This window comes from Kribbella sp. NPDC049227 (genome assembly GCF_043197265.1).
Classification (GTDB): domain Bacteria; phylum Actinomycetota; class Actinomycetes; order Propionibacteriales; family Kribbellaceae; genus Kribbella.
In genome coordinates this window covers 112,058-168,421 of the sequence record NZ_JBICST010000005.1, presented here as the reverse complement: position 1 = coordinate 168,421, position 56,364 = coordinate 112,058, and the positions used below count along the sequence as shown (strand labels likewise).

55 protein-coding genes and 1 pseudogene (2 of these 56 only partly in view) are annotated in these 56,364 nt (G+C 68.2%); 9 read left to right on the top strand and 47 right to left on the bottom strand.

Going from position 1 to position 56,364, the window contains the following annotated elements; genetic code table 11:
* The 11 genes from ACGFH6_RS22960 to ACGFH6_RS22910 all read right to left on the bottom strand — a co-directional run.
* Nucleotides 1–500, bottom strand: partial view of a hypothetical protein gene (locus ACGFH6_RS22960; RefSeq protein WP_393387169.1) — the 5' end (the start) only. The gene continues 652 nt to the left of window position 1, outside the view; 500 of the gene's 1,152 nt are visible here — the first part of the coding sequence; it begins with the start codon at nt 498–500; its stop codon lies off the left edge, out of view.
* 834 nt (nt 501–1,334) lie between these two features.
* The gene (locus ACGFH6_RS22955; protein ID WP_393387167.1) at nt 1,335–1,538 is read right to left on the bottom strand and encodes a hypothetical protein; all 204 of its coding nucleotides are present in this window, start codon (nt 1,536–1,538) and stop codon (nt 1,335–1,337) included.
* A gap of 47 nt (nt 1,539–1,585) precedes the next feature.
* Entirely contained in the window at nt 1,586–3,088 is a 1,503-nt protein-coding gene (locus tag ACGFH6_RS22950) for a CoA-acylating methylmalonate-semialdehyde dehydrogenase (protein WP_393387164.1), read from the bottom strand.
* Nucleotides 3,089–3,177: 89 nt separating this feature from the next.
* Nucleotides 3,178–4,185 (bottom strand): Gfo/Idh/MocA family protein, encoded by a 1,008-nt coding sequence (locus tag ACGFH6_RS22945; RefSeq protein ID WP_393387161.1) that lies wholly within the window; start codon nt 4,183–4,185, stop codon nt 3,178–3,180.
* Complete coding sequence (locus tag ACGFH6_RS22940) at nt 4,182–5,075, bottom strand: ATP-binding cassette domain-containing protein (RefSeq protein ID WP_393387159.1); 894 nt, start codon at nt 5,073–5,075, stop codon at nt 4,182–4,184. Before ACGFH6_RS22940 ends, ACGFH6_RS22945 begins: the two co-directional genes overlap by 4 nt.
* Nucleotides 5,072–6,118 (bottom strand): ABC transporter permease, encoded by a 1,047-nt coding sequence (locus ACGFH6_RS22935; RefSeq protein ID WP_393387156.1) that lies wholly within the window; start codon nt 6,116–6,118, stop codon nt 5,072–5,074. Before ACGFH6_RS22935 ends, ACGFH6_RS22940 begins: the two co-directional genes overlap by 4 nt.
* A 9-nt stretch (nt 6,119–6,127) precedes the next feature.
* Complete coding sequence (locus ACGFH6_RS22930; protein ID WP_393387153.1) at nt 6,128–7,123, bottom strand: substrate-binding domain-containing protein; 996 nt, start codon at nt 7,121–7,123, stop codon at nt 6,128–6,130.
* A gap of 81 nt (nt 7,124–7,204) precedes the next feature.
* Nucleotides 7,205–8,098, bottom strand: a complete 894-nt coding sequence (locus tag ACGFH6_RS22925) for a TIM barrel protein (protein WP_393387150.1) — start codon at nt 8,096–8,098, stop codon at nt 7,205–7,207.
* A 1-nt stretch (nt 8,099) separates the two neighbouring features.
* Nucleotides 8,100–10,013, bottom strand: a complete 1,914-nt coding sequence (gene iolD / locus ACGFH6_RS22920; protein ID WP_393387147.1) for a 3D-(3,5/4)-trihydroxycyclohexane-1,2-dione acylhydrolase (decyclizing) — start codon at nt 10,011–10,013, stop codon at nt 8,100–8,102.
* On the bottom strand, nt 10,010–10,939 hold the full coding sequence (iolB, locus tag ACGFH6_RS22915) for a 5-deoxy-glucuronate isomerase (protein ID WP_393387144.1): 930 nt from the start codon (nt 10,937–10,939) through the stop codon (nt 10,010–10,012). The genes iolD and iolB overlap by 4 nt, the downstream gene beginning before the upstream one ends.
* Nucleotides 10,936–11,811: a deoxyribose-phosphate aldolase gene (locus ACGFH6_RS22910; protein ID WP_393387141.1), complete on the bottom strand. Its 876-nt coding sequence runs from the start codon at nt 11,809–11,811 to the stop codon at nt 10,936–10,938. Before ACGFH6_RS22910 ends, iolB begins: the two co-directional genes overlap by 4 nt.
* Before the next feature lie 94 nt (nt 11,812–11,905).
* Between ACGFH6_RS22910 and ACGFH6_RS22905 the strand changes: the two are divergent.
* A pseudogene (locus ACGFH6_RS22905) lies at nt 11,906–12,064 on the top strand (hypothetical protein); the annotation flags it as partial.
* A 1,075-nt stretch (nt 12,065–13,139) separates the two neighbouring features.
* On the opposite strand, the gene iolC reads toward ACGFH6_RS22905, so the two are convergent.
* Genes iolC through ACGFH6_RS22890 form a run of 3 tightly spaced genes read right to left on the bottom strand, consistent with a single transcriptional unit; the run spans nt 13,140 to nt 16,096 of the window.
* The gene (gene iolC / locus ACGFH6_RS22900) at nt 13,140–14,081 is read right to left on the bottom strand and encodes a 5-dehydro-2-deoxygluconokinase (protein WP_360445371.1); all 942 of its coding nucleotides are present in this window, start codon (nt 14,079–14,081) and stop codon (nt 13,140–13,142) included.
* A 37-nt stretch (nt 14,082–14,118) separates the two neighbouring features.
* Nucleotides 14,119–15,000: a sugar phosphate isomerase/epimerase family protein gene (locus ACGFH6_RS22895; protein WP_393387138.1), complete on the bottom strand. Its 882-nt coding sequence runs from the start codon at nt 14,998–15,000 to the stop codon at nt 14,119–14,121.
* Nucleotides 15,001–15,037: 37 nt separating this feature from the next.
* Nucleotides 15,038–16,096 (bottom strand): Gfo/Idh/MocA family oxidoreductase, encoded by a 1,059-nt coding sequence (locus ACGFH6_RS22890; protein WP_393387135.1) that lies wholly within the window; start codon nt 16,094–16,096, stop codon nt 15,038–15,040.
* Between the two features lie 113 nt (nt 16,097–16,209).
* Between ACGFH6_RS22890 and ACGFH6_RS22885 the strand changes: the two genes are divergently transcribed.
* On the top strand, nt 16,210–16,947 hold the full coding sequence (locus tag ACGFH6_RS22885) for a GntR family transcriptional regulator (protein WP_393387132.1): 738 nt from the start codon (nt 16,210–16,212) through the stop codon (nt 16,945–16,947).
* On the opposite strand, the gene ACGFH6_RS22880 is transcribed toward ACGFH6_RS22885, so the two are convergent.
* Entirely contained in the window at nt 16,948–17,619 is a 672-nt protein-coding gene (locus ACGFH6_RS22880; protein ID WP_393387129.1) for an IMP cyclohydrolase, read from the bottom strand.
* Between the two features lie 81 nt (nt 17,620–17,700).
* On the opposite strand from ACGFH6_RS22880, the gene ACGFH6_RS22875 reads away from it, so the two are divergent.
* Nucleotides 17,701–18,435: a class I SAM-dependent methyltransferase gene (locus ACGFH6_RS22875; protein WP_393387126.1), complete on the top strand. Its 735-nt coding sequence runs from the start codon at nt 17,701–17,703 to the stop codon at nt 18,433–18,435.
* Between the two features lie 68 nt (nt 18,436–18,503).
* Here the strand turns inward: ACGFH6_RS22875 and ACGFH6_RS22870 are convergent, their stop codons facing one another.
* The 7 genes from ACGFH6_RS22870 to ACGFH6_RS22840 form a co-directional block, all read right to left on the bottom strand.
* The gene (locus tag ACGFH6_RS22870; RefSeq protein ID WP_393387123.1) at nt 18,504–23,366 is read right to left on the bottom strand and encodes an NAD-glutamate dehydrogenase; all 4,863 of its coding nucleotides are present in this window, start codon (nt 23,364–23,366) and stop codon (nt 18,504–18,506) included.
* A 163-nt stretch (nt 23,367–23,529) separates the two neighbouring features.
* Nucleotides 23,530–23,727, bottom strand: coding sequence for a ferredoxin (locus ACGFH6_RS22865; protein ID WP_393387120.1), 198 nt, complete (start codon nt 23,725–23,727; stop codon nt 23,530–23,532).
* Nucleotides 23,724–24,941, bottom strand: coding sequence for an NADH-ubiquinone oxidoreductase-F iron-sulfur binding region domain-containing protein (locus ACGFH6_RS22860; protein ID WP_393387117.1), 1,218 nt, complete (start codon nt 24,939–24,941; stop codon nt 23,724–23,726). Before ACGFH6_RS22860 ends, ACGFH6_RS22865 begins: the two co-directional genes overlap by 4 nt.
* Nucleotides 24,938–25,510, bottom strand: coding sequence for a hypothetical protein (locus ACGFH6_RS22855; RefSeq protein WP_393387114.1), 573 nt, complete (start codon nt 25,508–25,510; stop codon nt 24,938–24,940). Before ACGFH6_RS22855 ends, ACGFH6_RS22860 begins: the two co-directional genes overlap by 4 nt.
* Nucleotides 25,510–26,418 (bottom strand): FAD:protein FMN transferase, encoded by a 909-nt coding sequence (locus ACGFH6_RS22850; RefSeq protein ID WP_393387111.1) that lies wholly within the window; start codon nt 26,416–26,418, stop codon nt 25,510–25,512. The genes ACGFH6_RS22855 and ACGFH6_RS22850 overlap by 1 nt, the downstream gene beginning before the upstream one ends.
* Nucleotides 26,415–26,729, bottom strand: a complete 315-nt coding sequence (locus ACGFH6_RS22845) for a hypothetical protein (RefSeq protein WP_393387108.1) — start codon at nt 26,727–26,729, stop codon at nt 26,415–26,417. The genes ACGFH6_RS22850 and ACGFH6_RS22845 overlap by 4 nt, the downstream gene beginning before the upstream one ends.
* A gap of 96 nt (nt 26,730–26,825) precedes the next feature.
* Complete coding sequence (locus tag ACGFH6_RS22840; RefSeq protein ID WP_360445395.1) at nt 26,826–27,317, bottom strand: MarR family winged helix-turn-helix transcriptional regulator; 492 nt, start codon at nt 27,315–27,317, stop codon at nt 26,826–26,828.
* Nucleotides 27,318–27,410: 93 nt separating this feature from the next.
* On the opposite strand from ACGFH6_RS22840, the gene ACGFH6_RS22835 reads away from it, so the two are divergent.
* Complete coding sequence (locus ACGFH6_RS22835) at nt 27,411–28,391, top strand: NmrA/HSCARG family protein (RefSeq protein WP_393387104.1); 981 nt, start codon at nt 27,411–27,413, stop codon at nt 28,389–28,391.
* A 162-nt stretch (nt 28,392–28,553) separates the two neighbouring features.
* Here the strand turns inward: ACGFH6_RS22835 and ACGFH6_RS22830 are convergent, their stop codons facing one another.
* The 11 genes from ACGFH6_RS22830 to ACGFH6_RS22780 all read right to left on the bottom strand — a co-directional run bounded on the left by ACGFH6_RS22830 (nt 28,554) and on the right by ACGFH6_RS22780 (nt 37,205).
* Nucleotides 28,554–29,165, bottom strand: coding sequence for a hypothetical protein (locus ACGFH6_RS22830; RefSeq protein WP_393387101.1), 612 nt, complete (start codon nt 29,163–29,165; stop codon nt 28,554–28,556).
* Nucleotides 29,166–29,203: 38 nt separating this feature from the next.
* The gene (locus ACGFH6_RS22825; protein ID WP_393387098.1) at nt 29,204–30,004 is read right to left on the bottom strand and encodes a hypothetical protein; all 801 of its coding nucleotides are present in this window, start codon (nt 30,002–30,004) and stop codon (nt 29,204–29,206) included.
* Between the two features lie 53 nt (nt 30,005–30,057).
* A complete protein-coding gene (locus ACGFH6_RS22820) occupies nt 30,058–30,927 on the bottom strand; it encodes an ATP-binding cassette domain-containing protein (RefSeq protein ID WP_393387095.1) in 870 nt (289 codons plus the stop codon).
* A complete protein-coding gene (locus ACGFH6_RS22815) occupies nt 30,924–31,757 on the bottom strand; it encodes a hypothetical protein (protein WP_393387092.1) in 834 nt (277 codons plus the stop codon). The genes ACGFH6_RS22820 and ACGFH6_RS22815 overlap by 4 nt, the downstream gene beginning before the upstream one ends.
* Nucleotides 31,754–32,293, bottom strand: a complete 540-nt coding sequence (locus ACGFH6_RS22810; RefSeq protein WP_393387090.1) for an RNA polymerase sigma factor — start codon at nt 32,291–32,293, stop codon at nt 31,754–31,756. Before ACGFH6_RS22810 ends, ACGFH6_RS22815 begins: the two co-directional genes overlap by 4 nt.
* A 199-nt stretch (nt 32,294–32,492) precedes the next feature.
* Nucleotides 32,493–33,245 carry a polyphosphate--glucose phosphotransferase gene (gene ppgK, locus ACGFH6_RS22805; RefSeq protein WP_393387087.1) on the bottom strand — a complete coding sequence of 251 codons (753 nt, stop codon included), beginning with the start codon at nt 33,243–33,245 and terminating at the stop codon, nt 32,493–32,495.
* A 230-nt stretch (nt 33,246–33,475) separates the two neighbouring features.
* On the bottom strand, nt 33,476–34,144 hold the full coding sequence (locus ACGFH6_RS22800) for an NADPH-dependent F420 reductase (protein WP_393387084.1): 669 nt from the start codon (nt 34,142–34,144) through the stop codon (nt 33,476–33,478).
* Nucleotides 34,145–34,158: 14 nt separating this feature from the next.
* Entirely contained in the window at nt 34,159–35,094 is a 936-nt protein-coding gene (locus ACGFH6_RS22795; protein ID WP_393387082.1) for an SDR family oxidoreductase, read from the bottom strand.
* Nucleotides 35,095–35,184: 90 nt separating this feature from the next.
* Nucleotides 35,185–35,721 carry an NADPH-dependent F420 reductase gene (locus tag ACGFH6_RS22790; RefSeq protein ID WP_393387080.1) on the bottom strand — a complete coding sequence of 179 codons (537 nt, stop codon included), beginning with the start codon at nt 35,719–35,721 and terminating at the stop codon, nt 35,185–35,187.
* Complete coding sequence (locus tag ACGFH6_RS22785) at nt 35,718–36,353, bottom strand: NADPH-dependent F420 reductase (RefSeq protein WP_393387077.1); 636 nt, start codon at nt 36,351–36,353, stop codon at nt 35,718–35,720. The genes ACGFH6_RS22790 and ACGFH6_RS22785 overlap by 4 nt, the downstream gene beginning before the upstream one ends.
* Before the next feature lie 117 nt (nt 36,354–36,470).
* On the bottom strand, nt 36,471–37,205 hold the full coding sequence (locus ACGFH6_RS22780; protein ID WP_393387074.1) for an SDR family NAD(P)-dependent oxidoreductase: 735 nt from the start codon (nt 37,203–37,205) through the stop codon (nt 36,471–36,473).
* Between the two features lie 296 nt (nt 37,206–37,501).
* Here ACGFH6_RS22780 and ACGFH6_RS22775 point away from each other — a divergent pair, with 296 nt between their 5' ends.
* Entirely contained in the window at nt 37,502–38,395 is an 894-nt protein-coding gene (locus ACGFH6_RS22775; RefSeq protein WP_393387071.1) for a LysR family transcriptional regulator, read from the top strand.
* Between the two features lie 67 nt (nt 38,396–38,462).
* Here the strand turns inward: ACGFH6_RS22775 and ACGFH6_RS22770 are convergent, their stop codons facing one another.
* Entirely contained in the window at nt 38,463–39,236 is a 774-nt protein-coding gene (locus ACGFH6_RS22770; protein WP_393387068.1) for an HD domain-containing protein, read from the bottom strand.
* Between the two features lie 137 nt (nt 39,237–39,373).
* Between ACGFH6_RS22770 and ACGFH6_RS22765 the strand changes: the two genes are divergently transcribed.
* Together ACGFH6_RS22765 and ACGFH6_RS22760 are read left to right on the top strand one after the other, a co-directional pair.
* A complete protein-coding gene (locus ACGFH6_RS22765) occupies nt 39,374–40,564 on the top strand; it encodes a flavin-containing monooxygenase (protein WP_393387065.1) in 1,191 nt (396 codons plus the stop codon).
* The gene (locus ACGFH6_RS22760) at nt 40,548–42,302 is read left to right on the top strand and encodes a multicopper oxidase domain-containing protein (protein WP_393387062.1); all 1,755 of its coding nucleotides are present in this window, start codon (nt 40,548–40,550) and stop codon (nt 42,300–42,302) included. Before ACGFH6_RS22765 ends, ACGFH6_RS22760 begins: the two co-directional genes overlap by 17 nt.
* A 48-nt stretch (nt 42,303–42,350) precedes the next feature.
* On the opposite strand, the gene ACGFH6_RS22755 is transcribed toward ACGFH6_RS22760, so the two are convergent.
* A complete protein-coding gene (locus tag ACGFH6_RS22755) occupies nt 42,351–42,716 on the bottom strand; it encodes a VOC family protein (protein ID WP_393387060.1) in 366 nt (121 codons plus the stop codon).
* Nucleotides 42,717–42,862: 146 nt separating this feature from the next.
* Between ACGFH6_RS22755 and ACGFH6_RS22750 the strand changes: the two genes are divergently transcribed.
* On the top strand, nt 42,863–44,203 hold the full coding sequence (locus tag ACGFH6_RS22750; protein WP_393387057.1) for a PLP-dependent aminotransferase family protein: 1,341 nt from the start codon (nt 42,863–42,865) through the stop codon (nt 44,201–44,203).
* A 62-nt stretch (nt 44,204–44,265) separates the two neighbouring features.
* Here the strand turns inward: ACGFH6_RS22750 and ACGFH6_RS22745 are convergent, their stop codons facing one another.
* From ACGFH6_RS22745 to ACGFH6_RS22730, 4 genes are all read right to left on the bottom strand, one after another.
* Nucleotides 44,266–44,886 carry a dihydrofolate reductase family protein gene (locus ACGFH6_RS22745; protein ID WP_393387055.1) on the bottom strand — a complete coding sequence of 207 codons (621 nt, stop codon included), beginning with the start codon at nt 44,884–44,886 and terminating at the stop codon, nt 44,266–44,268.
* A 79-nt stretch (nt 44,887–44,965) separates the two neighbouring features.
* Entirely contained in the window at nt 44,966–45,457 is a 492-nt protein-coding gene (locus ACGFH6_RS22740) for an SRPBCC domain-containing protein (protein WP_393387052.1), read from the bottom strand.
* A 1-nt stretch (nt 45,458) separates the two neighbouring features.
* Nucleotides 45,459–45,818, bottom strand: coding sequence for an ArsR/SmtB family transcription factor (locus tag ACGFH6_RS22735; RefSeq protein ID WP_393387049.1), 360 nt, complete (start codon nt 45,816–45,818; stop codon nt 45,459–45,461).
* 75 nt (nt 45,819–45,893) lie between these two features.
* The gene (locus ACGFH6_RS22730; protein WP_393387046.1) at nt 45,894–48,200 is read right to left on the bottom strand and encodes a BTAD domain-containing putative transcriptional regulator; all 2,307 of its coding nucleotides are present in this window, start codon (nt 48,198–48,200) and stop codon (nt 45,894–45,896) included.
* Nucleotides 48,201–48,423: 223 nt separating this feature from the next.
* Between ACGFH6_RS22730 and ACGFH6_RS22725 the strand changes: the two genes are divergently transcribed.
* Nucleotides 48,424–49,236 carry a hypothetical protein gene (locus ACGFH6_RS22725; protein WP_393387043.1) on the top strand — a complete coding sequence of 271 codons (813 nt, stop codon included), beginning with the start codon at nt 48,424–48,426 and terminating at the stop codon, nt 49,234–49,236.
* A 161-nt stretch (nt 49,237–49,397) separates the two neighbouring features.
* Here the strand turns inward: ACGFH6_RS22725 and ACGFH6_RS22720 are convergent, their stop codons facing one another.
* From ACGFH6_RS22720 to ACGFH6_RS22685, 8 genes are all read right to left on the bottom strand, one after another.
* Entirely contained in the window at nt 49,398–50,486 is a 1,089-nt protein-coding gene (locus ACGFH6_RS22720; protein WP_393387040.1) for a mandelate racemase/muconate lactonizing enzyme family protein, read from the bottom strand.
* A complete protein-coding gene (locus ACGFH6_RS22715) occupies nt 50,483–51,592 on the bottom strand; it encodes an amidohydrolase family protein (RefSeq protein WP_393387037.1) in 1,110 nt (369 codons plus the stop codon). Before ACGFH6_RS22715 ends, ACGFH6_RS22720 begins: the two co-directional genes overlap by 4 nt.
* 8 nt (nt 51,593–51,600) lie before the next feature.
* On the bottom strand, nt 51,601–52,695 hold the full coding sequence (locus ACGFH6_RS22710; protein ID WP_393387034.1) for an amidohydrolase family protein: 1,095 nt from the start codon (nt 52,693–52,695) through the stop codon (nt 51,601–51,603).
* Nucleotides 52,696–52,723: 28 nt separating this feature from the next.
* On the bottom strand, nt 52,724–53,617 hold the full coding sequence (locus ACGFH6_RS22705; RefSeq protein ID WP_393387031.1) for a PDR/VanB family oxidoreductase: 894 nt from the start codon (nt 53,615–53,617) through the stop codon (nt 52,724–52,726).
* A gap of 79 nt (nt 53,618–53,696) precedes the next feature.
* Nucleotides 53,697–54,143, bottom strand: coding sequence for a Rieske (2Fe-2S) protein (locus tag ACGFH6_RS22700; RefSeq protein WP_393387028.1), 447 nt, complete (start codon nt 54,141–54,143; stop codon nt 53,697–53,699).
* A 23-nt stretch (nt 54,144–54,166) separates the two neighbouring features.
* Nucleotides 54,167–55,087 carry a carbohydrate ABC transporter permease gene (locus ACGFH6_RS22695; RefSeq protein WP_393387025.1) on the bottom strand — a complete coding sequence of 307 codons (921 nt, stop codon included), beginning with the start codon at nt 55,085–55,087 and terminating at the stop codon, nt 54,167–54,169.
* Nucleotides 55,084–56,016 carry a carbohydrate ABC transporter permease gene (locus ACGFH6_RS22690; protein WP_393387022.1) on the bottom strand — a complete coding sequence of 311 codons (933 nt, stop codon included), beginning with the start codon at nt 56,014–56,016 and terminating at the stop codon, nt 55,084–55,086. The genes ACGFH6_RS22695 and ACGFH6_RS22690 overlap by 4 nt, the downstream gene beginning before the upstream one ends.
* Nucleotides 56,013–56,364 carry the final stretch of an extracellular solute-binding protein gene (locus ACGFH6_RS22685; RefSeq protein WP_393387019.1) on the bottom strand. 1,052 nt of this gene lie beyond the right edge of the window, so the window shows 352 of its 1,404 coding nt (coding positions 1,053–1,404); the start codon falls outside the window, past its right edge; its stop codon occupies nt 56,013–56,015. Before ACGFH6_RS22685 ends, ACGFH6_RS22690 begins: the two co-directional genes overlap by 4 nt.

Here is a 56,364-nt window from a genome sequence, read left to right as displayed (position 1 = left end):
ACCTCGATCCACTCGTGCACGCGCCAACCCTCGTCGCGGACACTCTCGATCAGTCGTCCCTGCGGACTCCGTACGGCGACTGGTGCGGCCACGCCGGCCTTGACCGCGGCATCACGGAGCCGGGCACCGATCTCGGCTTGTTCGGGGGTGATGAACGGATACACCGTGACGGCCAGCCAGCGACCGCGGTCGGTGGTCAACGCCCAGGACCGGCCCATCGGCGTGAACGAAACGGGCGTGGCGGGTTCGGTCGTACGACCGAGCCCGAAGGCGGCGGCGAGCTCGTCGGCCAGACCGTCGGGTGCAACGGGGGCGTCCGCGTTCCGCCGGTCGACTTCGGCTTTCAGCGTGGGCCAGTCGTGCAGCCCGTACTCGCCCGCGAGCGTCCGCTGCGCATCGGCGAGCGACGATCCGGGGGTGGTTTCACGCAACGCGACCAGGAGGTCTTTGGCCTGCTTCCGCAGGAACTCCATGCTCGGCTTGTCAGGTAGCAGTCTCACAACGCGTCCTCTCGTCCCCGGACTCGCACGGGCTACAAGAGAGCGTCACCAACTGCGCTCAATCCATTGAAAGGTGAGGTGGCTTCCAGCCTTCCGGCGAGTCTCGACGCGTCCCCACAACGCCCCCAAGACGCTACCCAACCCCACCCCCCAGGTCAACGCCCCACAATCCCGAGCACACCACTCTCCCGCCCCAACCACCCACCCCAGACCGCCACCGGCCACCACCGACCGGCCACCTAACCCCGACCACCACCCCGCTCCAGCAACCCACCCCAGACCGCCACCGGCCACCTCAACCCCGACCGCGCAACCCCGACCCGGACAGGCCACCACCGCGCTCCAGCTACCACCCAGACCGCCACCGCCCACCGGCCACCGGCCACCTCAACCCCGAACCACCACCGCGCCCCAGCAACCCCGATGCGACAAGCCACCACCGCGCTCCAGGTGCCCGCCCCGGACCGCCACCGCCCACCGGTCATCTCAATCGCGGACCGCGACCGCGCGCTCCAGCCACCGCGCTCGGACTGGCCACCACGCTGCCGCACCAGCCACCCACCCCGGACGGCGACCGCGCTCCGACCACCGCGCCCGGACTGGCCACCGCGCTGCCGCACCAGCCACCCACCCCGGACGGCGACCGCGCTCCGGCCACCGCGCCCCGACTGGCACCGCGCTGCCGCAGCGGCCCTCCCCACCCACCTCACTGCACCGGCGTCGCGCTCAAGCGCCCCCCAGGCTTCATCAGCGACCGCACCAGAGCCCTCGGGCCCCGGGTGTGGCCGGGGCCGAGGGATTGTGAGCCGTATCGGGACGCGGTGCGAGACCGTGCTACCGGGTTCGGTGGTTGCTTCCTGCCTGCTTGGTGGGCGGGATGATCGCGCCGTCGCTCGGGTTGGGTTTCGGCTGCTTGGGCTGTTTGGGTTTGCGGACTTCACGTCCGCCTTTGTTCTTCGACATGACGCACTCCGGGGCTTGGTGTTCGCTGACTTCGGACGGGCCGACCGGCCCTTCGTACGCCGCGGTACTCCTCATGCCCCGGGGGTTGCCTTCGACGCTACACCCAGGCGACAGCCCTGACTTCAGTCGTGAGTAGGGAAGCCCAGATTGATCCCGCCGTGGCTCGGGTCGAGCCAGCGCGACGTGACGACCTTCGTCCGGGTGAAGAAGTGGACACCGTCCATCCCGTGCGCGTGGGTGTCGCCGAACAGCGAGTTCTTCCAGCCGCCGAACGAGTAGTACGCCATCGGCACCGGGATCGGCACGTTGACGCCGACCATCCCGACCTCGACCTCGTTCTGGAACCGCCGAGCCGCACCACCGTCGTTGGTGAAGATCGCCGTCCCGTTGCCGTACGGGTTGGAGTTCACCAGGTCGAGCGCAGCGTCGTACGACGGAACACGGACCACCGACAGCACCGGGCCGAAGATCTCGTCGGTGTAGATCGACATCTCCGGGGTGACCTTGTCGAACAGCGTCGGGGCCAGCCAGAAGCCCTCGGCCGCGCCGTCGACATCACCGTTGCGCCCGTCGACGGTGAGCTCAGCGCCCTCCTCGACACCGGCGGCGACATACCCGACGACCTTGTCGCGGTGCGGACCGGTGACGAGCGGGCCCATGTCGCAGCCGCGCGTTCCGTCGCCGGTCTTCAGCTTGGCCATCCGGTCCTTGATCTTGCCGATCAGTTCGTCGGCGATCGGCTCGACCGCGACCAGCGCGGAGATCGCCATACAACGCTCACCGGCCGAGCCGAAGCCGGCGTTCACCGCGGCGTCGGCGGCCAGGTCGAGGTCGGCGTCCGGCAGCACGATCATGTGGTTCTTCGCACCGCCGAGCGCCTGCACCCGCTTGCCGTTCCTGGTGCCGTTCTCGTACACGTACTTCGCGATCGGGGTCGAACCGACGAACGACACCGACTTGATGTCGGGGTGCTCGAGCAGCCGGTCGACGGCCTCCTTGTCGCCGTGCAGAACGTTCACCACGCCGTCGGGCAGGCCGGCCTCCTTCCACAGCTCGGCCATCGCGTTCGCCGCGGACGGGTCCTTCTCGGACGGCTTGATCACCACACTGTTGCCGCAGGCAACCGCAATCGGGACGAACCACATCGGCACCATGGCCGGGAAGTTGAACGGCGAGATGACCGCGCTGACGCCGAGCGGCTGACGGATCGAGTACACGTCGACCTTGGTCGACACGCCCTCGCTGAAGCCGCCCTTCAGCAGGTGCGGGATCCCGCAGGCGAACTCGATCACCTCCAGGCCGCGGGTCACCTCGCCGACCGCGTCGGACAGCACCTTGCCGTGCTCGGCGGTGATCAGCGCGGCGATCTGGTCCTTACGCTCGTTCACCAGCTCGCGGTACGCGAACAGCACCTGGGTCCGCTTGGTCAGCGACGTCTCGCCCCAGGCACGGGACGCCTCGTGGGCGACCTTCACCACCTCGTCGACGGTGGCGGCCGAGGCCAGATCCAGCTCACCGGTGACCTGGCCGGTCGCCGGGTTGTAGACCTTGCTGGTCCGCTCGGCGACGCCGGTCCAGGAGTTGCCGCCGACCAGGTGGGTGATGCGCTTGATCTCAGTACTCACGATGCTTCCTTACTGCATGGGGTGACAGGTTGACGACAGGCTCTTCATCCGAGGCCTTGCGGCGGGTCCTCCGAGGCCCGTTCGGCGGTTCATCCGAGGACCTTCCGGCGATCGGCCAGGTCGACATCGACGGGGCGGCCGGAGGTGAGGGACTCGATGCCGGCTTCGCAGACCGCGACCGCCGCATAGCCGTCCCAGGCGCTCGGTCCGTCGATCGCACCGCGGGCAGCGGCCTCGACCCAGCGTTGCACTTCGATGTCGTACGCCCGCTCGAAGCGAACCCGGAAGTCGGAGGGCATCGCACCGCCCCACCGACCACCGGCGCGGGTGAACACGCCGGACCCGAGCCCGATGGTCGCGCTACCGCGCTCAGCCACGGCCTCACACCGCACCTCGTACCCGACCTGGAAGTTCACGAACACCTCGACGTCGGCCATCGCTCCGTTCGCCAGCTCGAACAGCGCCAGCTGCGGATCGAGTACGCCGTCGCCGACGAGGCCGCTGGGCTTCGGGGCGTTCACGGTGATGCGGGTGATCTCGTCACCCAGCAACCAGCGCGCGATGTCCACCTCGTGCACCATCGAGTCCCGCACGATCATCTCGCTGCGGAACGTCACCGGGGCCGACTTGTTCCGGTGCACGTTGTGGAGCACCAACGTCCGCCCCAGCTCCCCGGAGTCGAGCAGCTCCTTCAATGCGGCGTACTCGGGATCGAAGCGGCGCATGAAGCCGACCTGGATGAGCGACCGGCCGACCTTGTGCTCCGCCTCGACCACCTGGAGCGACGATGCCGCGTCCATCGTCAGCGGCTTCTCGCACAGCACCGGCTTGCGGTGCTCCAGGCACACGAGCAGTTGCTCCGCGTGGGCGAAGCCGGGCGACGCCAGGATCACCGCGTCCACGTCATCCGCCGCGATCAGATCGAGCGGGTCCTCGACCACCCGGACATCGAGACTCTTCGCGAGTGCCTCGGCGCGGGCGATGTCGGGATCGGCGACAGCGACCAAGCGCGCGCCGGCGGTACGGCGTGCGACCCGCTCGGCGTGGTCGGCGCCCATCACTCCGACGCCGACGATGCCGACCCGGAGATCGGTCATGGCCCCTCCCTCTCCTCCTCATTGTCCGCAGGCGTGTCAACCGCCCGGGCATCCGCCCGGTCGACGACCGCCTCGGGATTGGCGTCGCGCAGTTCATGACTGAGCGCCTCGAGCTCGGAGCCACCCGCCATCTCGGTGGTCAGCTGCTCCAGCGTGATGTCGGCCCGGTGCGTGTCGAGCGCGACCCGGCCGAGCTTCAGGACGACGAAGTGGTTGCCGACCAGGTACGCGTGGTGCGGGTTGTGAGTGATGAAGATGACCCCGATGCCCGCGTCGCGTGCCCTGACGATGTACTTCAGCACCACGCCGGACTGGTTCACGCCGAGCGCCGCGGTCGGCTCGTCCAGGATCAGCACCTTCGCGCCGAAGTGGATCGCGCGCGCGATCGCGACGCACTGGCGCTGACCACCGGACAGCTTGCCCACCGGCTGCTCCAGGTTGGGGATCGAGATCCCCATCTTGGTCAGCTCCTCGCTCGCGATCCGCTTCATCCGCGCCGCCTCCAGCTGGCGGAACGGACCCCTGGTCATCTCGTTGCCGAGGAAGAAGTTCCGCCAGACCGACATCAGCGGCGCCAGCGCCAGGTCCTGGTAGACGGTGGCGATGCCGCTGTCCAGCGACTCCCGCGGCGACGAGAAATGCCGCTCCTCGCCGTTCACCACCATCGTCCCGGCGGTGTAGTCGTGCAGGCCGGCGACGATCTTGATCAGCGTCGACTTGCCCGCGCCGTTGTCGCCCAGCACGCAGGTGATCTCGCCCTGCCGGACCGACAGCGACACTCCCCGCAACGCGTCGATGTTGCCGTAGCTCTTGCCGATGTCGTGCAGCTCGACGATCGGCGTGGTCGGGTGGGTGACCGCGTCGGAATCGAAGCTCCTCGCAGTGGTCATCGTGCCTCCGCCTGCTTCTTGACGACGAGGTTGACAATGGTGGCCAGCAGCAACATCGCGCCGAGGAACGCCTTGAACCAGTCAGGATTCCATCCGGCGTACACAACCCCCAGCTGCACCATGCTGAAGATCAGCGCACCGATCGCGCCGCCGATGACGGAGCCGTAGCCGCCGGTGAGCAGGCAGCCGCCGACGACCGCCGCGATGATGTAGAGGAACTCCTTGCCGACACCTTCGCCGGACTGCACCACGCCGTTCTGCACGAACAGCAACTGCATGCCGGTGAACCAGGCGAAGAATCCCACCGCCATGAACAGGCCGATCTTCACCTTCTTGACCGGTACGCCGACCGCGCGGGCGGCCGCGGCGTCGCCACCGACGGCGAAGATCCAGTTGCCGATCTGCGTGCGTTGCAGCATCCAGGCGGCGATGGCGACGAACGCGATCCACCAGACGACGATGATCTTGATCGTGACGCCGCCCACCTGGAACTCCGACGCGAAGATCGCCTTCGCGGTGCTGAACCCGTCCATGTCGCTGATCGAGTTGGACGCGACCGCGCCCGACGTCAGCCGGGTGACCGCGATGTTCAGGCCCTGCAGGATGAAGAACGTGCCCAGTGTCACCAGGAAGCTGGGCAGCCCGGTCCGCATCAGCAGCCAGCCGTTGAACGCGCCGATCGCCAGCGACAAGGCCAGCGCGATCACGATGCCGACCCAGACGTTGAGGCTGAGCTGGTAGGCGATGATGCCTGCGGTCAGCCCGGCCGTCGTCACCGCGACACCGGCCGAGAGGTCGAACTCGCCGCCAATCATCAGCAGCGAGACCGGCACCGCCATCACACCGATCAGTGCGGCCTGGTACAGGATCGTGCCCGTGTTGTTGATGTCGCGGAACGGCGGCGCGGCGATCAGGAAGAACACCAGGATGACGGCCGCGCCGACGAGCGATCCGATCTCCGGCCGGCTGAGCAGCCGGGCCGCGAGCGACCGGGCGGAGACGCGGTCGTCCGCCGACACGGGTGAGGTGATGGTCGATGCCATGGCGCTACCTCAGCGCGTCCCGGCCGTGGCGAACTTCTCCACCGTCGCGATGTTGGACTGGTCAATGAAGGCCGGTCCGGTCAGCGTCGCCTCGCCACCGCCGATCGTGTTCCCGTTGGTCTTGTAGAGCCAGATCGAGTCGATCGCGAGATAGCCCTGCAGGTACGGCTGCTGGTCGACGGCGAACTGCACCCTGCCGTCCTTGACCGCCGCCGCCATCTCCTTGCTCATGTCGAAGCTGCCGATCTTGGCCGCCGAACCGGCGTCCTTGGCCGCGGTCACCGCAGTCAGTGCGATCCCGGCGTTCAGCGCGACCACGTAGTCGGCAGTCTTGTCCTGCTGCAGCTTCGAGGTCAGCGTCGCCTGCGTGCCGGGCTGGTCGGTGCCGTTGACGTTCACGTTCTCGACATTTCCGAACTTGTCCTTGATGCCCTGGCAGCGGGCCTCCAGACTGACGTTGCCCTGCTCGTGGATGACACAGAGGACCTTCTTCGCGCCGAGCTGCTTCAGCTTGTCACCGGTCGCCTGGCCGGCGATCCGCTCGTCCTGGCCGAAGTACCCGACCGCGCCGGTCGTCTTCCAGGAGTCCAGGCCGCCGTTGAGAACCGAGACCGGGATGCCGGCCGCGACCGCCTTCTTGACGTTCGGGATGACCGCGTCCGGCTTGTTCAGCGTGACCGCGATACCGTCGACCTTCGAGTCGATCGCGGTCTGCACCAGGTTGGCCTGGGCTGCCCCGTCCGGGTCGGCGGAGTACTGCAGCTCGATGTTGTCCTTCTTCGCGGCCGCCTCGGCGCCGCGCCGGACGATGTCCCAGAAGGTGTCGCCGGGACCCGAGTGGGTGATCAGCGCGACCTTCATCCGCGGGGTGTCCGCGACGTTCCCGCCGCTGCCGCCGGAGTTCTGCTCCTCCTGCTTGCCCCCGGAGGAACTGCAGGCCGCCAGCGCTGTCGCCAGTGCGATCACCGCGCTCGCGGCCACCGCTTTCTTCTGCCACCGAATCATGAGTCCAACCAGCCTTTCAGACGAGCCGCGGCCACTCCGCGGAGTTGCGTGGGACCAGAGAGTTTCACACTCTGCTGGCCGTCACCTCGATTCGCCACCCCCGTGGGATCTCAGATAGGCCAACGTGCGCTCCGCGATCGGAAGCGGCACGTCGGGTGGGCAGGGGAACATGTCCTGCTCGACGATCGCGAACAGGTCACTGTCGAGCGCAGCCAACGCATCCAGCACCGGCGGCAGCTCGGGTACGCCGTTCGGCGGCTCGCACATCACGCCGCGCCGGACGGCTTCGTCGACACTGAGGCCCTCGGCCTCGACCTCGGCCAGGACCTTCGGATCCACCTGCTTCAGGTGGACGTACCCGATCCGGTCGGGGTACTTGCGGATCAGCTCGAGGTTGTCACCGCCGCAGTAGCTGATGTGGCCGGTGTCGAGGCACAGGTTCACGTAGTCGCCGTCGGTCTCCCGGAGAAAGCGCTCGACGGTGTCCTGCGTGTCCACATGCCCGTCCGCATGTGGGTGGTACTGCGTCTGCAGCCCGAACTCCTCGGCCAGCCGGCGACCCAGCTCGGTCACCTGCCGGCCGTGCCGTGCCTGACCTTCGTGGTCGAGCCGGTCCTCGACGATCTCGCCGTTGTCGCCACGCCACATCGACGGCATCACGACCAGATGCTTGGCGCCCATCGCGGCCGTCAGCTCGGCGGTCTTCGCGACGTCGCGCCAGGTGGCCTCCCACCCGTCCGGCCGGTGGAGTTGCTCGAAGGTTGTGCCAGCGGTGATCGTCAGGTCGCGCTGGTCCAGCTCGTCCTTGAGGCGGACTGGATCGGTCGGCAGGTAGCCGTACGGTCCGAGCTCGATCCGGGCGTAGCCGGCTGCTACCACCTCGTCGAGGAACCGCGTCCACGGTGTCTGCCGCGGGTCATCCGCGTACCAGACTCCCCACGAGTCCGGCGCCGTACCGATGCTCAGCGTTCCCATGTCAGCTGTCTCCCTCGACCGGAGCGACGTACAACCGCTGGGACTTCTTGCTCTCCTCGTACTGCGCGGATGCGGCCTGGGTGGACTGCAGCGCGGACACCTCGCTGACCGGGACGTCCCACCACGACTCGCTGTCCGGGCCGCCGATCAACGGATCGGTCGTGACGTGGATCGCGATCGGGCCGCTGGCGGCCTTCGCCGTACCGATCGCCTTCTCCAGCTCGGAGCGGTCGTGCACCTCGATCACGTCGACGCCCAGGCTGCGAACGTTGGCCGCGAGGTCCACCGGCAGGTAGTCCCCGTCCAGGCGCCCGTCGCCGCTGCGCCTGCGGTACGCCGTCCCGAAGCGTTGCGAACCGAGTGACTCCGACAATGCGCCGATCGACGCGAAGCCGTGGTTCTGAACCAGGACGACGATGATCTTCACGTTCTCCTGGACCGCGGTGACGAGCTCACTCGACATCATCAGGTACGACCCGTCGCCGACGAGGACGAAGACGTCGCGATCGGGTGCACCGAGACGGACCCCGATGCCGCCGGCGATCTCGTATCCCATGCAGGAGTAGCCATATTCGACGTGGTATCCCTTCGGGTCGCGCGTCCGCCACAGTTTGTGCAGCTCGCCGGGCATCGACCCGGCTGCGCAAACCACCACATCAGATGCCGCCGACAATTCGTTGACGGCACCGAGCACCTCGCCCTGGGTCAGGACGCCGACGGCGAGTTTCGAGGTCACCTCCGCGGGTGGGTTGTAGGTGTTATCCACAATCTCGTCCCACCGGGTTGCGAGAGTGGCCGCCGACGATCTGTACTGGTCGCTCACAGACCAGTCACCGAGCGCAGACGTCAAGGAAACAAGGGCTTCCCGGGCGTCCGCGACGAGAGGAAGGCCGGCATGCTTGCCACCGTCGAAGCGCGCGACATTGATGTTGACGAACCGCACCTCCGGGTTCTGGAAGGCGGTCCGCGAGGCCGTCGTGAAGTCGCTGTAGCGCGTGCCGATACCGATCACCAGGTCAGCCTCACGAGCCAGGGCGTTGGCTGCCGTGGTCCCGGTCGAGCCGACCGCGCCGACCGACTGCGGGTGGTCGTAGCGCAGAGATCCCTTGCCTGCTTGGGTTTCCGAGACGGGTACGCCGGTTGCCTCGGCGAACCGGAGCAGTGCGTCCTCGGCGCCGGAGTAGTGCACGCCACCACCGGCGACGATCAGCGGCGCCTTCGCGGCCCGTAGGAGATCTACCGCCTTGTCGACAATTGATGCCTCGGGCAATGGTCGGGCGACGTACCAGGTGCGCTCGGTGAAGAGCTCGTCCGGCCAGTCGTAGGCCTCGGCCTGGACGTCCTGTGGCAGGGCCAGTGTCACCGCGCCGGTCTCGACCGGGTCGGTCAGCACCCGCATGGCGTTCAGCAGTGCCGACGGCAGTTGCTCGGGGCGCCAGATGCGGTCGAAGTACTTCGACACCGGGCGGAACGCGTCGTTGACGGAGACGTCGCCGGCGCCGAAGCTCTCCAGCTCCTGCAGCACGGGGGTCGCCACCCGGGTTGCGAACACGTCGGAAGGGAGGATGAGTACCGGCAACCGGTTCACTGTGGCGAGGGCCGCGCCGGTCACCATGTTGGTCGAGCCCGGGCCGATGCTTGCCGTGCAGGCATAGGTCTGGAGCCGGTCACGGGTGCGGGCGAAGGCGGACGCGGTGTGCACCATGGCCTGCTCGTTGCGGGCCAGGATGTACGGCAGCGCGGTCGGGTCCTCGAGCTCGGCCTGCAACAACGCCTGGCCGACGCCGGCCACGTTGCCGTGCCCGAAGATGCCCAGACACCCGGCGAACAGGCGCTGCCGCTCGCCGTCACGCTCCGAGTACTGGACGCTCAGGAATCGCACCAACGCCTGCGCGACCGTGAGACGCACCGTCATGACTTCTCTCCTCCGAAAGGCTCTGCTGCACCGAAAGGCTCTGTCACGCCGAAAGGCAGGCGCGGGTCGATCTGCTGGGTGGCCCACAGGTCGCGGACCCAACCGTGGTTGGGGTCGTCGGTGATCAGCCACTGACGTTCGGTTCCGGGGCCGGCCATCACGTTCAGGTAGTACATGTCGTAACCAGGAGGCGCCATCGCCGGACCATGCCAACCGTGAGGCACCAGCACCACATCCCCGTCGCGGACCTCCGCGAGGACGTCGATGGGGCGGTCCTCGGTGCCGTAGACCCGCTGGTAACCGATCGGGTCGTTGCCCTTGACACCTTCCGGGGCGGCGTCGGAGAGCTGGAGCTCGAAGTAGTAGATCTCCTCGAGCACACTCTCCTTGCCAGGCTTGTGCTCGTCGTGCTTGTGCGGCGGGTACGACGACCAGTTCCCTGCCGGGGTGAGAACCTCGCAGGCGATGATCGAGTCCGCCTCGAGGACGGCCGGAGTACCGAAGTTGCGGACCTGGCGGGAGGCGACGCCCGCTCCGCGCAGCTCGGTCTCCACCTGCTCGACGCCGATCCGGCGGTACGGGTAGTCGTTCGCGGCCTTCGCGTGTGGGAAGGCGATGCGGGCGCCGCCCGCGCTGGTGACGGCGAGGGTGGAGCCGCGCGGGACGTACGCGAGGTCGGTCGGTCCGGCGAACACGTCGGCACGGCCGCCGAGTGGGAGCGTCTCGCCGTCGACGATCACCTCGGCTGATCCGCTGAGCGGGAGGACGAGGTACTCGCAATCGCCGGTGTCGATCTCGATGGACTGCCCGGGGCGCAGGGTCGCGACGTACAGGCCGCTGTGCTCCCAGTCCTTCTCCCCTGGGGTGACGGCCACGTCGAATCCCTTGCGGGACGCGGATCCGGCCGGGCGGAACCACTCGGTCATGCGGCACCTCCGTGTACCAGGGCTGCGGCGTGGTCGACGGCGTACGCGACGTTGCCGTCGGGCGGGAAGAGGAGCGCGCGTCCGACGACGAGACCGCGAACCGAGGGGAGGCTCATGGCCTTGCCCCAGGACGCGTACGTCTCTTCGGGAGCGACGGTCGGGTCGCCGCCGAGGAGCAGAGTCGGGAGGGTGGTCGAGTCCATGACTCGGTCGAGTTCGTCGACGACTGGGAGCTTGAGCCAGGTGTACGCGCTCGTGGCACCCAGGCCGGCGGCGATGTTCACCGATTTGATGACCGAGTCGGCGTCGAGGACGTTGGTGACACGGCCGTCGCGGCGGGTGGACCAGAACGGCTCGACCATGGCCATCAGCTTGTGCTCGGCGAGTTCGGTGACTGCCTTCGCGCTGGCTTCGAGCGTGGCCACGGTGCCGGGGTCGCCGAGGTCGATCCGGGTCAGCATCTTGCCGCCGTCGAGGCGACGGGAGGCGATGTCGGCCGCTGTCGCGTACGCGGTGAAGCGGTCGTCGAGTTCGAAGGCCGAACCTTGCAGGCCGCCCCGGTTCATCGAGCCGATGACTACCTTGCCCTCGAGCGCGCCGAGCAGGAGAAGGTCCTCGAGAACGTCCGGGGTTGCGAGGACGCCGTCGACGCCGGGGCGCTCGAGTGCCGTGATCAGGCGGTCGATCAGGCCGGGACGGCTGGCCATTGCGAGGCGGTCGTCACGTACGCCGAGGGCACCGCGGGCGGGGTGGTCGGCGGCCACAATGAGCAGGCGGCCGTCCTCCCCGACGAGTTCACGGGTCCGCCGCCGCTGCCACGCGTCCGCAACCCGCTCAGGGTGGCGGACCCGAATCTCAGTCAACTCAGCCAACCGAGCCCCATACCCCTGCCCACCCCCAGCCACATACGCCGACGCCTGAGCCGCCACCTGCACCACTGGTTGCGGCGGCGCCTGCTCCGCCCCTTGCCACGACCGCTGCTCCAGCGGCTGCGACGGCCCCTGCTCCGACCCCTGCCACGACCGCTGCTCTGGCGGCTGCGACGGCCCTTGCTCCGCCCCTTGCCACGACTGCTGCTCCAGCAGTTGCGACGGCGCTGGCTCCGATCCTTGCGACGGAGGTTGACCTGATGATGGTGACGGCGGCTGCGCTGGTCCTTGCAATGACGTTGGCCCCGCTGGTTGCACCGGTGGTTGAGACGGTGGTTGTGCTGCTGCTTGCGGGGACGGTTGCGCGGTTGAGACGTCCAGGTTGGCTATCGCGGTCGTCTGGTCGTCGGCGGCAGGGCCGGTGGGTGTGGGCTGATTGGTGGAGGTTGGTTGGCCGGTCGGAGTCGCCGGGTGCCACGCGGAGGCGGCTTCCTCCTGGCCAACGTCCCTGCGGGGTGCATGGTGACGCCCCGGACCTCTAGGCGTAGCTGGACCCTGTGGCGTGGCAGGACCGTGCGGCGTCGCAGCACCGTGTGGCGTCGCGTCGCCGGGTGGCACCTGGCCCGGTGGTGTTGCGTGACCGTGGGGCGTCGCGTCGCCGGGTGGCACCTGGCCCGGTGGTGTTGCGTGACCGTGGGGCGTCGCGTCGCCGGGTGGCACCTGGGCCGGTGGTGTTGTGTGGCCGTGTGGTGTCGCCCAGCCTGGCGCGGCGGGTGCTGCGGCTGGGTGGGACTGTGCTGAGTCAGTCCAGGACTCGACGGTTGGCTCGTCGAGGTAGCCCGGAGCCTGCGCGACGACGGTTGGGTCGTTGGCGCCGGGCGGTGCGGATGGCACCGCGATCGTTGAATCGTTGGCCCCGGGCTGGGCGATGACGGTGGCGTCGTTCGAGCCGGGGTAGTGGGCTGCCGGGTTGTGGGGGCGGGGCCGGCTGGTGTGGGCGGGCACGGTGGGGTCGTCGGGGCCGGGCGGTGGGGCGGGGACCCCGCGGCCGGGGGGTGCGGAGGGGACGGCGACCGTTGGGTCGTTGGCACCGGACTGGACGGCGACCGTTGGGTCGCTAGCCCCGGGTGGGTGCGCGACCGTGGGGTCGTTTGCGCCAGGTGGGTGGGTGGCTGTTGGGTCGTCGGGGCGGCGGCGGGGCGGGTGGTCGGCGGCGGGGGCATCGAGGGGTGGGCCGTCGGGGGTGGGGGTGAGGACTGTGGGGTCGTTGTCTGGGTCGGGGCGGCGGATGGGGATGGGGCGGCGGGAGTCGGGGGTCTGGTCGGGAGGGGTCATGCTTCATCACCCATGTGGGAGAGAACTTCCTTGGTGGTGGGCATGGCGGTGGAACATTCGAGGCGGGACGCGACGATGGCGCCGGCCGTGTTGGCGAAACGGATGATCTTCTCCAGAGGCCAGCCGGACAGCAGGCCGTGACACAACGCGCCGCCGAACCCGTCGCCGGCGCCGAGGCCGTTGACGACCTCGACCGGGTACGGCGGTACCTCGACCCGCTCGTCCCGGGTCCGGGCCAGGGTGCCCTTCGGCCCTTGCTTGACGACGGCGAGGTCGAGACCGCGGTCCAGCAACGCCTGCGCCGCCTTGTCCGGATCCGTCTCGCCGACCGCGACCTCACACTCCTCACGGTTGCCAACAGCAACCGTGCAGTACTCCAGCGCCCGGCTGACCTGCTCGTGCGCCTCGCTCGGATCGGCCCAGAACATCGGCCGGTAGTCGAGATCCAGCACCGTGATCGGGCGCCGTCCACGAGCTTCCCAGGCAGCGAAGTGCGCGGACCGCGACGGCTCGGCCGACAGCCCGGTCACCGTGGACCAGTAGATCCGCGCGTCCCGGATCGCGTCGAGGTCGAGCTCGGACGGGTTGATCACGAGGTCCGGTGCCTTCGGGAACCGGTAGAAATACAAGGGAAAACTGTCCGGCGGGAAGATCTCGCAGAACGTGATCGGCGTCGGCAGCCCGTCGACCGGCGTCACGTACCGATCGTCGACGCCCAGCTCGAGCAGGGTCCGATGGATGAACGTGCCGAACGGGTCGTTGCCGGTCCGGCTGATCACCGCCGACTTCCGCCCGTGCTTCGCCGCGGCCACCGCCACGTTCGTCGCACTGCCACCCAGGAACTTCCCGAACGACGTGACGTCCTCGAGGTGCGTGCCGATCTGCAGCGGATAGAGGTCCACCCCGATCCGCCCGATCGTCAGTACGTCGTCCGCCATCACACCGCCACCAGGTCATCGACTGTCGACAACGTCATCACACGGCCTCCGCGATCCCGCGCAGATGCGCGATACTCGCCCGTACGTCGACCACCGGGCCCTCGTCGATCGGCCGGTCCGGCAGGATCGTGTCCTGCTCCAGCACGTACCAACCGTCGTACCCGGCCTTCTCCAGCGTGCTGATGATCATGGTGAGGTCGATGTCGCCGGCGCCGAGCGGGCGGTACATGCCCTGCCGGACGGCGTCGGTGTAGGTGACCTCGCCGGCCTGGACCCTCGCGGCCCAGCCGGCGTCGACGTCCTTCAGGTGGGTGTGCTTGATCCGGGCGGTGTGGTCGAGGGTCAACGCGACCGGATCGACGCCGCCGATCAGCAGGTGGCCGGTGTCCAGGGTGAGACCGATCGACGAGCCGCGCAGGACGCGGTCGACGTCGTCGGTGTTCTCGACCATGGTGCCGACATGCGGATGGATCGTGGCCAGCACGCCGCGGTCCGCGGCCAGCGCGGACAGCTTGTCCAGGTTGGCGAGCAGCGTTCCCCAACCGTCGTCGTTCAGCACCGGTCGGTCGTCGTACCCGTCCTGGCCTGTCGCGGCGGCAAGGACCAGCGTGGTCGCACCGGCGGCCACGAAACCGTCGAGCGCCGTGGTGATCTCATCAGCAGGGTCGTATGACGGGTCGTGCAGGACGACCGGGACGAATCCGCCGACGGCCCGCAGGCCCACGTCGGCCAGCGTCTTCGCCTTGTCGGCCGGCTCGTCCGGCAGGAATCCGATCGGGCCGAACTCGGTCGCGGCGAGGCCGACGGCGCGCATCTCGGCCAGCACCGTCTCCGCGTCGTACTGCCAGCCCCAGCCCGGGACCTCGCAGACGCCCCACGAGATCGGGGCGCCGGCGATCCGGGCAGCGAGATCAGTCATCGAGCAGGTCTCCTCTTCAGGGGTTCGGGGTGACGACTCAGGGGTTCAGGGTGACGACGCGGTTTTCGTGGCGGGATTGTTCGCACGCGTCGGCGATGCGGAAGGCCGCGAGCGCATCGCGGACGGTGCAGGGCACCTCACGGGTGCCCGCGGCAACCTCGGTAAAGGCGGTCAGCTCGGCCACGTACGCCGGCTGGAAGCGGTCCATGAAGGTCAGATGCGGCTTGCCGTCCGGGAAGGTGACACCGGGCTCCGCCGAGCGCAGCGCGGTGTGCTCGTCCAGTCCGACCGCGACCGAACCCAGACTGCCCAGGAGCTCCATCCGTACGTCGTGGCCCGCGCCGTTGTAGCGCGTGCCGCTGACCGCGACGAAGGTGTTGTCGTCCAGCGTGAGCAGAGCAGCCGCCGCGTCCACGTCGCCGTACTCGCCGAAGAATGCCTCGCCGCGGTTGGCACCGGTCGCGTAGACGCTGACGACCTCGCGACCGGTGACGTACCGGATGATGTCGAAGTCGTGCACGGTGCAGTCGCGGAAGAAGCCGCCGCTCTGCGGGATGTACTCGCGGTGCGGCGGGAAGGCGTCGTTGGTGTTCGCGCGGATGTGGTGGATGAAGCCGAGCTCGCCGGACCCGACCTTGGCCCGCGCAGCCTGGTAGCCGGCGTCGAAGCGACGTTGGAAGCCGATATGCACCGGTACGTCGGACGCCTCGACCAGCTCGACCACGCGCTGGGTCTCGGCGAGGTCGAGCGCGACCGGCTTCTCGCAGAACGTCGGAATGCCGGCCGCGACACCGGCCGCGATCAGCTCTGCGTGCGCCGACGTGGCGGCGGCGATGACGAAGCCGTCCAGCCCGCTCGCCAGCAGGGCCGGAACGTCCGCGGCGAACTCGACCCCGAGATCCTTCGCGACCACCTCGGCACGCCCCGGGTCGGCGTCCGCGACGACCACCTGATCCACCGCCGGCAACCCCTTCAGCGTCGCGGCGTGGAACGCCCCGATCCGCCCCACCCCGACCAACCCGATCCGCATCCCCTGCCGCCCTCTCTCGTCGTACCCGGTCAGTCGCCGGGCGCAGTCAGTCGACGGCTCCAGCATGGTCCGGCGCCGCCCGCCCGGCCAGCTTTCCGGCCCACCGAAGACGTGTCAATAGTTTGTTAGCACATTCGGACGTGCAGACATACCTACGTTGCTCGGGTACCATCCCGGCCATGCCCGCCCTGCCGATCAGCATCGATCGGACGAGCCCGGTGCCGCTCTACCACCAGCTCGCCGAGCAGCTGACCGCTGCCATCAGCGGCGGCACGCTCCGCCCCGGCGACCCGTTCGAGAACGAGATCGCGATGTCGGACCGCCTCGGCCTGTCCCGGCCGACCGTCCGCCGCGCCATCTCCGAACTGGTGAACAAGGGCCTGCTGGTGCGCCGCCGCGGCATCGGCACCACGGTCGCGAACCAGATGGTGCACCGCAAGGCCGAACTGACCAGCCTGTACGACGACCTGGTCCGGGAGGGCCGCACACCGCGGACCGACGTTCTCGCGCTCAACTGTGAGGCGTACGACGACCGGGCCGCCGAGGTGCTCGGATTGCCGCCGGGCAGCCCGCTGGTGTCGATCGTGCGGCTGCGGTACGCCGGTGACCTGCCACTCGCGATCCTCCGCAACTGGTTGCCGCCAGCAATGAATGATCTGACCGCGACCGAACTCGAGACCGACGGCCTGTACGCCGTACTCCGGGCTCGCGGGATCCGCCCGACCGTCGCCCGCCAGCGGATCGGCGCCCGCAACGCCACCGCCGAGGAACGCCGCACCCTGCACATGTCGAAGGCCGAGCCGCTGGTCACCATGACCCGCTCCGCCTACGACGCCGCCGGCTCCCCCGTCGAGTTCGGCGACCACTGCTACCGAGCCGATCAGTACTCGGTCGAGGTCCTCGTCTCCGACCGTTGATCAACGCACGATCGCCGCACCGAAAGGCGCAGCGAGCGGGACGACGAACAGCGCAACCCTCAACGACGGGTCAAGCGCACTCCAGACGTCATCCGCGACGTCCTGCCAACCACTCCCGATCCCGACGACCTCCGGATAGCCGGAGGTGATCACGTCGGCGGCAGTCCCGGCGTACGTGCTGACATGGACGGCCGTTGCCGGCGGCAACTCCCGAACGAACAGGGACGGGTGCTGCACCAACTCCTCAGCGCCAGGGACCGACCGGGCCGAGCCGACGATCACGTCGGTCCCGTCCGTCGACGCGGTCGCGAAGATCCTCGGCGTACGAATCGGCGGGTCCGGCTCATACGCGTGATCCCGCAGCGCGAGCTGCAGATCACGCCCGTCTCGACGCGCCTGCGCGAGCTCGCTCACCTGCGTGCCGTTCCCAACCACGAGCCAACCGTCGCCACGAACGGCGGCCGTGTAGTGACGGAGGTCGTCGGTAGAGGCACCCGAGACGTCCTGCACGACGACCGAGTCGTCCGACACCACCAGCTTCCGCCCCTGAGACGCCGCGGTACGCCCCGTCAACCAGTACGCCGCAAATCCCAGGCCGTCCCGGTCGCGCCCAAGCACCAACCCACGTCCCGGGTACTCCACCGCACCAACGACATCCACAAGTCCACGCACGGCGTCATCCTCGCATCGCAACGGATGACGGGCTGGGGAAATCTCGTTGCGCGCCCCGAACGGTGCACCTACCGTGAGCCGGTGACATTGGATCCGTATGGGGACGAGGAGCTCGTCGAGCTGTACGACGCCGACAACCCGGCCGGGGATGACCACGACTACTTCCGGCGGTTGGCCGACACGATCGGAGCGACCAAGGTCATCGACCTCGGCTGCGGGACAGGGCTGCTGACCAGGTCTCTGGCGAAGCCCGGACGCGTCGTCACCGGAGTCGACCCGAGCGCGACGATGCTGAATTTCGCGCGCCGGCAACCGGGAGCGGAGGCAGTGACCTGGATCGACGGCGACGCCTCGGCGATCGCGGCCACCGGAGACATCGACCTGGTCGTGAGCAGCGGCAACACGATGATGCACATCTCCAATGACGACCTCCCGTCCGCGCTGAAGTCCTGTGCCGGCGCCCTGCGGCCCGACGGCGTGATCACCTTCGAGAGCCGCAACCCGGCCACGCGTGCCTGGGAGGGTTGGACCAGGGAAGCGACGTACGGCGAACGCGACACGCAAGTGGGTCACCTGCGCGAATGGGTCGAGGTGACCGAGGTGGACGGCGGGCGGGTGGTGTTCGACGCACACAACCTGTTCGACGACGGCCGCGATGCCGTCTACACGACCACCCTCTACTTCCGCACCGCCGAGGAAATCACCGCCGCCCTCGAGGACGCCGGCTTCGGCGCCGTCACCGTCCTAGGTGGCTGGCACAGCGAGCCCGCAACCACGGACTCCCGCCTCCTCGTCTTCCACGCCACCAAGCACTAGCTCCCAATCCACAGGACGGCGCGGCCGGCAGCTAGCCGGACGGGGATCGTCCGGCTAGCTGGCGAAACTCAGGCCTGGTTGGCGAGGAGGGTTCGGACCAGGCGGAGGCCTACGGAGAGGTGGGCCAGTTCCGGGCCTTCGGTCTCCACGATTTCCTCGAGCATGGTGGCGGCTCGGGACAGGGCTGCCTCGTTCTGGTCCTGCCAGGTGATGACGCGGTCCTCGGGATCGTCGGTGGCGTCCGTGGTGGCGAGGACCTGGCGGGTCAGGCGGGCGTGGACGGCGTGCAGGTCGTCGCGCAGCGCGGCCCGGGCCATCGTCTGCCAGCGGTCGGTGCGGGGCAGGTTGATGATCCGCTCCAGGAAGCGACCCAGTTGCAGCCGCTCACCGAGGGCGAAGTGGACCTTGGCGACCTCGAGGATGTCGAGGTCGTCGCGGGACGCCGTCTCGACCACGCCCAGTCCGGCGTACGCCGGGGGCAGCACCGCGATCCGGGTGGCGAACTCGGACGAAACCCCCTTCTGTACAAGGGCTTCCCGCCGCTGCTCGAACAGCGCCAGCTCGCGACCCCGCAAGATGTCCGGCAGCGCAGCGGTCAGCTTCGCGATCCCCGGCCCGAAGAACTCGACCAGTTCCTCGATGTCCACCGGTGGCCGCTGGCTGCTGACCAGCCACCGCGTAGCCCGCTCGACCAGCGTGCGGGTCTCGAGCCGCATGTGCGTCTGCGTCCCCGCGTCGACGATGTTGTCGAGCGCGGCGTTCCCGGACAGCAGCTCAGGCTGCCCAAAGATCCGGGACGCGGCGAGGTTGGCGCGGACGACGTCCTCGACCGTACCGCCGGTCTCCAGCGAGAGCCGGTGGTACGCCGTGATGCCGGACGTGTTGACGAACTCGTTCACCACCTGGGTGGTGATGATCTCGCGCCGCAGCTGGTGGGACTGGATCTGCTCGGCGAACCGCTCCTGGATCGCCTTCGGGAAGTAGCTGGCCAGCTTGTGCGCCAGGTACTGATCGTCCGGCAACGAGGTCTTCAGCAACTCGGCCTCGAGCACGATCTTCGTGTACGCAATCAGCACCGACAGCTCAGGTGAGGTCAGCCCGCGCCCCTCGGCCTTGCGCCGCTTGAACTCGGCGACGCTCGGCAGGAACTCCAGCTCCCGGTTCAACAGTCCTTGCTTCTCCAGCCGCCGTACCCAGTCCTGGTGGACGTGCATCAGGGCCGGCGCCTGCGCGACCCCGTTGGCCAGCGCGACGTTCTGCCGGTAGTTGCTCTTCAGCACCAGCCCGGCGACCTCGTCGGTCATCGAGGCGATGATGTCGTTGCGCTGCTTCTCGGTCAGGTCGCCGTCGGCAACCACCTTGTCCAGCAGGATCTTGATGTTCACCTCGTGGTCGGAGGTGTCGACGCCGGCCACGTTGTCGATGAAGTCGGTGTTGATCCGCCCGCCGCCCGCGGCGTACTCGATCCGGCCCAGCTGGGTGAAGCCGAGGTTGCCGCCCTCGCCGACCGCGCGGGCGCGCAGTTCGCCGCCGTTGATCCGGATCGCGTCGTTCGCCTTGTCGCCGACGTCTGCGTTCGACTCGCTCGACGCCTTCACGTAGGTGCCGATGCCGCCGTTCCAGAACAGGTCGACCGGCGCCTTCAGGATCGCGTTCATCAGCTCGGCCGGCGTCAGTGTCGCCGGGCTGCCCTCCAGGCCGAGCACCTCGCGGACCTCGGCCGAGATCGGGATCGCCTTGTCGGTCCGCGGGTAGATGCCGCCGCCCTCGGAGATCAGGCCCGAGTCGTAGTCGGCCCAGGACGACCGCGGCAGGTCGAACAGCCGCCGCCGCTCCAGGTACGACTTGGCCGCATCCGGTGCCGGGTCGAGGAAGATGTGCCGGTGGTCGAACGCCGCGACCAGCCGGATGTGTTCGGAGGCCAGCATCCCGTTGCCGAACACGTCTCCGGACATGTCGCCGACGCCGACGACGCTGAAGTCCTCGTTCTGGCAGTCGTGGCCCATCTCGCGGAAGTGCCGCTTGACCGACTCCCAGGCTCCGCGCGCGGTGATGCCCATCGCCTTGTGGTCGTACCCGACCGAGCCGCCGGACGCGAACGCGTCACCCAGCCAGAAGCCGTACTGCTTCGCGACCCCGTTCGCGATGTCCGAGAACGTCGCCGTGCCCTTGTCCGCGGCAACGACCAGGTAGGCGTCGTCACCGTCGTACCGGACCACGTCCCGCGGCGCAACGATGTCACCGGCAACGATGTTGTCGGTGATGTCGAGCAGCCCGGAGATGAACGTCTTGTACGACGCGATGCCCTCGGCCAGCCAGGCGTCGCGGTCCACCGTCGGATCGGGCAGCTTCTTGGCGTAGAACCCGCCCTTCGCGCCGACCGGCACGATCACCGAGTTCTTCACCATCTGCGCCTTGACCAGACCGAGCACCTCGGTGCGGAAGTCCTCGCGCCGGTCGGACCAGCGCAGCCCGCCGCGGGCCACTGCGCCGAAGCGCAGGTGCACACCTTCGACCTGGGGCGAGTACACGAAGATCTCGTACGCCGGCCGCGGCTGCGGCAGATCCGGGATCGCCTTCGGCTCCAGCTTCAGCGAGATGTAGTCACGTGGCTCGCCGTCGGCGATCCGGGGCTGGAAGTAGTTCGTCCGCAGCGTCGCCTTGATCACGGTCAGGTACGAGCGCAGGATCCGGTCCTCGTCCAGGCTCTGCACCGTGTCCAGCGCGGCCAGGATCTCCTTCTCCAGCTGGGCTGTCTGGGCGATCCGGTCCGGGTCGTCGCCTGCACCGCGGGCGGGGTCGAAGCTGACCTCGAACAGCTGGACGAGCAGGCCGGCGACGTCCACGTGGTTCAGGAACGTGTTCTGGATGTAGTCCTGGCTGAACGGCGTACCGCCCTGCCGGATGTACCGCTGGTACGCCCGCAGGATCGACACCTGACGCCAGCTCAGGTTTCCGCGCAGGACCAGCGCGTTCAGCTTGTCGGACTCGGCCCGGCCCTGCCAGACCGCCTGGAAGGTGTCGGAGAAGAGCTTGCGCAGCTCCTCGCGCTCGTCGGTCTTCTCCGGCGCCTTCAGCCCGAAGTCGTAGATGTACACCGTCGCGTCGCCGCGCCGGATCTCGTACGGGCGCTCGTCGATGACCTCGACACCCATATGGGTCAGGTGCGGCAGCACCTGCGACAGCGACAGCGCTGATCCGGTCCGGTAGACCTTGAAGCGGCGTTCGCCCTCCCACTCCTCGTCCAGCGGACTATAGAGCGACATCGCCAGCCCGTTGTCGGGCGGCAGCGACTCCAGGACGGTCACGTCCTTGACGGCGACCCGGGCGTCGAAGTCCTCCTTGTACGCCTCCGGGAAGGCGCCGGCGTACCGGCGGGCCAGCTGCGTCACGGCACCGTCGCCACCCTGCGCGTGCAGGGCCGCGGTGAAGTCGTCCTCCCAGGCGCGGGTCGCCTCGACCACCTTCTGCTCGAGCAGCTCGGCGTCGAACTCCCCCACGGTCTCGCCCTGCTTCATCCGGACGACGAAGTGGACGCGGGCCAGCACGGACTCGGTCACGTACGCCGCGTAGGTGACGGACTCGGCGCCGATGGCGTCCTTGAGGATCTGCTGCATCCGCAGCCGGACGGCAGTGGTGTAGCGGTCACGCGGCAGGTACACCAGGCAGGACAGGTAGCGGTTGTAGACGTCGCGCCGTACGAACAGCTTGACGGCACGCCGCTCCTGCAGGTGCAGCACCGACTGCACGATCGGCAGCAGGTCCTCCACCGGCGCCTGCAGCAACTCGTCGCGCGGGTACGTCTCCAGTACGTCGAGCAGACCCTTGCCACTGTGGCTGTTCGGGTCGAAGCCGGTCAGCCGGAACAGCTCCAGCGCCTTGCGCCGCAGCACCGGCACCTGCATGACGCTCTCGGTGTACGCCGTCGACGACAGCAGACCGATGAACCGGCGCTCCAGCACCGGATCGCCGTTCGCGTCGAACTGCTTGATGCCGACATAGTCCAGGTACGTCGACCGGTGCACGGTGGACCGCGAGTTCGCCTTGGTCAGGATCAGCAGCTTGCGCTCACGGGCCTTCGCGCTCACCTCGGGCGGGAGCTTGCCGGAGTTCGGCTTCGGGTCGGGCCGGAGGATGCCCAGCCCGGTCCCGGGACGGCCGCGCAGGATGCCCTGCTCGCCCTCCATGGTGAAGTCGTACTCGCGGTAGCCGAGGAAGGTGAAGTGCTCGTCGGCCAGCCACTCCAGCAGCTCCCTGGCCTCCTCCACCTCGTTCTCGCCCACCGGCAGATCGGCCGCGTTCAGCTCCTCGGCGATGGAGACCGCCTTCTCGTGCATCTTCGGCCAGTCCTCGACCGCCTCGCGCACGTCGTGCAGCACCGTCTGCAGCGCCTGCTCCAGGGCCCGGTGCTCGGCGACGTCGGCGATCCGCTCGATCTCCAGGTGCATCCAGCTCTCCCGGACCAGATCGTGCGCGTCCGAGGGCTCGGTGTCGTCCAGGACCTCCTGCAGCGTGCCGGCGACGTCCCGCCGGACCACGAACTGGGGGTGGATCAGCAGCTGCAACTCGAGGTTGTGGTCGGTGATCGCCATCGAGGCGCTGTCCACCAGGAACGGCATGTCGTCGACGACGATCTCGACCACGGTCCGGCCGTCCGCGGACCAGCCGTGTTCCTCCAGGGTCGGCGTGAAGACGTGAACCTTCGCCGTACCCTGCGGCCGCGACGCCGCGGTCTTGTAATGGTGCCGTGCGGCGCCCAGACAGTCGGTCGGCTGGCGTTCGGCCACATCCTCGGCGGCGACGTAGCGGTAGTAGCGCTCGAGGAACGTCCTCAGCTTCGCCGGATCCACCGATTTGTCGTGCCCATGTGTTCCCGCAGCCACCGCCTTGGCGAGAACTTCCGCCTTCTGGACGTCCAGCTTGCTCTGCATTCCCCACCGTCTCCACGCGTGCCTCGGCGCCGTTTCGCGCCGGACCGCACGACATTGTGCGATCACTCAGAGACTAGTCCACCTTTGTCACTGGTGTGATGTCGGGACGGGCCTGTCCAGAGCCTTGTGGATCACACTTCACGGATCGGTTGCGTCGCGTATTTCACCTGTCAGCAAAGCGCAACGCCAGGGCCGGGCAGGCGAGGATCGCGCGGCGTACCTCCGGCACAGCACCGGCGGTGACCTCCCGTCCGCGCAGTACCGGGAAGCCCCACTCGTCGAGGACGGCGTCGTCCGGCAACAGGGTGGCGCAGAGGCCGTGCCCGTCGCAGCGCGTCCAGTCGATCTCCAGTCTATTCACCACTCGCCTCCAGGCACCGGTAGGACTCCGCGGACCGGCCGGCCGCAGCCGCCGTCTCCGCCGAGGTGAAGCCGTACGTCCTCGCCGAACACCTCCAGCGCCGACGCCAGGAACCGCGCCGAGCCGTCCGGATGCGCGCACGCGCCACGCCCCGGCACCAGACCCAGGTGACGGTGGGCGTCGTGCCAGCCGGTCGCCTCGCCGCGCACCAACCTGCCGAAGTCGTCGACCAGAGCCGCGAGGCCGAACACGCAGGGCCCGCACTGCCCGGCTGACTGACTCGACAGCCAGCCCGCGACCCGGTGCACCTCACCGAGGGGGCAGGTGTCCGACCCGAGCGCCAGGACGATCCCCGCCGACGCCTCCGGTCGCTGCAGCGTCAGGCCGTCGGTCCGCGCGAGCCAGCGGCCGTGGTACCCACCCAGCAGCACCGGACCGGGGTCTGCACCAGCGAACTGCAGGACGGTGTCCAGCGGCACACCGGTCGGCGTCTCGATCACGCCCGGCTGACGCACGGCGCCGTCGATCGTCAGCAATTGCGTCCCGGGCTCACTGATCAGTCCGGTGCTGCTGAACCCTCTCGACCCCAGTCGCGCGAGTACGGCGAGTTGCGCGAACGTCTCCACGTTCGACAGGAACGTCGGCCGCCGGTGATACCCCTTCCGCGTCGGCAACACCCTCCGCCCCGGCGGTACGGCGGGACCACCTTCCAACGCACTCAGCACCGCACGGGCCTCACCTGCGACAAAGCGGCCAGGTGTGTCGCTCACCTCGATCGCCACACCGTCGTCGCGTTCCACGATCGCCTCCCGAACGGAGGTCGCCGCGGTCGCATCATGTACGGCGATCAGCACGTGGGGCGCACCGAGTGCGCGGGCCAGGCCGACTGCACCGTCCAGGACCAGGTGCGGCGCGACTGTCAGGAGTAAACGGTCTTTGCGGCTCGCCGGCTCGCTCTCCGAACCGTTGACGACGACAGCCTCGATGCCGCGCGCCGGGAGGTCAGCCAGCTTCAGCGCGACCGGGAACGCCGCACCGCCGCGTCCTCTGAGGCCGACGGACTCGGCCAACCGCGTGTAGGTCTCGCGGGTGAGGTCCGGCTGAGTCCCATGGGCCCAGTGATGGCGCTGCCGGTCCAAGCGATGGTGGTCGAAGCCCGCCAGCAACCGTGGCTCGCCGATGACCCGCACCCGGGTGTCTTGCAAGGTCGTCATCGTGTTCTCCCGGCTCGTGCGAGGTTCAGCGGCGTACTGGCACGTGCCGCCTGGCTGCGAGCGCGGTACGCACCCGCTGCGGCGACTGCGCCGAGGCAGCCGAGGGTGATGGCGAGCATCCAAGGGGTGCCGCGGTCGGTGCCGGCCAGCAGCGAGTGCCCGATGGACAGCACCCAGCCGATGGATGCGGCGATGTGGATCGAGCGCCAGTGTCTGGTGATGGTCTCCGACTTCGAGAGGCGGCCGCGGGCGGCTCCGACGACTGCGGCGAGCACCAGCCCGTACAGCGCGAGTACTCCGACGACCATGGCGAAGGGGCGGTAGCCGGAGCCGAACGGCCACACCAGGACGCCCGGACTGATGTCGACGTAGGCGTCGGCGATGACCGCGATGACATGCGTCGTCAGCAGGACCAGACCGGTGGCTGCCGCCGAGCGGTGCACGTACTGCAGCCAGAACCGGCGGCCCGGATCACGACTGCCCGAGGTCAGGATGCCGAGCGACGCCGACACCGTGAACATGACCATGGCGACGAGTCCCGCGGCGCGGGCGAGGTACCAGAGCGTCATCAGGCTGCCTCGCTCGACGCCGGCCAACCGGACAGCTCAGTGACCTCGCCGATGTCGTCGATCAGCCGGGCCGGGTGACCGGCCAGAGTCAGCCGCCCGAGAGCGGCCTCCCCTGTCGCGACCAGCGCCGTACTGAAGGTGTTGGCCCGTACTGCGGTCGGCGCCCAGACCGATGCGGTTCGCCACTGACCGTCCGCGGGCTTGCCGGTGCGGGGGTCGATGAGGTGGTGTGCGTATCCGGTCGGCGTCTGCCAGCGCCGTACTGTCCGGGTAGAGGTCGTCAGGCCGCCGTGAGCGAGGGTGACGAGTACGCCGGGGTCACCGGCGCGCTCGGCGACCGTGATGACCCAGGGCTTGACCGGATCGCCGGCGGCACGGAGGTCTCCACCGATCTCGACCAGGACTGCGCAGCCATAGCGCTTGCTGAGCACCAGGGCGGCCCGGTCGGCGGTCCACGCCTTGGCGATCGCGCCCAGGTCCAGAGCACAGTCCTTCGGTACGCCGAGCAACGCGAGCTTCCGGTTGAGCTCGACCTGCTGCCAGCCGGGGACCGGTTTCGGGTCGGCCGGTGGCTCCGGGAACCGCCGCCGTACCGCCTCGATGTCGTCGTTGTAGCCGGCCGCGATCACCGCGGCGCCTACCGTCGGGTCGACCGCGCCACCGCTCATCGACGCCGCGACCAGGCTCACGTCGACCAGGTCGACGAGCAGGCGCGACACCGGAACGAGGGCGCCGGCGCGGGAGTTGACGATCGAGAGCTCGGAGTCCGGGCGGAACCGGCTGGCGGCCTTGTCGACGCGATCCATCAGCGCCTTCAGCTCACCACAGGCAGCACCGAGAACGGCTGGTTCGTTGACGGTCAGGCGGACGGCGCAGCTCCATGCGGTCCAGGTACGCGAGGCACTCATGATCCGTTGCTCCCGCCCTGCGACGTCGAGCCAGACGGGGCCGAGCCGAGACCACTCGAGCCGCTGTCGTCGGAGCTGGAACCACCGCTGCTGGAACCATCGCTGCTGCTGGTCGAACCTGAGCCGGAGTTGGTGGAGCCCACGGTCGTGCCGGTGCTGCCACTGTCGGCCTGCCGTGCGGACACGATCGCGACGGACAGCCCGGTGCCGCCGATACCGAGGACCGCTGTCGCGATCGCGGCCGCGGACGCCCGGCGCAGCCAGCGCCGGCGGGCTGAGTGGGACTCTTCGAACGCCTCTGTGGTGACCATGCCGCCAGCCTCGCGGCAGGCTCGTCAGCCGCACTCCAAGAGACCGTCAAGCCAGCATCAAGTTCTGCTGAGAGCTCCCTGACAAGCCCTCTCAGGTCAGCAGTTCCCGCTCACCTCGGGTGGGCAGTCGTTGCCCTCGTGCTTGCGGATGGTGTCGACGATCTCGTCCGACACCTCGCCCAGCACGGCCAGCCGGTCAGGCCCGAAGACGTCGACGAAGAACTCGCGGATCCGGGCCGCGTGGGCCGGCGCACAGGCCTCGATCGCCGCCATCCCCTCCGCGGTGATCGCGATCTCCGGGTACCGGGAGTCGCAGGCCACCTTCTGGATCAGGCCGCGCTTCTCCATCCGGGTCAGGTGGTGCGACATCCGGCTCTTCTCCCACTGGGTCGCCCGGCCCAGCTCGAACGCCCGCATCCGCCCGGTCTTCGACTCCGACAGATTCACCAGGATCTCGAAGTCCGACTTGGACAGGCCGTACTCACGCTGGAGATGACGCTCCATGTGCGTCTCCAGCGTCTTGTGCATCAGCAGGTAGCTGCGCCACGCCTTCTGCTCGTCGTCGTCGAGCCACGGTCCCTTGCCCACGACGACCATGGTACCCGACCGGGTTGACACATCAACCAAGCGCGCTACGATCGGTCGTGTTGACACATCAACCTAAGCACTGGGGAGTTCGATATGACTGAGCAGAAGCTGATCGCCGTGGTCGGAGCCACCGGGGCCCAGGGCGGCGGACTGGCCCGCGCGATCCTGGCCGATCCGTCCGGCGAGTTCGGCGTACGGGCGCTGACCCGCAACCCGGAGTCCGCCAAGGCGAAGGAGCTGGCGGCGGCCGGCGCCGAGGTGGTCGCGGCCGACCTGGACGACGAGGCGAGCGTGCGGGCGGCCTTCGAGGGCGTGTACGGCGCCTTCGTGGTGACGAACTACTGGGTCGACCGCACCCCCGAGGAGGAGGCGGCCCGGACCCGGGCGGAGATGGAGCTCCAGCAGGCCGGCATCGCCGCGACCGCCGCGAAGGACGCCGGCGTCGCGCACGTGATCTGGTCGACGCTCGAGGACACCAGGCCGTTCTTCGGCGATCGCGACGACGTACCGAGCCTGGACGGCGGGCGCTACAAGGTGCCGCACTTCGACGCGAAGGGCGAAGCGGACGAGCTGTTCACGAAGTACGGCGTACCGACGACGTTCCTGCGGACCACGTTCTACTTCGATGCCTTCATCAACGGAATGCCGCCGGCCCGCGGCGAGGACGGCAAGCTGACCATCTCGATGCCGATGGCGGACCGGCTGCTGTCCGGGATCGCGTCCGACGACATCGGCCGGACCGCGCTGGCGATCCTCAAGCGTGGCACGGAGTTCATCGGCGAGACCGTGAGCATCGCCGGCGACCACCTCACCGGCAAGGAGTACGCCGCCGCCCTGTCCGACGTACTCGGCGAGGAGGTCGTCTACCAGTCACCGACCTGGGAGGACTACCGCGCCCTCCCGTTCCCGCTGGCCATCGAGTTCAGCAACATGTTCCAGTTCTACGCCGAAGACGCCGACCGCTTCACCGGCGACCGCGACCTGGCCAAGGTCCGCGAACTCCACCCCGAGGTCCAGTCCTTCGCAACATGGCTCAAAACCCACAAGAACGACCTCAAACCCGCCCAAAACTGACATGCGGCGACGGCGGCTCGGACCCTGCCCCAAGCCGCCGCTGCCCTCCTCGATCCACACCCACCAACTCCCGACCCTGCCCACCGCGTGCCACCACTCCGCGGAGCAGTGACGGAACAGAATCGCCCGTCGGACCAGTACACCGTCGAAGGGCCGGGGCCTTTACAGCCCACGCGGGTGGGGCAGTGGCCGCCTCGGACGAGTTGCTGCATCACGCGACGCGATGAGCATCACGATCGTCGCGGCGATCGCGATGCCGACCCACCACACCCGGCGGTCGGGATCACCCGGGCCACCCATGAACAGCGTGATATCCAGCGCCGGCTGAGCGATCAGTGCGCCGACCCCCAGCAGCACGATCGCCGGCGCCACCAGATTCCCCGGCTCCGGCTCACCCCTGCGGGCAGTCACGGCGGCCGCAGCCAAAGCTGTCGAGACCAAGGCCACGACCTCGATCGTGAGGGCCGAGGTCGACGGGGTCGGAGACTGCCGGTTCAGCAGTACGACGACGACCGTCCAAGCCGCCGCGGCTACTGCCAATCCGGCAAACAGGGTGGGCGCCCGCCGGCGCCAGAGCCCTTGGGGCGTGGAGCTCGTTACCGCGATCGCAGCCTCGTCCAGCAGGTACGCCGTCCCCGAGGCGAGCGCCACTGCCGCCAGATGGACCACGAAGAGTGGAACGGCGTTCGACGGACCTGCCACCGACAGCAAGGCCACCGATCCGGCCGACATCACGGCGAGCAGAACCATCGGCCAGGACGTCCGCAGCAGCACGCGGGGCAGTGTGGTTGCGTGCCGTCGTACCACGCTGCTCATTGGACAGCGAGCAACGCAGCGCCGGCCGCTGCGACTGCGAGCCCGGCCGAGATGGCAAGCAGTTGGCGCCGACCGACACCGTCCCGCAGCAGCGCCGCGAGGACCGCGAGGCCGCAGAGACACAGCGCATACGCTAGGTGCCAGCGAGGTGACAGCCACTCCGCCAGCCAGGAAGACCGTAGCTGTCCGTCGACGACCAATGAGTCGCTGAAAACCTGGTATGGCGCGATGGCTGCCCAGCCGGAAGTCCACCCGTCGGCCACTGCGGTACCCACCACGAGCACCACAAGCGCGAGGAGGGCAGACCCGCGGAACGGTGCCCACCGCGCCACGGCCACACCGAGCAGCGACCCACCGAGCGCCGCCACCGGGCCGCCCTCCACCAGTGCGGCCAGGATGTCGACAGCCGGCTCATGTCCGAACCACGACACCGGATCGCCTGCCGGGATCGCCACCGGGGGCCAGACAACGGCGGCAACGAGCGACCCCGCCATCATCGCCACTGCAGCACCCATTGGCACCAAGCACGCCAAGCAGAGCGAGATAGTGCGCCTGCGCTGATCGACCGGCGCAATCTCGGCGAGGTCAGGGGAACGACGCAGGGAAGTCGTCAGCCGATGGGCGACGACGAACCCGAACACGCCGAGGAAGAATGCGGGCACGACAGTGCTCTCGAGCGGCGCCGGATCTCCACCGATTGCGAACGATGCCATGAGGAGTAGGCACACCGCGACACCAAAGAGAAACAGTGGGTGCCGAGCAAACCGGCGGGAGTCGGCACGCGCAAGGGCCGCCACGGTTGACCTCGGCAGTGCGGCCGGCTCAGTGGTCCGTAGAACCGTCGTGGAACTCATCCGACTACCTCCTTCTCTGTCTCCCGCGCACGGTCGCCGACCAGCAGCAGGTAGGCGTCCTCGAGGGTCGGGTCGACCACCTCGACACCGGCCGGCGGGTCACCGACATTGCGCCACCGACCGCTCCCGATCCGCCACGCGTGCTGGGCGTCCGGATGCCTGTCGGTAGCCAGCCAGACCCGTCCGGCGGCCGAACTGATCAGGCCCTCGACGGAGCCGTCGAAATGCACACGACCCTGGTCCAGCACGATCACCCGCTCGCATAGTGCCGCAACGTCTTCGGTTTGATGGGTCGAGAGCACCAGGGTGGCGGTCTCCCCGGCCGTCGACAGGATGTCGCGCAACCGGGCGCGCTGCTGTGGATCGAGTCCGGTGGTCGGCTCGTCGAGGACCAGCAGATCCGGCCGGCCGATCAGCGCCTGGGCCAGCAGCACCCGACGGCGCTGTCCACCCGACAGCGCGTGCACCCGTTTGGTAGCGACGGCGGTGAGATCCGCGAGACCGACAACCCGCCGTACCTCGGCATGCCGGGCCGCGCGGTCGCCCCATTCCTTGAGAATGGCCATGTAGTCGACGAACCCGAATGCGGTGAAGCCGCGCGGGAAGCCCGACTCCTGCGGCAGGTAGCCGAGCCGCCGCCGGATCGCGAGACGCCCGGCGCTGTCGGCCGGATTCTGGCCGAGCACCCGAACCTGTCCCTCATCCGCGGCAAGCGCGGTCGCGAGGATCCGTAGCAGCGTGGTTTTGCCCGCTCCATTCGGTCCGAGCAGTCCGGTCACGCCCGACGACAGTTGCAGATCAACACCCGTCAGCGCCGGAGCACGTCCGTACCGCTTGCCGAGTCCGGTGAGAACAACTGAACTCATGCCTGCCCCCTTGGCAGATCGAAGAGCCGAAAGTGCGTGAGTATGGTCGCGACGGCGGCGGCGCAGAGCACCAGCGAACCGACCTGAACTGCTGGGCCGGCCAGATCCATCGGATCGCCGATCTTCGATACCGCGATCGCGATGACGGACCAGATGGCCGCGACCGCCGCACTGGAGAACGTCGCACCGACGAACGGTGCCGCCGCCAACGACAACGACACGAAAGCAAGGCCAGGGATCAGCCAGGCGACCGCCAACCAGGCGGGACCCGGCAGTGCCAACCCGACCAGCGCAGCGACCGGGAGGGATGTGGCCAGGACTGCAGCGGTTCGCAGCAGCAGCAGCCGGCCGGCCGAGTACGGCGTCGTCACGACCAACTGGTGGGACGGGTCCGCGTCGCCGCCGTACGCGGCTGCCACTCCCATCACCGGGACCAGCGGTGCGACCAGCAAGAACATGGCGACGCCGAAACCGGTGGCGAGCAGCGCGGCTGCACCGGCGAAGAGCAGTACTGACGTCGCGCCGATCAGCCATGCGCCCCGCATGGCGGGCACCGCTACCAGCAAGCGACCGGACTCGGCCGAGACGCCAAGTTTCCGGAGGAGACGCTCGACCACGCTCGGCCGGGGCGCCTCGACGGTCTCCCTGATCGCGCTCCACACCGAGTCCAACAGGGCGGCGTCAACGAGGTGGTTCATCCGCGCACGGCAGGCTCCGCATCGCATCAGGTGGGACTCGACCGATGCGCCGAGCGCCGGCCCGGCGACTCCGTCTGCCAGTGCTCGCAGCTCAGCCTCGTCGGCGTGCCAGGTCATTGGATGCTGGGTCATGCGAGCTCCTCTCGCAGCCTCGTGCGTGCTCGTACCAGCCGCGTCTTGACGGTTCCCTGCGGGATGTTGAGCGCCCGCGCGGCCTCCCGGGTGGTCAGGCCGTCCAACACCGTCGCCTGCAGTACTACGCGTAGCTCGGGCGACAACCGTGCGAGCGCGGTGCCCAGATCGGAGTACTCGACAGTGAGCAGCGCAGTTTCTTCCGCCGAGACATCGACAGCGTCGTACAGCTTCCAGGTCGGGGTCCTCGCGGCGCGGCCGCCGGCCAGCCGGAGGCGGCTGATCAGCCGACGGATGGCTATCCCCCACAACCAGGCTGCGACATCCCCATCGCCGCGGAACTTGCCGGCGCCGTTCCAAGCCGCGACGAACGTGTCTTGCAGGACGTCCGCGACTACGTCGGTATCAGCGCACCGCCGCCGCAGCCGCGCGGAGACCCAGGCTGCGTGGCGGCCGTAGAGCAGCCTGAGCGCGGCCTCGTCGTGCTCGGACATCGCGTAGATGAGGTCGGCGTCTGTGGAGTCACAGTCAGCCATACCCTCACTGTCGCCCCTTGCGACGAGAACGGTTCGGCACCGGCGAAACTTTCTTCGGCGCAGCGTCGTCACCGAGTGTGTTGGGTCCGCAACACCGGATCGTTCAGGCGGACGGGACTTGGCCAATCGCGGGGCTGCTCGGCGTCAGCCGCGGACGCTGGCGGTGCGGCGGGGGAGGCGGCGTCGGGTTGGGGTTGGGCTACTCGGTGAACTTCTCGTGGGCGGCCATCGCCGCGCCGACGATGCCGGCGTTGTTGAGCAGCTGGGCCGGCTTCACCGGGGTGGAGATCTCGAGCAGCGGCACCCACTTGTCGGCGTGCTTACTGACCCCGCCGCCGACCACGAACAGGTCGGGGGTGAACAGGTTCTCCACGTGCCGAAGGTATCGCTGCACCCGCGTGGCCCACTGTTTGTACGACAGGCCCTCGTTGTCCTTCGCCGCCGAGGAGGCCTTCTTCTCCGCGTCGTACCCGTCCAGCTCGAGGTGACCGAGCTCGGTGTTGGGCACGAGCTGGCCGTCGAGCAGCAGCGCGCTGCCGATACCGGTGCCGAAGGTGAGCATGATGACCACGCCGTCGACGCCCTTGGCCGCGCCGAACCGGGCCTCCGCGATGCCGGCCGCGTCGGCATCGTTGAGCACGGTCACGTCGCAGTGGGTGGTGTCGGTGAGGACCTTGTCGACGTCGGTCCCGATCCAGCTCTTGTCGACGTTCGCGGCGCTCCTGGCCACCCCGTTCTTGATGACGGCCGGGAAGGTCGCACCCAGGTCACCGGTCCACCCGGCCTCCTTGACCAGCCGGGCCACGACCGCGGCGACGGGCTCCGGGGTGGACGGTTTGGGCGTCAGATACTTCACCCGCTCCGTGGCCAGGTCGCCCTTCTCCAGGTCGACGATGGCGCCTTTGATCCCGCTGCCGCCGATGTCGACCCCGAAAGCGGTCGACGTCCTCATCTTGGGCACCTGAGCTCTCCCCTCGCTCGCAGTTGCCGCACCGGGTCGGCGTCCTCGCCGACGTCGAGCAGATCGGCACGGCTGGCCACCGACGCGTATCGACCACACATACCCGCCAGCCTGCCACGCGCCCCGGACACCGTCAGCCATGCTGCCGGAATCACTCTCGTCCGGCACCTCCGCTCTGGCCCAGCAAGCAGCGATTCGCTGGTCACCGTCGAGTTCTGCGGTTACCGCGTCGCGGTGGCCAGTGCCGCGCGGATGGCGTCCTCGTCGACCGGCCGGCCCTTCTCGTTCGAGGACGGCCCGTAGGGGGTAGCCCACACCGGCGTGCCGGTCGCCTGCCGCCAACTGTCGGCCAGCGGTCCCGCGTCCACGACGCCGTACCCGATGGATTCGATGAATTCGGTCACCGCCGCCTTCGCCGGCGCGGAGTCCCCGGCGATCGGCAGGTACGAGCGGTCGGCCGCCCCCGCCGTACGGGCGAGTGACAGCAGGTGCTTGAAGAAGATGTTGTTGAACGCTTTCACGACCATGGCGTCCGGGATGTACCGCAGCAACAGCTCGCTCGAGGTGAGCGACTTGCTGTCGAGCTCGGGGATGTGTCCGTCACGCGCGGGGCTGTAGTTGCACGTGTCGATGACCGTCTTCCCGGCCAGTGGCACGGCGGGCAAGTTGGGGAACGCCTTGACCGGCACCGTGACCACGACGATGTCACCGGCCGCGGCGGCCTCCCCGCTCGTCGCTGCGGACGCTCGCGGCCCCAGTTCCACGACCGTGTCCGTGAGCGTCTCGGGACCGCGCGAGTTGCTGAGCACGACCTGGTGCCCGGCCTCGATGGCGAGTCGCGCGACGGTGATGCCGATGTTGCCGCTTCCGATGAATCCCACAGTCGTCATTGGGTTCCTTGTCCTCAGCTGGCGGAGAAGTAGTGGCCGTTGTCCAAATCGGCGAGCAGGTTGGGCTGAGCGGGTTCCCAGCCGAGGGTCCGGCGGGTGATGAGGTTGGACGCCGGATAGCTCTGCGTGACGATGTTCGTGAGGAACCCAAAGTACTCCGGCACCATCAGTACGTCCGCGGGAACGCTCACGGCGGGCAGGCCCAGACGGCTACCGATGGCCTCGGCGATCTCGCGGAGCGGGATGGCCCCCTCCCCAACCGCGTGCCAGTATCTGCCGGCCGGCCCCTTCTCCAGCGCCATGCGGAACAAGGAGGCGAGATCGCGGACGTGCACGGCGTTCCACAGGTTCGCGCCGTCTCCGGGGTAACCGACGAAGCCCTTCTCCTTCGCGAGCGCGATCAGCTGCACGAGGAAGCCGGCACGATCGGTCGTGCTGTGCGCGATGTTGGCAATCCGCACGACCGAAGACCGCACTCCCCGCTCGGCGAGACCGACTACGGCGGTTTCCACGACGTTACGAACCCGCAAGGTACCCCGGTACTCATCGCCGCTGGGTAGGGCCGGGTCCTCCTCGGTGGCCGGCCGGCCCAGGTTCCCGGGCGAGCCAATGCTCCCCGCTACGACCAGCGGCTTTCCGGTGTCCGCGAGTGCCTCGCCGTAGGCGAGCATGATCGGGAGCTCCGCGGCGGCTACGGCGTCGATCCCGCCGGACGGAAGCAGGTCCTGCCTGTGCGCGACGTGGATGACGCCGTCGGAGTCGGCGGCCGCCGCCTTGAGCCCGTCGAGATCCTCGAGGTCGCCACGACGCACCTTCGCGCCGAGCGCGGACACCGCCGCTGCAGCGGTGTCCGACCGGGCCAGGCCGGTGACCTCGTGCCCGGCGGCGATGAGCTCGAGGATGACGTACAAACCGGAATGGCCGGTCCCGCCAGCAACAAATACGCGCACTGATGCTCCTGTGAGGGTAAGCGGAGGGGGCTCGTCTCTCGTCCCGTCGATCGACTGACGGAACGTGACGAGAGAAGGAGGTGGGTGCGCTCAGTCGGAGAGGTTGACGCCGAGCGAGCCGCCCTGGGCCAGGATGTGGCCGAAGACGGTGTTGAACGCCTTCACGACGTACGCGCTCGCCGGGACGGCCTTGGCGATCTCCTGCGCACCGGAAGTGCCGTCAGGGATGACCAGCCCGGTGACATCGGCGCTGGAGGTGTTGGAGATGTCGATGATGACCTTGCCGGCCAGCGCGTCCCCGTACTGGGCGACGACCGGCAAGGCGCTGGCGTACGGCACGGCGAGGATGACGAGGTCGCCGGCCGGGGTAGTGCCGAATGTCCCGGCCGTGGCGGCGCCGCCGAGCGCGGCGGCCACTTCCTTGGTTTTGGCCGGGTCGCGGCCGATGATCTCGACTGCGTTGCCGCCGGCGAGCGCCCGGTCGGCCAGGGCCCTGGCCATGTTCCCCAGGCCGATAATGCTGATGCTGCTAATGGTGTGCCTGCTTTCTGGAGCTGGATAGAACTCACTCTGGTTCTGGGCCCTGCTATCGAATCCCGATACCGGCGAAGTCGAGCATCTGGTCAAGGCTTGCGAACACCACGAAATTCGTTGACGCCGAGGGCGAAGTCCCAGTGGCCGACCCCGTTGCCGGCGAGGCCCACCGTGACCAAGCCCACTCCTTCCAGCCAGTGCGCCATTTTCAGGCCGCCGACGTCCAGCGGGCGCAGCCCGAGGCTCTCGATGAATGCCGCCACACCCGCCTTGGCCTGCGCATTGTCGCCAGCGATGAAGACGTTGGGCCGGCCCTTCTCCAGGACATTGCGGAATATGGTGTTGAACGCCTTCACCACGCTGGCGCCGGCCGGGGCCACTTTGGCGACTTCCTGCGCGATCGAGGTCTCCTCGGTGTGGGCAAGTCCGTCGAACGTGGCGTTGAAGGGGTTGCTGATGTCGACGATGACCTTGCCCGCGAGGGCGTCTCCGTACTCGGCGACGACCGGAACGACACCGTCGTACAACAGGGCCGTGATGACGATGTCGCCTGCCGGGACGGCGCCCCACTTGCCCGTCGTCGCACCGCCGCCCAGAGCCTCGGCCAGGTCATCGGCCTTGACCTGATCGCGTCCCATGACCTCGACTGTGTTGCCGCCCGCCACCGCGAGCGTGCCGATGGTACGGGCCATGTTCCCCGTACCGATGAGGGTGATGCTGCTCATGAGGTGTGCTCTCTTCCTGTTCTCGAGGTGTCGCTCTGTCTCGTTCGTGCCAGGTCAGGCGCAGGGCATCGGCCGCGACGTTTCTGGCCAACTGCCGCGGCATTCCTGGTGTGTGGTTCAGATGGCGATGGTGCCGCCGTCGGCGACCAGTTCCAGGCCGTTGACGTAGCTGGAGTCGTCGGAGGCGAGGAACAGGGCGACGGTGGCGATCTCCTCGGGGCGGCCCATCTTTCCGCGGGGGATGAGGGACTCGAATGCGGCCTTGGTTGCGTCGTCGAACAGTTCTTCCTGTTTGGCGGTGGCGACCTGGCCGGGAGTCAGGACGTTGACCCGGATCTTGCGGTCGCGCAGTTCGTTGAGCCAGACGCGGGCCCAGGCCTGCTGAACGGCTTTGCTTCCCGCGTAGAGGCTCCAGCCGGGGAAGGCGCCGAGGGAGGCGTTGGATCCGGTCATGAAGATCGAGCCGTTGTCGTTGATCAGCGGCAGTGCCTTCTGCACGGTGAACAGGGTGCCGCGGGCGTTGAGCCAGAAGGCGCGGCGGAACTGTTCCTCGGTGATCTCCCCGAGCGCGGCGGGTTCGCCCATCCCGGCGCTGGCCCACAGCACGTCGATCGAGCCCTTCTCCCGCTTGACGGTGTCGTACAAGCGGTCCAGGTCGTCCAGTTCGGCTGCGTCACCCTGGACAGCGGTGACGTTGCGGCCGATCAGCTTGACGGCGTCGTCCAGTGCTTCCTGCCGCCGGGCCTGGATGAAGACGTGCGCTCCTGCCTCGACGAACAGTTTGGCGCCGGCCAGTGCCATGCCGGTGGATCCGCCGGTGATTACCGCTACCTTGCCATCGAGCTTTCCCACGATCACTCCGTAGAATTGATGGATATCCGAACCAGTTCGGTTCTTGTTTACGCGCCAACGCCAGCTCAGGTACTGGCGAATCCCTGCACAAAGTCCGCGTCAGCCCACCCGGAGTCGGTCGATTCGCCAAAGCCATCCGCGTGCTACAGAACTACTTAGCAACCGCAGGATGAAAAAGGTCCTCATATACCGAATTCGCCCGGGCCCCATTGACGATGCCATTGGCTTGAGTGGGTGTCCAAGACTTCTTTCAGCCGTGGCGATACCCTGAAGGCATCGCCGGACCGGGAGGCTCGATGGATCTGGACCTGCGCAAGTTGCGCTACTTCGTCGCCGTCGCCGACAGGCTGCACTTCGGCCGCGCCGCCGATGAGCTGCATATCGCGCAGCCGGCGCTCAGTCGGCAGATCCGCGCGCTGGAGCAGGATCTCGGCGCCTCGCTGTTCATCAGGGACAGCCACGGCGTAGCGCTGACCGAGGCGGGCCGGCAACTGCTGGACGACGCCGGTCCGCTGCTCGCCTCCGCGCACGCGGTCCGGCGCCGGGTGTCCGTGGCCGCCCGCGGCGGCCGGCGGCTGGCGGTCGGCTTCCGGACCGGCATCCCGGTCATCCCGGCGGCCCGGGCGTTCGAGGCCCAGCATCCGGACGTGGTTGTGGACGTGCAGCGGATGGAATGGGACGACCAGGCCCAGATGCTGCTCGACGGTCGCGTCGACGTCGGCTATGTGCGTCTGCCGATCGACGAGACCGGCCTGCGTGTGACCCCGCTGTACACCGAACCGCTCATGGTAGTGCTGCCCGCAGGCCACCGGTTGGCCGGCAAGGAGGAGGTCACTGAGGCCGACCTGGCCGGTGAGCCGCTGGTCTGGCATGCCGGCCCGAGCACGCAGCCCACCAGGCGCCCGCACCCCGACTCCGGGCTCCGGGTGCGCGGGGTCGAGGAGAAGCTCGAGCACGTCGCGGCCGGCCGGGGCATCTCGTTCGTGGGGCGTTCGGAGACAGTGTTCTACTCGCGTCCGGACATCAGCTACGTACCCATCCCGGAACTCGAGCCCGACCAGGTATGCCTCGCGGTGGCGGCATCACGCACCTCGCCGTTGGCCGACGACTTCCTCACCGCGGCGCGGGCGACGGCCGAGATCACGGCAGAATGTGGGAACTACGAGGCTTATTCTGGCGGTCCGGTCTAAAGCTGCTCGGCGAGGTTCAGGGCCGCCCAGGATTGATGGTCTGACGGCGTAGGGGACGGCTGGGTGTTCATCCGGGGAAAGGGGCGAGTCTGATCGTCACGTCGCTGAGGGCGAAGCGGTGGAGGTACCAGGCTCGGCCATGCGGGACCTGTTTGGCTTCGGCTCGAAACAGCCCGGCGAACTCCCGCTTGAAGCCGACGCGTGGGTAGTCCTGGACGACTGTCGTGCGGACTGCGTCGGGTAGGTGATTGCTGCGCAGCCCGAACACGTCAACTGCCGCACCGGCGGAAAGCAGGAAGGCTTCGGCGCCGGACTCAACACCGACGCCTGGCGTGTGGTGCATCGCAATAGCATTCGTCACGAGCTCGCGTCGTACCTCTGGTACGTCGTGGCGGTCGGTGAAGTCACGCGCCAGTGCCGCGCTGCGAACCGTGAAGTCGACGTCGGGAACCTGGCTCGGCAGGCCGGTGTCGTGAAACATCGCGGCGACGTACAGCAGTTCGTGATCGAACTCGACCTCGTCGAGTGCAGCGATGGCTGCACCCCAGGCGTACGCACGGCGCGAGTGGTTGAGCAACGCCGGTGTCAGGAGGTCCTGAGCAGCAGCCTCGGCCTCTCGTGCCAGCAACGAGTCCGGCGGGACCAGCGCGTCTGGTCCAATCGAGTTCCGGCGCCCCGAATGTGTTCGAGTGGCCATCGCAAGGCGACCGACGACGATGCTGAGGTGGCTGCGCAGTAGTGGCGGGGCGAGCGAGATGCGTTCGCGGACCGTCAACACACCACCCGTGCGCTCGGTCCAACCGATGGATCCGATCGGGGCGTCGATCGCTGGCTGGTTCATGCGAATCTCACCGTTCCTCGATGGTGTCAGAGTAGGGCGTTGGGGGTCAGGGGTGCAGGGCCTCCTGATGTCGCCCCAGCCACCGGCTGTACGCCGTACGCCTCGACACCACCGACCGTAGAGCGGAAACTGCCAGCATGGCCGAGACACCGCTCACCCCGGAGGACGCGGAAGCCAGACCTTCCTGGGTTGGTGATGATGACCGCCTGGAGGTCGTCGTGGTGGGTGCGGGCCAGGCCGGGCTGGCGATCGGGTTCCTTCTGGCACGTCATGGTCGCCGGTTCATCATCCTCGAGGCCGCCGACATGGTGGGTGCAGCGTGGCGGGACCGGTGGGATTCGCTTGCCCTGTTCACGCCACGCCGGTACGACGCACTCCCCGGAGTGGACTTCCCGGGGGATCCCGACGGTTACCCGACTCGTGACGAGGTGGTCTCGTATCTGAAGGCGTACGCGGAGACCAACAAGCTCCCGGTGGTCTTGAACAGTGCCGTCAGGTCACTGACCCAGATCGACGACGGTTTTCAGCTCGAGTGCAGCAGCGGCAGGAGCGTGACGGCCGACCAGGTCGTGGTGGCGACCGGTCCGTTCCAGCTGCCGTTCACGCCGGCGCTGGCCGGAGAGCTCGGTCCTGAGGTCTTCCAGATGCACAGCACGAAGTACCGGCAACCGCGGGACGTCCCGGCCGGGACCGTGCTGGTCGTCGGTGGGGGCAACACCGGTTTCCAGATCGCGACGGAGCTCACCGCCACACACGCGGTCCACCTCTCGGTCGGCTCACGGCAAACGCCGCTGCCCCAGAAGATTCGGCACCGCGACCTGTTCTGGTGGCTCACCAAGACACGGTTACTCACCATGACTGTCGATTCACGTCTCGGGCGCCGGCTGAGCGAGCGGGAGACGCTCATCGGCTCAAGCCCCAGGCAGCTCAGGCGTCTCGGCGTCGACCTGCATCCGAGAGCGGTCAGCGCGTCGAACAACACCGTGAACTTCGCTGACGGCACCCAACTCCGCGTCGACGCAGTCGTCTGGGCAACCGGATACCAGCCCGACTACTCCTGGATCGACGCCCCGGTACTGGATGCCGGAGGACGGGTCCGCCAGCACAGAGGGGTGAGCGACCTTCCGGGACTCTACTTTCTCGGCCTGTACTGGCAACACACCCGCGGCTCGGCGTTGCTCGGCTGGGTGAAGGAGGACGCCGAGTACATCGCCACACAGGTCCAGACCCTGGTCGGCAGCCGCAGACTGCCGCCAGATGCAGCCAATCGTGAACGTTCCGACGCAGGAGAAAGCCAGGGGGAGCCCGATCATGTCGAGCCACAGTGACCACAACGGGATCGAGAATCGCGGAGACTTTCCCACCGACGTACGTGACCTTCCAGAATCCCGACCGTCCGAGATGGTGTCTCTCGCGAACGGGGAAGAGTTCGACCTGCGGATCGCTCCGATGGTCAAACGGCTGGGCGATGCGACTGTGCGCATGCTTGCCTACAACGGATCGGTGCCCGGGCCGACCATGCGCGTCCAGCAGGGTTCGGAAGTGGTCATCAACGTGACCAACGAGGCCGACACCGAGGCCACCGTGCACTGGCACGGGCTCCGGTTGCAGAACGCGTACGACGGGACCCACGAAACCCAGACGCCGATGCAGGTAGGTCAGAGCTTCACCTATCGACTGCAGTTCCACGACCCCGGCCTGTACTGGTACCACCCTCACATCCGCGAGGACTACGGCCAGGAGATGGGCCTGTACGGCAACATCGTGGTCGTCCCCTCGGATCCCGGCTACTGGCCCCCGGTGAACCGGGAGGAGCTGATCACTCTCGACGACGTGTTGCTCGAGAACGGTCAGATCGCGTCGTTCAGCCGCACCGAGACGACGTACGTGGCGATGGGGCGGTTCGGCAACACCATGCTCATCGGCGGGGACGTCACCGTCGAACTGTCGGCCGACCTCGGGGAGGTGGTCCGCTTCTACTTCACCAACACGGCCAACACGCGGGTCTTCAATGTCGGCTTCGACAGGGCCCGGATGAAGCTGGTGGGTGGTGACAGCGGCAGGGTCGAGCAGGAAGCCTTCGTGACTGAGGTGATGCTTGCGCCGTCGGAGCGGATCGTCGTCGACGTACTGTTCGACCAGCCTGGGCTGGTGACACTAGAACACCGGCATCCAGAACGCACCTATCCCCTGGCGACGGTCACTGTTCGCGAGACCCCGGCCGCGCCGGAGCTGAGCAAGCAGTTCGAGGTACGTCGTACCAACGCCGACATGACAGCCGAACGGGATCGGCTGGACCGGTACCGCGATGTGGCACCGGACAAGACGCTCGCGTTCGTGGCTGAAATGGACATGGGTGCACCCGACGGCCCTGTCGTCTACACCTGCCCGATGCACTCCGAAGTCATCACCGCCGACCAGGGCCGGTGCCCGCACTGCGGCATGAAGCTGGTTGCCGTTGCCGCCACCTACACCTGCCCGATGCATCCCGAGGTCGTGAGCGACTCACCCGACCGCTGCCCCCAGTGCGGGATGAAGCTCATGCCGTCGGAACTCGTCAGCCAGGCCCAGGAACACCACGGCGACGAACCCACCCATGCCCAGCACCACGGGACCGACCAGCAGCACGGCCACACGGGCGGTCACGACCATGCGGCGACTGGTGGCATCGAGTGGGAAGACGACATGGTCGACGTCAACCGGATCACCACACCGGCCAACATGCGCTGGAAGCTCGTCGACCGCAGCACCGGTGGTGAGAACCACGCGATCGACTGGCACTTCAAGGTCGGCGATCAGGTGAAGATCAGGCTGGTCAACGAAATGGACTCCGACCACCCGATGCACCACCCCTTCCACATCCACGGCGCCGGCCGCTTCCTCGTCCTGAGCCGCGACGGCACCGCCGAGCCCAATCTCGTCTGGAAAGACACCGTTCTCGTCCGCACGGGCGAAACCGTCGACATCCTCCTCGACGTGACCAACCCCGGCCTCTGGATGGCGCACTGCCACATCGCCGAACACCACGAGAGCGGAATGATGTTCAGCTTCACCGTCGACCCCTAGCCGTCTGCGGCTGCCTGGGGAAGGCCGCGGCCTTCCCCAGGCAGGTGATCAGGTCTGTTGCAGGACGATCATGTTGCCGTCCGGGTCGTGCAGGACGGCTTCGGTGGCCCACGGCTGTTGCTCGGGCGGACCGTCGAACGGTACGCCGTTCGCACTCATCGTCTTGTAGTCCGCGTCCAGATCGTCCGATCTCAGCACCAGGCCTTGCACGCTGCCCGGCGGCATCTGTTCGAACCAGTCGACGAGAGTCAACGAAGCACCACCCCCGCCGGGCGTGACCTGGATCCAGCGCAGGCCCGGAATCGAGTCGTCGTCACGAACGAGCTCGAGGCCCAGCTTGTCGACGTAGAACGCCTTGGCACGGTTCTGGTCCGAGACCGGCACGGACACCACGGCGACGCTCTGTACAGTCATTTCTCCTCCTCGATGAACTGGCGGTTGACCGCCACTTCCGAGGGTCTACCGTGGTTGGCATCGCGAACAGAGCCACCGAATCAGCCTCCGATGAGGCCAGTGGCGGACGAGATCTCTTCGTCGACCTCGTCCTCCGGCGAGGCCACATGCGCCAGTCACTGCGGGAATCCTTGCGGATCGCGATCCAGGACGGCCGGCTGACGGCGGGAACGGTGTTGCCGTCCTCGAGGCGACTCGCCGCGGATCTCGGGGTGTCGCGAGGAGTGACCACCGATGCGTACGAGCAGCTGGCCAGCGAGGGTTACCTCGATGTCAGAGAGCGGGCGGCGCCGGTGGTGGCCGCGGTGCACGCCGCCGCTCCGGCCGCGCCCGATCCGCATGTTCCGGCGTGGCGGTTCGATCTGACCGCGATCACTCCCGACGTCCGGCTCTTTCCGCGCAGGGAGTGGACCCGCGCGGTCGGCAAGGCTCTCCGCAACACTCCCGACGCCGCTCTGGACTACGGCGACCACCGGGGCCGGATCGAACTGCGCACGGCATTGAGCTCCTACCTCGCCAGGGTGCGAGGAGTCCGGGTCGATCCGGGGCGCATCGTCGTGACCCAGGGGTTCACCCAAGCGCTGGATCTGATGTGCCGGGTACTGCTCGCCCGCGGCGCGCGATGGATCGCGGTCGAGAGCCCGACTCACCCTGACCTGGCCGCGGGGATCGAGCAGTCCGGACTGCGCGCGGTCGGCTGTGCGGTCGACTCCGACGGCCTGCGCACCGACGACCTGACGCCGGGCCGGGCCGACGCGATCATGGTCGCGCCGGCCCACCAGTTCCCGACCGGCTCGGTCATGACGTCGCGCCGCCGGGTGGCGCTGCTGGACTGGGCGACCAGCCACGACTGCCTGATCCTCGAGGACGACTACGACGCCGAGTTCCGCTACGACCGTACGCCGCTCGGCGCCGTCCAAGGACTCGCCCCCGGCCGGGTCGTCCATATCGGTACGGCGTCGAAGACCCTCGCACCGGGCGTTCGCCTCGGTTGGATGAGTCTGCCGGCCGGTCTGGTCGACGAAGTGCGCACCCGCAAGGGACTGGCCGACTCGGGCTCACCCGCCTTCGACCAACTCGCCTTCGCCGAGTTCCTGACCAGCGGCGACTACGACCGGCACGTAGCGCGTGCTCGCCAGACCTACCGGCGCCGCCGGGACCGGCTCGTCCGGGCCCTGGCGACAACGCTGCCCGAACTACCCGTCCAGGGCTCCGCCGCCGGCATGCACATCCTGCTCCGGCTGCCGGACAACGCCGACGACATCGCCATCGCCGGCGCTGCGGCATCCCAAGGGATCGGGGTGAAGGCGCTCTCGCCGCTCCAGCTCACCCCGAGCCGGGACCGTGGACTCGTCCTCGGATACGGCCGCCTGCCAGAAACCAAGATCGACGAGGCCACCGCCGCACTAGCGGCGCTGCTCAAGAAGGCCGGCGCCTCGCGAACCTAGTGGCAAAGTCAGCTCGCATTCCTCCAGAACGCACAGCACCGTGCGTGTTCCTTCGCGTCCGCCTACCGTTCCCGGACGGCGTAGGTCAGGTGGGTCACCCTCGGGGAAGGCTCCGCGCGGACCGGCTCCAGGGCGATGCGGCCCGCGTCCACGCCCTCGAACAGGCGGATTCCGGAGCCGCACAGCAAGGGCGACAGCGCGATCGAGAACTCGTCGATCAGGCCGGCGTTCAGGTACTCCAGGATCGTCGCGCCGCCGCCGGCGATGCGGACGTCGCGGTCGCCGGCGGCCACGCGGGCCTGGTCGAGCGCGGCCTCGATGCCGTCGTTGACGAAGTGGAACGTGGTGCCGCCGGGCCGCTCCCAGGGGTCACGCTTCTCGTGCGTCACGACGAAGACCGGCGTGTGGAACGGCGCCTCCTCCGGCCACATCTTCTCTCCGGCGTCGAACATCCGCTTGCCCATCACGCTCGCGCCGGTGCGCTCGAACGTTCCTCGAGCGATGTCGTTGTCCAGTCCTTCCTCGCCGCCTTTTCCGAGCTTGAGGTTCTCCCGGAAGAACCGCTGCCTGAACGCCCACGCCTGCAGTTCCATCCATTGCTTCCCCATCAAGTCGTCGAGGGACTCGGGCGCGATGAAGCCGTCCAGCGACATCGTCACGCTGAAGAACACCTTCCCAGCCATCAGTTCTCCGCTTCTCTAAGTGTTGTTTCGTTCAGGGGTCTCGATCTCGGTGAACGCCTCGAACACCAGCCGGACGGGGTCAGCCGGCGTTGGCGAGCAGCTTGCCGATCGCGTCGAGCAGGCCGGCGGTGCCGGACTCGCGACCGGCCGCGGCCTCCGGCCCGGGACCGTGCACACCGTCGAGGTGGACGCCCTGCTCGGTGAACGTGAGCCGGGTCCCCGGGCCGGCGCCGCCGTCGGTGGGCTCGAACACGATCGTGCTGATCGACGTCGACGCGTGCACCCCGTCGAGCCACATGTCGTAGGTGTAGACGATGCGCTCGTTGGGCGTGATGTCGGTGTACGTGGCGCGAAACTGGGACAGCGGGCCGTCCTCGCCCAGACGCCCGTCGTCGATCGCCACGCCGCCGACCCGGAACTCGTCGGAGCGCTCGACGTAGAGGAAGTCGTCGCTGCCGAACCACTTGCGCTTGATCTCGGGGTCGGCGAAGGCGGCCCACACGCGGTCGATCGGGACCGGGTACTCGCGCTCGAGAACGAACGTGGCGTGGGTCTGGGTGCGGTCGGTCATGTCATTGCTCCTGTGTCGGGTCATGGTTGGTGAGGTAGTCGCCCAGGCGGTCGAGCCGGCGTTCCTGCGGGCGGCGGTGCGCCACGATCCAGGCGTTGGCCGGGACCAGCGCGTCGGGTACGAGTTGGTATGTGCGCACCCGGCCGACCTTCTCGGACGACACGATCTGCGCCTCCTCCAGCACCCCGAGGTGCTGGACGACGGTGGGCAGCGCCATGCCGAACGGTTCGGCGAGCTGGCTCACCGACGCCGGCCCCTGGACCAGCCGGGCGACCATCGCCCGGCGGGTGCCGTCCGCCAGTGCGCGGAACATCCGGTCGAGCTTGGCGTCGCCGTCGGCCCCGTCCGAATACTTAGGCATATACCTAAGTATGTGTCCTGGGGTGAGGATGTCAAGGGGCCCCAGCGCGACCTCGGCCGCCTGCCGGCCAGGAGGCTAGTGTGCGATCGGCGACCCGTCGTCCGGCTGCACGACGACGAGGTGGTCGCGGGTGGACCTCGGCAGCGGGTGCGGCAGCAGTCCCCGTTCAGCCAGCTCCTCGACCGACTTGAACGGCCCACGATAGGTCCGGTCGACCACGATCAGGACCGCGTGCTGCAGCGATATGCCGGGGACCGCGGCCAGAAGCTCCGTCGGCACATGGTTCGGGTCGACCAGACCGCCGTCGTCGAACGTCCGCGGGAGGTCGGGGCGGCCGATGCCGAGCCGCTGCGCGTACAGCGGTGAGCGAGCCGCGATCTCGCGCGCGACGCGCCGGTGTTCCTCGGCAGGGTCGTGGTCGGCGGCGGAGGGTGCCGGGGCAACGATCACGGCCGCCTGGGCCGAGCAGAGGAGGAAGGGAAAGATCATCAACGACATGCCGAGGTCGTCGAGGATGCCGCTGAAGTCTTCCGGGCTTTGCGTGAACATCACCACGCCGGTCCACTGCAGAGCGAAGTACCCGACCGCGCATGCACCCAGGAGACGGCTACGGCGGCGCCAGGCGAGCACAGCCATCATCGGACCGCAGGCAAATCCCCAGGTGACGATCGGCAAGGCGGCCGCGAGGACCTTCAGCAGGATGCGTTGCAAGCGAGTGCGTCGAGGGACGCTGGGCACCTGCGGCCAGGAGACCTGAAGCGGACCTGACGGAGGTGCGGCGTCGCTCGCCGGCTGTGGTGTTGCCGCTTCAGGCCGTGGAATCCGTCCTCCGGGTGGCTCGTCATCCTGGAGCAGGCGGGCGTGAAGGCGTTGCAGCACTTGGCCGGGTTCGATCCCGTACTCCCCCACCAGCAGTCGCCGGGTCTCGTCGTACGCCGCAAGCGCTTCCGTACGCCGGCCGCTGAGGTCGAGAGCCTCCATCAGTACGGCGCGGAGTCGCTCACGCAGTGGGAACTCCTCGATCTGCGCTGGAAGGGACTCGAGCAGGGCATCGAGTCGTCCCAGCTCCAGCAGGACCTCCGCGTAGTCTTCCAACGCGGACGCCCGATCATCCCTCAAGCGGTCGCGGACGGCATCGAAGAAGGACCCGGCCTGCAAGCCGGCCAGGGGTTCACCTCGCCAGAGTCCGAGCGCTGCCTGCAACTCCGTCGCTGCCGCCTCGAGGTCGGCGCCGGCTCGCAACTCACGTGCTCTACTGATCCGGGCGGCGAACTCGTCGAGGTCGGAGCCGTTCGGTGCGACTGTGAGCCGATAGCCGGAAACCGTCAGGTTCAGCACCTGCCCAGCACTCCGCGGAGCCCTGTCCGGATCGAGAACCTTCCGCAGACCCGCGACGTACTTCTGTACGACGTTGGGCCCGTTGTCCGGCCGTCCGTCGTCGGGCCAGACAGCCTCCAGAATGCGGTCCGGCGGTACTGCCGAATTCGCCGACAGGAGCAGGGTCGCCAGGACGGCCTGCTGCTTGCTGGGGCCGAGCTGTAGCGGGAGTCCGTCGCGGCTCGCTCGCAGTGGACCCAGTACGTCGAAGCGCAGACCCGCGCCTGCCGCCGGTGGGAGCAGGTCCGGGGAGTTGTTCAGGAGGCGTGTGTGAAGGGCCTGGAGCCGCGGACCGAGGGTTTGGTGATGGGACTTGAGCAGCTGGGTAGTGGCGCGGTAGACGTCGAGCGCCTCGGCTTGGCGGCCGGTGCGATAGAGAGCAATCAGGTGGGCGGCGTGGAGGTCTTGGCGCAAGGGATGGCGGCCCAGCAGGCCGGTGAGTTCGGGCAGCAGGCTCAGATGGCGGCCGAGATCCAGTTCCAGGTCGGCCCAGCTCTCGGCTGCGGCTGCATGGCGAGTCTCAAGCTCCCGGCGCGCCGCGTCGAAGACGGGACCGCTGAGTCCGGCCAAGGCCTCGCTGCCGCGCCAGAGGTCCAAGGCGCTGCGGAGGGTGGCAGCCGCCTGCTCGAGGTCTCCCATGGTCCGGAGTTGCCGGCCCTGCCGGACAAGCTCGTCGAAGAGGTCGGTGTCGGTGCTGCCGGCCGCGAGAGTGAGGACGTAGCCGCCGGCGGTCAGGGCCAGGAGATCTCCGCTGCTGCGTGGTGCGCGATCTGGTTCGAGGACCTGCCGCAGACCCGCGACGTACTTCTGGACGACGTTGGTGCCGTTGCCCGGCGGCTCGCCTTGCCAGACGACGTCGATGATGCGCGCGATCGGGACAGGCCGGTTCACTGACAGCAGGAGCGTCGCGAGGACCGCGCGCTGCTTGGCTGGACCCAGGTCGAGCACCCGGTCGTCCCGCCGAGCCTGGAGCGGTCCGAGCAGCTCGAACCGGACTACGCCCACCACCGCACCCCCCAACCCTGCGCGCCGTGCCGAACAACACCCGTCGCAGCGGCTGCGCAGGTCCGGCAGTGGGACGGCAGTCTATCCGGCAGTGGGGCCGCAGTAGACGGCAGCGGGACCGCAGTACGCCGTACCAGAGTCGATCTCGTCACCGCCGGACGTCACCGGCGGTCCACCACCTGCGCCGGACGTCACCGGCGGACGAGAAAGTGAGTACTTCCTCATGTTCTTCCCCTGGAATCGAGTCGGCGCCTGGGCCGGCACTACGCTGCTGGCCGCAGTACTCGTCGGCTGCGGCCCCACCGACGAGGCCGGCACCACCCCTGCCACCACCACCCCTGCAGCCACCACTTCATCGAGCACCCCGGCCGCCTCGGCAAGTCCGTCGGCCACCGTAACGCCGCCCGCGCCGCCTGACCTGTCCACACTGCCCGCCAAAACCCTCCTTGCCCGGGCGAAGGCAGCAGCAAGCGCCGCGCCGGGGGTGAGGGTCAAGGGCCTCCTGGTGGACAGCACAGGAGACCTTCGGCTCGACCTGCAGCTCAGCAAGGGCGGCGGCCAGGGTGCCTTCCTCCTGGCCGGTCTGCCGATCACCTACCGCGTCATCGGCAAGGACGTCTACATGCTCATGTCGGAGGCAACCATCCGCGCCATGGCCAAGGCGGACAAGGCCAGCAAGGCTGAGACGAGCGCGATGCTCTCCCTGTTGAAGGGAAAGTGGATCAAACCGTCCAAGATTGACGCCGAGGGGCGGACTCTGATCGACATGACCAAGCAGGACACCTTCTTCAAGGGCTTCTTCGCAGAGATCGGCCGCCCGACGAAGACCGGCAAGAAGATGGTGGACGGCGTCCTGTCGGTCGGGCTGGTGGCACAGGGTGCCACTCTCTGGGTCGACACCCGTACCGCGCGGCCGGTCCGCTTCCAGAACGGTGGCGGCCGCGACTTCATGACCTTCACCGACTACGGCCGCGTTCCCGCACCCAAGGCGCCGCCCGCCGGCCTGATCGTCGACGGGAAGGGCCTGGGGATCTGAACGGACTTGGCGGTCGCAGCGCCGAGCCAACCTCGACGAAGGGCCAGTGGACCTTCTCAGGGGAAGGAGGAGGGGCCCGGTTGACGACCGGGCCCCTTCGTTCGTCTCCTCGCCACGGCGGTTGCCGGCGAGCCGAGTCGACAAGGCTTTGGTCGCCGGTTTCAGAGAGTGGAAATCCGGCGCTCCATGCGCTGCAGCGTGGCGTCGGAGATCTCGACCCCCCAGCCGGGGCCGTCGGACAGGACGACCTCGCCGTCGCGGGCGACCGGGAACGGCTCGTAGACCCGCATGTTGGAGGCGTCTTCGATGGTCCACTCGTGAAAGAGGTTGCAGGCCGGCATCGCCGTCACCAGATGCGCGGTGAAGATCGCCGTCAGTGACCTCCCCGACGAGTGCGGGACACACGGGAGCCCGGCAAGGTTGGCCAGATCCGCAACCTGCCGGGCCCGCGTGATGCCGCCGATGTAGCAGACGTCGGGTTGGATGACGTCGGCCATGCCGTCCTGGACGATCCGTCGCATGTTCTCGACCGAGAACTCCTGCTCCCCGAGTCCGACCGGGATGTCGAGGGTCGCTGCGACACTGCTGGCGTTCTCGTACTCCCAGAACGGCACCGGCTCCTCGAAGTGCAGACAGTCGTAGTCCTCGAGCAGTCGCCCGACCCGGACCGCCTGACCCGGGGAGTAGGCACCATTGGCATCCGCGCTGATCTCGATGTCATCGCCGAGTTCCTTGCGCAACAAGGGAACCAGCCGCCAGGTCCGGCCGGATCGCGACTCCGCATCGCGGCCGTTGCGCTCGCCGATCTTGACCTTCACCGCGCGGAACCCGTGCGCGGCGACGGCGGCGACGATCCGGTCGACCTCCTCCTCCGGCGTCGTGTCGCGACGCATGGCCGAACCGTAGACAGGCACCGACGGCCGGAATTTTCCACCGAGCAACTGGTAGACCGGCTGGGACTTCGCCTTGCCCACCAGGTCCCACAGCGCGGTGTCCACACCGGCCAAGGCCCGGAACAGGAAGCTGCCGAAGTACTTGTACTCCGCACGCGCGCACTCCTCGGCCAGGGTCATGACGTCGAACGGGTCCCGGCCCAGATAGTTCCGCGCGACCAGAGTGTGCAGCACCTCCCCGGTGATCCGGGCCTCGGAGTGCGCCGTCTGCCCGTACCCCACCAGCCCGTCGTCGGTACGGACACGGACGATGCAGCCATGGCCGTCGAACGTCTCGATCGAGGTGATCTTGGTCAAAGCGACTCCGCCCGTGCCGGCAGCTTGTAGAACGCGCGCGCGTTCTCCGTGTAGATGCTGTCCCGCTGCGCCGCGGGCAACCGGACCTGGAAGGCGTGCGCGGGATGGTCGAAGTCCCAGTGCGGATAGTCGGTGGAGAACATCACCTTGTCGGTCCCGCCGAGGTGTTCGAACACCTTGTGCAGGTCGGCCGGACGATGCGGTTCCTCGATCGGCTGCGTCGTCGTCCAGAAGTGCTCGCGCAGGTACTCCGACGGCCGGCGACGTACCTGTGGAACCTCGGCGCGGAAGCGCTGCCAATGGGTGTCCATCCGCCAGGCCAGGGACGGCAGCCAGGCGAACCCGCCCTCGATCAGCGCGATGCGCAGGTTCGGGAGACGCTCGAAGATCCCGCCGAAGATCAGGCTCGCCACGTGCGCCTGGAACGCCGCGGACATCCCCGCGTGATCCTCCAGGTAGAACGACGGCCAGCCCGCGGCGCTCATCGGAACGCCCCGGACGCCACCGCCGTAGTGAATGCCGACGGGCAGATCGTGCCGGGCGGCGGCCTCGTACATCTTCCAGTAGCGGCGGTCGCCGAGCGGCGCGGCACTGCGTGCGACCAGCAGCACCTGCACGAACCCCGGATGACCCGCGAGCCGCTCGATCTCGGCGACCGCCTGCTCGCTGTGCTCCGCCGGCACGATCATGCCCGCTCGCAGCCGCGGCTCCGGCTCCAGCCACTCCTTGATCTGCCAGTCGTTCGTTGCCGCCGACAACGCCGCGGAGAACTCCGGATCGAGCTGGCTGCCGGAGCCGCTGAGCGGACCGAGGATTCCGAACTCGACGTTCAGCCCGTCGAGATGTTGTTTCTGCATGAACCCCAGATCGGCACCGGCGGGCAGTCCGGACGGCGGAAAGGCGTCGTACCGGGCCGGCGATCCCTTGGGATACACGTTGCCCGAGTGCTGGCGCGAGCCGAAGGTCTTCAGATGGGTGAGCCAGCGATTCGAGAGGTAGGGCTCCAGGGCTCCGGGTGCCATCACGTTGTGGATGTCGCAGTCGATGATCATCTGCTTCGCGGCGGTACGGCGTACGGCCCGCGGCTGTGTCTGTGTCTGTGTCATGTCTCTCCTCATCCCAGCCGGTACGTCGCGTGCGCGTTGCCGGACATGATCTTGGTCTGCAGATCCCCGGAGATCCCCTCGGGCAGCGCGTCGGCGGCGTTCGCGAAGTGCGCGTGGGGGTAGTCGGTGGAGAACATCAGCATCTCGTCACAGAGCAGTTGGTCGATGACCTCGACGAGGAACTGCGGGGTGTCGGGCCGGTCGAGTGGCGCGATGGTCATCCGGACGTGGTCACGGAGCACCTCCGACGGCGGACGTTCCACCCACGGGACCTCGCGGCGCAGCCCCTTCCAGTCCTTGTCGAACCGCCACATCATCGGCGGCAGCCAACTGAAGCCGCCCTCGATCGTCGCGACGGTCAGCTCGGGGTACTGGACGAAGACTCCTTCGGCAACGAAGCTCATCAACTGCGCCTGGAACGCGAGCGGAACACTCACGTAGTCCTCGACGAAGTACGTCGCCCAGCCGACCGGCGTCACCGGGTTGCCGCTCAGACCTCCGGCCTGGACGCCGACGACGAGGCCGGCCCGCTGCGCGGCTTCGTAGATCGGCCAGAACCCGCGCCGGCCGAGCGGCTCACGACTGCGCGACGGCACGGTCACCTGGACGAACTGGCTGTGCTGCGCGGCCCATTCGACCTCCTTGGCCGCGAACGCCGGATTCTGCAGCGGAAGCACGGCCGAGCCCCGCAGGCGCGGATCCTGCTCCAGCCACTCGTGCAACTGCCAGCGATTGAGCGCCCGGGCGAGCGCCGCCGCCAGGTCGTCGTTGTGGACGGAGTCGATGGCATAGGTGCAGTTGAGGATCGCGTACTGCAACTGCCACGGGTCGAGCAGCTGCTGCTGGAGGAGCTCGAGGCTCGATCCGGGCGGTCCCTGGTCCGGCCGCGATCCCTCGAGGAAGAGATTCGGCGCATTGGACGGATAGAGGTTCGAGGCCAGCCCGCCCATCCCGGACTCGGTGATGTAGTCGCACCACCGCGCCTCGAGATAGGGGAAGAGGCTCCGCAGGTTGTCGAGGTTGATGTGCACGTCGGTGTCGACCAGGTCGAGTCCGGCCCACTGCCGCGGTCGTGCGTAGTTCTCGAGTTGTTGGGTGGCCACTTGTGATCTCACCTTCGTGGTTGGGAACTCACAGGTCGAGGACCAATCGGGCGGACAGCGCGCGCGAGACGCAGATCATCATCGTGTCGTTGGCGGCGCGCTCGTCCTCGTCGAGAACGGAGTCCCGATGATCCGGAATGCCTTCCAGTACGGTCGTCTGGCAGGTGCCGCAGGTGCCCTCTTCGCAATTCGACAAGACGTAGATCCCCGCCTCGTCCACGACTTCGAGGATGGATCGGCCGGGCGGTACGACGAGGACCTCGTCACTGTCGACCAGTTCGATCTCGAAGGAGGTGTCGGGCGCGACCTCGGTGAGAGGTCTCGGCGCGAACCGCTCGACCTGAAGCGACTTGTGCGGCCAGTGCGCACTCTTCGCCTCGACGGCCGCGATCAGGGGTTCGGGACCGCAGCAGTAGATCAGCGTCCCGGGCTGTGGTTCGTCCAGGAGCCGATCCAGTTCGATCAGGCCGCGACGGTCCTGCGGCCATTCGAGAACGCGCTCGGGATCGAAACTCCCGAGCTCGTCCCGGTAGGCCATCGACGCCGCGCTGCGACCGCCGTACACCAGTCGCCAGTCGGCGCCGGCCGCGTGCGCCGCGCCGATCATCGGGATGATCGGCGTGATTCCGATGCCGCCGGCAATGAACAGGTACCGCGGGGACTCGTGCAGCGGGAAGTGGTTGCGCGGCCCGGTCGCCGTCAGTACGTCACCGGCCTGGATCCGCTCGCACAACGCGGCGGAGCCGCCACGGCTCTCGGGTTCGCGCAACACGGCAATGCGCCACTGGTGGCGATCCTCGGGATCCCCACACAGCGAGTACTGCCGAACGAGCCCGGGGCGAACCTGTACGTCGATGTGACTCCCCGGGGTCCACGACGGCAACTCCGAGGCGTCGTCGGCGACAAGCAAGAGTTCGGTCACGCCGGACGACACCTGCCGGTGAGATCTCACCCGCAGGCGCATGGTCGTTTCGCGCACCGCCTCCGCTCCCCCTGGGGCGTCAGATATTGACAATGACATAGTCGCGGTCGACCTCGACCTCGTACGTTTCACCGGAGTACGGACCGGGCTGGAACCCGGCCGCGGACAGCTCCGGATTCCTGGCCAGGGCCTCACCGGACTCCACGTCGGTGGGATACGCCTTGACCTTGGTCTTCGCGGGGTCGAACCAGGACTGCCCGGTGGCGATCTCGAATTCCCAGCCGTGCCAGGGACAGCGGATGATCTCCCCGCGCATGATGTAGTCGTAGTTCCCGGGCCTGTCCGAGCGGACCAGTCCGGACGTCACGCCCTCACACATCGGTCCGCCACCGTGCGGGCACTGATTGCGGATCGCGTAGAAGTTGCCCTTGACGTTGAAGACGCCGATCGACCGCTTGGCAATCTCGACCACTTTCCGCTGGCCGGGTGGAATCTCGTCGACCGTCGCCACGACGTACTTGGTCACATTGTCTCCTTGTCCAGAAGGCATCATTTGATTCCGGTCATCGAGATTCCGCGGGTGAAGTACTTCTGCGCGAAGACGAAGACCAGGACGGTCGGGATGATGGCCAGCGTCGCTCCGGCCATCAGCGGGCCGTACTGCGTGCTGTCCTGGGTCTGGAAGAACGCCAGCCCGACCGGGACGGTGAACTTGTTGACATCGCTCAGGTAGACCAACGGGCCGAAGAAGTCGTTCCACACGTTGACGAAGGTCAGCACCGCCAGCGTGGCCAGGGCCGGCTTCGACAGCGGCAGGATGATGCTCACGAAGATCCGGAAATGGCTGGCACCGTCGACGAGTGCGGCCTCGTCGTACTCCTTGGGGATGGTCATGAAGAACTGCCGGAGCAGGAAGGTGCCGAACGTGTTGGCGACGATCGGCGGGATGATCAACGGGAAGTGGGTGTCGATCAGGCCGGCCTTGACGTAGGCGGAGTACAGCGGCAGCACCATCAGCATGTCCGGGATCATCAGCGATGCGAGCAACAGCCCGAAGGCGGCGTCCCGCCCGCGGAACTGCAGCCGCGCGAAGCCGTAGGCGCCCAGGGCACAGACCATCAGCCGGCCGATGATCACCAGCACCGTGATGTAGGCGCTGTTGCCCAGGAACCGGATGAACGGCAGGACGCCGTTGTTGATCAGGTACGCGTAGTTGTCGAGGGTGAACGGGTTCGGGAGCAGGCGCGGGGTCAGGCTGATCACGTCGCCCGGCTCCTTGAACGAACTGGACAACATCCACAGGAACGGGCCGATGGCAATCAACGCCGCGACGACGCAGACGACGTACGTCGCCGTCGGTCCCACGATCCGGCCGGCCCGCCGTCGCCGTTCGTTGCCGGCAGCGTCCACCGGCAGCGGCGGCCGCGGTGGTGCGATCCGTTCGGGAGCACGAGTGTCTTCGACCGTCATTGATAGAACACCCACCTCTTCGAAAGCCGGTTCTGGATCCAGGTGACCGCGAGAAGCACAGCGAAGAGCACGATCGCCAGGGCCGAGGCGTAGCCCATCCGTCGCAGCGAGAACGCCTCGTACCAGAGGTGGTAGATGTAGACGTAGGTGCCGTCACCCGGTCCGCCGCCCGTCATCACCAGGACGAGGGCGAAGACCTGGAAGGAGCCGATCGTCTGCAGGATCAGCAACATGAAGATCGTCGGCGTCAGGAACGGGAGCGTCACGTGGAAGAAGCGTGAGAACCGGCCGGCCCCGTCCAGGGTGGCCGCCTCGATCAACGTCTCCGGGACCCCCTGCAGGCCGGCCAGGACAATGATCATGTTGAAGCCCATGTTCGCCCAGATCGCGGTGACGATCACCGCGGCCATGGCCGATCCGGGCTCGCCCAGCCAGTGCGGTCCGGTGATGCCGAACGACGCCAGGACCGCGTTGATCACGCCGTACTGATCGCTGAACACCCACCGGCTGACGACGCCGACAGCGACCAGGGAGGTCACGTACGGCAGGAAGATCAGCGCGCGGATGACGGCCATCCCCCGGAGCCGGTTGTTGACCAGCACGGCCAGCGCGATCCCGATGATGATCCCGACCGGGACGTACCCGACCGTGTAGATGGCCGTGTTGATCAGGCTCTTGCCGAACAGCGGATCCTGCCCGGAGAACATCTCCTTGTAGTTGGCCACGCCGGTGAACTTCGGCGCGGCCAGGCCGTCCCAGTCGGTGAAGCTCGTCACCAGGGTCGGAAGGACCGGGATGACGTTGAACAGCAGCGTCCCGAGGACGACCGGACCGATGAACATCCAGCCGCGGAGGTTGCGGCGCCGCCCTCCGCGGCGCTGGTCGGCCGCCGCAGGGTCCCGCGCCGGGAGGGTCTGGGTGGCCGTCACTTCGCCGCGACCTTCAGGTCGGGATCGGTGAGCGCTCCTCCCTTCTCGAGCAACTCCTTGCCCTTGTCCCCGTTCCAGCCGCGCTTCTTGATCTCGGCGTTGACGGCATCCCGTCCGCGCTTGAGGTAGTCGGTGGTGGCGAGCTTGCCGCTGACCAGGTTGTTGGCGTTGGTGCCTTCGACGAAGGAGTCGGCGAGTGCCGTCCCGATCGGCCCACGCGGGAACGGTACGTCGACCGGGTGGCCGCCGGCGGTGCCCAGCGCTTCAGCCCAGACGCTGGCCGTCTTCGGCCGCGGATGGTCGGTGAACGCCGCGCTCTTGGCGACCTCGGTCAGCGCCGGTACGGCG

Excerpts from the sequence above, each read along its gene's own strand:
- ACGFH6_RS22885 (WP_393387132.1), top strand. The coding sequence starts at position 16,210 with ATGCCCGCCCTGCCGATCAGCATCGATCGGACGAGCCCGGTGCCGCTC.
- ACGFH6_RS22935 (WP_393387156.1), bottom strand. The coding sequence starts at position 6,118 with ATGGCATCGACCATCACCTCACCCGTGTCGGCGGACGACCGCGTCTCC.
- ACGFH6_RS22760 (WP_393387062.1), top strand. The coding sequence starts at position 40,548 with ATGTCGAGCCACAGTGACCACAACGGGATCGAGAATCGCGGAGACTTT.
- ACGFH6_RS22770 (WP_393387068.1), bottom strand. The coding sequence starts at position 39,236 with ATGAACCAGCCAGCGATCGACGCCCCGATCGGATCCATCGGTTGGACC.
- ACGFH6_RS22765 (WP_393387065.1), top strand. The coding sequence starts at position 39,374 with ATGGCCGAGACACCGCTCACCCCGGAGGACGCGGAAGCCAGACCTTCC.
- ACGFH6_RS22945 (WP_393387161.1), bottom strand. The coding sequence starts at position 4,185 with ATGACCGATCTCCGGGTCGGCATCGTCGGCGTCGGAGTGATGGGCGCC.
- ACGFH6_RS22895 (WP_393387138.1), bottom strand. The coding sequence starts at position 15,000 with ATGACTGATCTCGCTGCCCGGATCGCCGGCGCCCCGATCTCGTGGGGC.
- ACGFH6_RS22835 (WP_393387104.1), top strand. The coding sequence starts at position 27,411 with ATGACTGAGCAGAAGCTGATCGCCGTGGTCGGAGCCACCGGGGCCCAG.
- ACGFH6_RS22745 (WP_393387055.1), bottom strand. The coding sequence starts at position 44,886 with ATGGCTGGGAAGGTGTTCTTCAGCGTGACGATGTCGCTGGACGGCTTC.
- ACGFH6_RS22850 (WP_393387111.1), bottom strand. The coding sequence starts at position 26,418 with ATGAGTGCCTCGCGTACCTGGACCGCATGGAGCTGCGCCGTCCGCCTG.
- iolC (WP_360445371.1), bottom strand. The coding sequence starts at position 14,081 with ATGGCGGACGACGTACTGACGATCGGGCGGATCGGGGTGGACCTCTAT.
- ACGFH6_RS22725 (WP_393387043.1), top strand. The coding sequence starts at position 48,424 with ATGTTCTTCCCCTGGAATCGAGTCGGCGCCTGGGCCGGCACTACGCTG.
- ACGFH6_RS22735 (WP_393387049.1), bottom strand. The coding sequence starts at position 45,818 with ATGCCTAAGTATTCGGACGGGGCCGACGGCGACGCCAAGCTCGACCGG.
- ACGFH6_RS22810 (WP_393387090.1), bottom strand. The coding sequence starts at position 32,293 with ATGGCTGACTGTGACTCCACAGACGCCGACCTCATCTACGCGATGTCC.
- ppgK (WP_393387087.1), bottom strand. The coding sequence starts at position 33,245 with ATGAGGACGTCGACCGCTTTCGGGGTCGACATCGGCGGCAGCGGGATC.
- ACGFH6_RS22775 (WP_393387071.1), top strand. The coding sequence starts at position 37,502 with ATGGATCTGGACCTGCGCAAGTTGCGCTACTTCGTCGCCGTCGCCGAC.
- ACGFH6_RS22930 (WP_393387153.1), bottom strand. The coding sequence starts at position 7,123 with ATGATTCGGTGGCAGAAGAAAGCGGTGGCCGCGAGCGCGGTGATCGCA.
- ACGFH6_RS22845 (WP_393387108.1), bottom strand. The coding sequence starts at position 26,729 with ATGGTCACCACAGAGGCGTTCGAAGAGTCCCACTCAGCCCGCCGGCGC.
- ACGFH6_RS22820 (WP_393387095.1), bottom strand. The coding sequence starts at position 30,927 with ATGAGTTCAGTTGTTCTCACCGGACTCGGCAAGCGGTACGGACGTGCT.
- ACGFH6_RS22925 (WP_393387150.1), bottom strand. The coding sequence starts at position 8,098 with ATGGGAACGCTGAGCATCGGTACGGCGCCGGACTCGTGGGGAGTCTGG.
- ACGFH6_RS22855 (WP_393387114.1), bottom strand. The coding sequence starts at position 25,510 with ATGACGCTCTGGTACCTCGCCCGCGCCGCGGGACTCGTCGCCATGGTC.
- ACGFH6_RS22755 (WP_393387060.1), bottom strand. The coding sequence starts at position 42,716 with ATGACTGTACAGAGCGTCGCCGTGGTGTCCGTGCCGGTCTCGGACCAG.
- ACGFH6_RS22715 (WP_393387037.1), bottom strand. The coding sequence starts at position 51,592 with ATGACACAGACACAGACACAGCCGCGGGCCGTACGCCGTACCGCCGCG.
- ACGFH6_RS22800 (WP_393387084.1), bottom strand. The coding sequence starts at position 34,144 with ATGACGACTGTGGGATTCATCGGAAGCGGCAACATCGGCATCACCGTC.
- ACGFH6_RS22890 (WP_393387135.1), bottom strand. The coding sequence starts at position 16,096 with ATGCTGGAGCCGTCGACTGACTGCGCCCGGCGACTGACCGGGTACGAC.
- ACGFH6_RS22750 (WP_393387057.1), top strand. The coding sequence starts at position 42,863 with ATGCGCCAGTCACTGCGGGAATCCTTGCGGATCGCGATCCAGGACGGC.
- ACGFH6_RS22870 (WP_393387123.1), bottom strand. The coding sequence starts at position 23,366 with ATGCAGAGCAAGCTGGACGTCCAGAAGGCGGAAGTTCTCGCCAAGGCG.
- ACGFH6_RS22695 (WP_393387025.1), bottom strand. The coding sequence starts at position 55,087 with ATGACGGTCGAAGACACTCGTGCTCCCGAACGGATCGCACCACCGCGG.
- iolB (WP_393387144.1), bottom strand. The coding sequence starts at position 10,939 with ATGACCGAGTGGTTCCGCCCGGCCGGATCCGCGTCCCGCAAGGGATTC.
- ACGFH6_RS22785 (WP_393387077.1), bottom strand. The coding sequence starts at position 36,353 with ATGAGCAGCATCACCCTCATCGGTACGGGGAACATGGCCCGTACCATC.
- ACGFH6_RS22940 (WP_393387159.1), bottom strand. The coding sequence starts at position 5,075 with ATGACCACTGCGAGGAGCTTCGATTCCGACGCGGTCACCCACCCGACC.
- ACGFH6_RS22740 (WP_393387052.1), bottom strand. The coding sequence starts at position 45,457 with ATGACCGACCGCACCCAGACCCACGCCACGTTCGTTCTCGAGCGCGAG.
- ACGFH6_RS22955 (WP_393387167.1), bottom strand. The coding sequence starts at position 1,538 with ATGAGGAGTACCGCGGCGTACGAAGGGCCGGTCGGCCCGTCCGAAGTC.
- ACGFH6_RS22860 (WP_393387117.1), bottom strand. The coding sequence starts at position 24,941 with ATGACGACCTTGCAAGACACCCGGGTGCGGGTCATCGGCGAGCCACGG.
- ACGFH6_RS22815 (WP_393387092.1), bottom strand. The coding sequence starts at position 31,757 with ATGACCCAGCATCCAATGACCTGGCACGCCGACGAGGCTGAGCTGCGA.
- iolD (WP_393387147.1), bottom strand. The coding sequence starts at position 10,013 with ATGACGGTGCGTCTCACGGTCGCGCAGGCGTTGGTGCGATTCCTGAGC.